Raw genomic sequence first — 57671 nt, forward strand, 5'->3', positions numbered from 1 at the left:
CTCTATTTAAAAAATGAGAACATCCTACTTCGTAGCGAGCCAGGGCCAAATAAGAGGTTGATGAAAAGCGTTCATCCATGAACTTCATCGACATTCGAACATCCATGTACATCAAAACCCGTTGCAGAGATGCAACGGGTTTTTTGCTATGTGTGATTTAAAAACCTCGCGAGGTAAACTCGCTCCCACTCCCCCACAGCATCAGCACAGCGCAACATGGTGGGAGATGTATGGACTCCTCCCCCTTAACGGGAGAGTACGGTATAAAGATATTGCAAAACACTTTTACCAAATAAGGAGTCCATACATGACACAGTCTAATTTAATTGCTATCGACTTGGCAAAAAACATTTTCCAGGTGGCGCAGCTGAAAGGCAATAAACTCAAGTTTAATAAGCCAATGAAACGCGAACCTATGCTTGAGTTGCTTGCAAAAGCCGAGGGGTCAAAGGTCGTGATGGAAGCTTGTGGTAGCGCCCAGCATATTGCTCGCAAAGCGCTGTCGCTGGGGCATGATGTCATGTTGCTTCCCCCTAAATTTGTTAAAGCGTTTAGGCAAGGCCAAAAAACCGATGCAAATGATGTTCTCGCCATTGCCAGTGCCAGCTAAGCATATAACGTGAAGCCCTGTAAAATCATGACAGTTGAAGAGCAAACGTTGCAGTCATTGAGCCAAGCGAGAACCTTAGTAGATAAACAAAAGACTCAGCTTTCAAATCAAATACGTGGCTTGCTATTAGAGTTTGGTGTTGTCATTAATCAAGGCGATGCAGCGTTAACACAAGCGGTTCCAGATATTTTAGAAGATGCTGAAAATGCGCTCCCCATCGCATTAAAACAAGCACTCGCGGTGAGTTATGACCTATATAAAACACAATGCGACGCTAAAGCACAGCTACATAAACAAGTTGAAGCGATAACCAAGCAAAATGAGAGCTGCCAGCGTTTAATGGCATTAGAAGGTGTTGGCCCAATTACCGCGATAGAGCTGTTATCCTTTTTAGGCAATACCTCACAATTTAGTAATACCAGAGGGGCGGCGGCATGTGCTGGTGTAACACCGACACAGCACTCATCAGGCGGAAAAGCCAAGATAGGCCATATCCCCAAAAGACGAGGCAATACATTAAGGAAAAACCTGTTTCTCGGTGCAAGAACGGTAGTCAGTAGGCTAAAACATAAAGAAGCGACCACAGAGAAAGAACGCTGGATAAAAAATCTACTCACCAAGAAAAGCGTGAAATGTGTTGCCATTGCATTGGCCAACAAAACGGTTAGAACAGCCTATGCCTTACTTAAAAACGGCTCAACATACGAGCCAAAAATCTTAGCGGTGTAGCACTGAGTAACAGAAGAACAAATCAAGATAAATAGAACGTAAAAGCAGAAAGCATACTGAGATTACCCCCAGTATTGAACAAGCCAAGATAGAGCATTGAGCGGTGAGACCCACCCTTGAGAGCCTGTTAAACCGCAGGTGTATACAAATACCGCGTGGGAGAGAAGGCACAAGGGCGCGAATACATCAAAGAGGCCGAGGTAGCACCTCATCAAGAGCCCGGATATAAGCACGCAATCACACCAATAATGCTAAAAATGGCTTGTACAATTGGAGGAGTCCATATAAGGCGGTTTATCCGCAGGCATTCATCCTAAATATTTTATAAAGACACTTTACTCAGTTCATTGAAAACTGTAAATATCGGCGATCCCACTACCTTTTGTGTGAGATCTTCGTTATGATTTTGCTTTTGTTTCACAACTAATTACGAAATGTCAGAACTCTATCATTGGTTTGATCTCTTGGGCGTCATGGTTTTTGCAATTTCGGGAACCTTAATTGCGCATAGTAAACATATGGATGGCTTTGGTGTGATTGTCCTTGCGACTGTAACTGGTATCGGAGGGGGAACATTACGAGACTTGATTTTAGATCAACCTGTTTTTTGGCTTCATGATACTAGCTATATTTACGCTATTTTATTTGCTGTTGCTGTGAGTATATGGTGGCTAAATCGACATCAAAATATTCCAAGAACTGTACTGCAGGTTGCTGATGCCATTGGGCTTGCTTTTTTCGCTGTAATGGGAGTACAAAAGGCTTTAAGTATTGGAATGCCTAATACTACAGCTGTGATCATGGGCGTATTGACTGGGTGTTTTGGTGGAGTCATCAGAGACGTGTTGGCTCGCGAAATCCCCCTTCTTTTAAAAGGAGAGTTATACGCGATCACCTGCATTTTTGGCGGGATAGTCTATACTCAAGCAATTAAATTGGGCATGGTAACAGAATACGTAATGGTATTGTCCATGGCGGCAACCTTGTTATTAAGATTAGCGGCTATGCGATACCACTTGGTGTTACACGTATTTAAATATAAATATTAAGTAAGCAGGAGACATGGATGTCTTTAGCAAGAGTCTTCACTAGAGCACAAGTTGGTATTACTGCACCAGAGGTAATTGTTGAGGTGCACCTTAGCAATGGTTTACCTGCCTTTGGTATTGTTGGCCTACCTGAAACCTCCGTTAAAGAAGCCAAAGAACGCGTCCGTAGTGCACTTGTTAATGCTGGCTTTTTATTTCCAGAACAGCGTATCACAGTAAACTTAGCACCAGCAGACCTACCAAAAGATGGGGGCCGCTTTGACTTTGCAATCGCACTCGGTGTTCTCGTCGCATCAGGACAGTTAGATAGCCATGCTATTACTGATAAAGAATTTTATGGTGAGCTTGCGCTAAACGGTGAGCTTAGGACGGTCACTGCCATTTTACCCTCTGTAATTGCTGCTGCGAAGGAGGGGCGAACTGCTTACTTGCCAATTGGTAACGATGCAGTTGCGAGCCTGGCTGCGGATGCCAATCGTGTTGCTATAGGCTGCTTGCGTACAGCATGGTTAGGTTTAAGCGGCCAGCAATCACTTATGTTTAATCAACTTTACCCAGATGATTTAAATATACAAGCTTCAAGGGGGAGTTTGCTGGACATGGCTGAGGTGAAAGGGCAAGAGGGGGCAAAGCGAGTACTAGAAATAGCCGCGGCAGGTGGGCATAACGTTTTATTTCTTGGTCCTCCTGGTACTGGAAAATCGATGCTTGCTCAGCGCTTACCTACGATAATGCCATTAATGACGGATAATCAGGCGTTAGAAACGGCTTCTATCTATTCCATACTGGGAAAAACCATCAGCCAATCAAACTGGAAAACAAGGCCTTTTAGAGCTCCACATCATACTTGCTCTGCAGTAGCCTTGGTTGGAGGCTCGTCAAACCCTAAGCCTGGGGAGATATCATTGTCAAATAATGGCGTTCTATTTTTGGACGAGTTACCAGAATTTGATAGGAAGGTACTGGATTCATTACGTGAGCCGATGGAAACGGGCATGGTAACGATTTCGCGCGCAGCTCGGCAAGTTGATTACCCTGCAAACTTTCAACTGATCGCAGCATTAAATCCCAGTCCTACAGGTTGTTACACTGACAAAAGAGCGTCTCCAGATCAAGTATTGCGCTATTTGGCTAAGATTTCAGGTCCATTTTTAGACCGAATAGATCTACAGGTAGAATTACCTCGTCTAAAAACAGAAGAGCTACAGTCACAGCATGATGGAGAGTCTAGTGCAATAATAAGAGCTAGGGTGGAGCAGGCCTATAAAACAGCTTTAGCACGTCAGGGAAAATGTAACGACCAACTGAGTGTAAAAGAGCTAAACCATATCTGCTATCTTGCTGATGCTGAAAGTTTATTTCTAGCAAAGGCAGCAGAAAAACTAAAGCTATCACCACGTTCATATCATCGAATAATCAAAGTTGCGCGTACCATAGCGGATCTGAGCTCTACACCTAATATTAGCTTGTCACATTTAAAGGAAGCGCTTAGTTATCGCGCGCTGGAGAGGTTGTTAGGTCAGCTAACACAGTATTAGCTAACGGCACTTCAATAGATAGGGAGTGTATTATTGGTAAAGGTTAAGCTGACAACATATAACCTTTACCGCGAACCGTCACAATGCGTTTTTGCTCTTTTTCATCGCCGAGTTTTTTGCGTAGTCGGCCAACTAAGACATCAACCGTTCTGTCACTTGGGCTCCAATCAGGTTGCCCAATGTCTTCTGAAATACGCTCTCTGGATGTTGCCCTTCCAGCATTGGAAATAAGACAAATCAACACTTTATGCTCTGCTTCGGTAAGTCGAGACTCAATGCCATGTTGATTGATTAAGGTGCGGTTATCAGGGTGTAGTTTAAAGTCTGCATATTCAATAAATTCTTCCGATTCATCGTCTTTATTACCAACTAAACGTTTGTATAAGGCACGCATACGCAGTTCAAGCTCAAGCGTATCAACAGGCTTACAGACGTAGTCATCAGCACCTTGCGCAAGACCTGCGATTCTATCGGCTTGAGAGTCTCGACTAGAAAGCATGATGACACCAAGGTCTGATAAGGTATTAATTTCTTTCGCGAGTTGCAGGCCATCAGTGGCGGGTAAAACAACATCAACAATAGCAAGTGCAAATGGGTTTTGGGTTTGAGCTTGAATAAGCTCAAGCGCAGTAGCACCCGTATTGTCTACAGTGATACTGAACTCGGTATTTTCAAAGTGACTACACAGCCGCTTTGCTAAGAGTTCATCATCTTCAACTAATAAAACCTTTATGCTCATGTTTTCACTGTTAATTGTTGTTTAATTGTCGTAAATATAACACTGAGAGATCGCTGCTTGGAAGTGCATGAAACGAATTCTTACAACTCTGTATCTGGCACGTTAACCTGACAACCTAGTTCGATCAAGGGGAAACCTAGCTTTATTATTAAATTATATACAATGATGTGTTTGATTGCTGCTTCGCTAAACAAAAAGGCGGCACAGAGTGCCGCCTAGCATTGATTACTTACCGTATAGATGTTCCCACCATTGTGGCTCTGCTTTTAAATGCTTGTCGAAATAAGCCAGCATGGTGTTCCACCAATGGAAGCGCTTGTCACGAGCAAAAATTTGATGATCTGCGCCTTTGTATTCGACCAATTCAACATCTTGGCCAAGGATCTTCAATGCGGTATACATATTGTGACTTTCACCTGGCGGCACATTGGTATCCGCGTCACCGTGAATTAACAATAATGGTGTTGTTACTTTGTCTGCATTAAATACCGGGCTATGTTGTGAGTAAAGCGTTGGATTGTTCCAGGGGAAACTTCCTTTTGAGGCCTCGCCAGAATACAAATAACCCCACCAGCCTTGACCCCAGTATGAAGTAATATTAGAAATACCAGCATGTGAGATAGAAGCTGAGAACAAATCAGTTTTTGTTGTCAGCAGCATAGTCATGAAGCCGCCGTAAGAAGCGCCTAAATTACCTAAACGCTTGTCATCAACGAAAGGGTAGGCTTTCACAAACTCTTTGGTACCCATGATGATATCGTTAGCGGTGTGTTCACCCCAAGCATTGACGTGTTCTGCTGAGAACTTCTGACCGAAACCTGTCGCACCTGTTGGTTGCAAGACATAAACAACATAGCCATTTGCTGCCCATAAGTTAAATGGATAACGCCCTGTAAAGCCACGAGTCACTGGAGAAGTGCCGCCGTAATAATAAACGAGTGCTGGGTATTTTTTAGCTTTGTCTAAATCGTGTGGTAGATACACGCGGCCTTTAATCTCCACGCCTTCAGTATTAGTAAAATTAAACTCTTCTAGGTTGGCAATTTCTGCATTCTGGTATGCGATATTTGTTGAGTCCCAGAGCGTTTCAGCTCGCTTATCTGAGGTTGACATGGTTTTTAACTGTTGTGGAGTTGATGCTGTAGTTCCCGTGAATAAGATCTCTGGATTACGTTCACTCGACACAGAATAGTTGGCGACAACATCCAGTCCGGTGTTTAAGCGTTTGAAAGTGGACTTACTTTCGTCGAAGAAGAAAAGCTGTTGACGATCTTGGTCAGTCGCTTTCAGTACCACATCGCCATTATTGAGTACGGTGAAGCTGCCTATGGCTGGGTCAAAGTTTTTACTCAGTGCTTTTACATTGTGGCCTTCGCGATCTATCCAATAAAGTTGGCCGTCATAATTATTCGCGAGCATACCTTCAGGTAAGTTGCGCCCCGTACCTTCTGCAAAATCAGGACCTGCAGTTACATAAATACCATTTTTAGTGTATTGCGCGCCGCTAAACGTACGATACTGACCAATAACACTTTGCTGATTGTTTGATAGATCGATTTCTATTAGCTCTGTCAACATGTGAGGAGGTTGCGCGTAGTCTTGCTTATTACGCGTTGCTAAAACCGTGTTTGCTTGTGCGTCAAAGTCGGCCAAGCTGTGGCTTTGTGCGCCAACGGTCACAGGATTAAGTAGCCCACTTTTGATATCAAGTAAGAAGATTTGTGACTGGGTCCGGGCATATGACCATCTATCTTCTAATCCTTGATAATGTTTAGTCAGTTTGCCTTCTTCTTTGCCGCTGTTGGTCCAAGCAAAAATAAGCGTGTCATTATCAAAAAACTCGATACTATTCGCGCCATTGAGCTTAGTAGCAACTTGAGTACGTTTAAAGGTTTTTAGATCAAGGATGTAAGCTTTATTATCTTTTAAATAAGTGAGTTTGCTGCTGTCATCACGCCATGCAAAGCTAGTTGCACTCATACCATCGAAACTGTAAAGCATATCACCATCTTCATTGTATAAAGCAGTTTCGGTGATTGCTGAATTGCCCTTTTCATCATCGTAGTGGCGGACGGTCGAAATGTAATATTCGCCGTTAGGTGCAAGTGAGATAGCACTCACCGTTGGGGCATCAAACAACTGCTTTGCAGACAGCGCTTTGGTTTGTTTTTCTGTTAGCGTAATAACGTCATGCGCTGCTTCGCCTTCAAAGCTAAGATCAACCTTATTCCAGTCATTTACCTGCTCAGCGATAACGAGGATTTGATGATCGCCTTTGACGACATCAAGCTGAACCTCTTTAACACCGGAGACTGGCTCTCCATTTAGAAATACTTTGGCTTTCTCGATGCCCTCAAGCTTGAGCTTACCTGAAACAAAACGTTCAGTAGTGAAATTAAATTTTAGAGCCTGCAATCCAGGTATCGTTAATTGTGTAGTTTTGTTTAGAGGCTGCCATTTGCTTTCATTATTGAATAGCGTTACCTGTTTGGCGTCTTGTTGTAATGATGGTAGCAGGTTTTCAATAATTGCATCACGATGAGCTGTATCCGCTGGCTTTATTGTTGATTCGCCTGCGATGGGACCCAAAAATTGTATTTTTGATTCGTCTAATGGGCTTGCTGAAAGTTGTGTTGAGACTGCCGTAAATAGTAGAGTGACGGCTGTACGTAATTTCATTTATGTGCGCCTATTGTAGGTAATTATATGATAAAACTATATCATAGTATTTTGAACCGGTTGTATTGCTGCGATAGACGTCCTAAATTTAATAGTCTGTGTTGATGAGCAACATAACGTATGTAGTTAAGCAAACACTTAGCGTTGAATAAAGAGGAGAATTTACTTGGTTTTATTATTAACCTACATGTTTTTGGCAATAGCTATCTCTTTTATCTGTTCGGTGATGGAAGCGGTGCTACTTAGTATTACGCCAAGTCATATAGGGATCTTAAAGCAAGACAATGATGCATTAGCATCGCGAGTTCAACGCCTTAAAGACAATATTGATCAGCCTTTATCTGCCATTCTAACGTTAAACACCGTTGCGCATACCGCCGGTGCTGCAGGGGTTGGCGCACAAGCTGCTGTGGTATTTTCAGATGCAGCTGTTGGTATTGCGTCAGCGGTGATGACGCTACTAGTTTTGGTGCTGTCGGAAATCATTCCAAAGACCTTAGGAGCGACTTATTGGCGCGGATTAACACCTATCGTTTCCAGTGTGTTGGTATGGCTAGTTCGACTATTGAAGCCATTCGTGTGGATGTCGGATCAACTTACAAAAGTGATAGGCCGTAAAGAAGATGAGGCTCACTATATTCGTCAAGAAATCGAAGCGATGGCGGAAATAGGCTCTGAAGCTGGTGCACTGCATCAGGACGAGACTGAAACCATTCGTAGTTTATTACGTTTTCGTCATGCCAAACTAGAAAGCATCATGACACCAAGAACGGTGTTATTTAAGGTGCATAAAGATATGACAGTGCACGAGTATTTGTCTGAGCATGGTTCGGTTGCTTTTTCTCGAGTGTTGGTATTCGATAAAAACACAGATGACATCATCGGCTTTGTACACAAGAATGATATTATGCTTGCTTATCATAGGCTTGGAGAAGAATATAAAATTGGTAAGCTATCTCGCCCTCTTTATACCGTACCGGAAACACTAGCTGCGCCAGAGTTATTCAAAGCGTTACTGGCAAAGCGTCTACACATTGCGCTTGTCATTGATGAATATGGCGATGTACAAGGCATAGTGACATTAGAAGATTTGCTTGAATCATTAATGGGAATGGATATTGTTGATGAGCGAGAGCAAACCACCAATATGCAAGCTGCTGCTAAGCAAAAGTGGCGAGAGCGAGTAGATAATCATGATAATTTGATTGAAGACAGCGACGAAGCTGAAGAAGTGTCTGAAACGCAAAGCCACGGAGAGGAAACATCCTCTCCAGAGGTTAAGGGTTCGAATTAATCATGCGCTGCCAAGAGTGTATCCACCCTACTAGGTCTGTTAGTGGTTTGGGTTTGCTGATTAAAAAACCCTGCATTAATAGGCTATGCTTGTAGCGGTCAAGGTATTGTAGCTCTTCAATCCGCTCTATACCTTCAGCCACTATGTCTAATTGTTGATTTTGTGCGATGTCGATTAAGCTGTCGATAAGTACCTGTGAAAAGCGATCGGATTCCACATGGGTTATCAAAGAGCGGTCGATTTTGATCTCGGTAAACGGCAAAGACTTTAACTGCTGAATATTGGTAAACCCAGTACCAAAGTCGTCTAACGAAATATCAAACCCTCGGATCCGTAAACGGTTCATTGTCTCCAATTGGATAGACTGATTCATTGGTTGGTTTTCAGTAATTTCTAAAATGATATCACTAGGCTTTAAACGGTTTATTTCTAAAATAAGTGCCAATTTATCTGGGCAGCTTAAATCATTTAATTGCACAGGTGATAAATTAAAGGCCATTTTAATTGGATAATTGAGTTCAGATTTGATTGCTTTAAACTCATCCGTTGCCTTTTCAAAAAGCTGGAAAGTAATGATATTGATTAGATCTGTATCTTCGGCCACGCCAATGAAATGGTCCGGTAAAATAACTTGCTCAGTATTTTTAGACACAATACGGGCAAGCACTTCGACACTTTTTATCTTTTTGTCACCACGGTGAACCTTTGGCTGATAGTAAGGCGTAATTTCATTGTGACTAATGGCATGCAAAAGATCGCTTTCGGTCACCTTTTCAATGCGGCTACGTTTAACCGTGGTATATGTCTCCATTTTTTTGAGCATACGCTCGACATCAACCAATTGTACGGGCTTAGAAATATTGCCGATAAGGTGTGCATTGGACTGTCTGGCAAGATTGGTTGCCAGGTCAATAATCTTCTCGTCCATTTCGGAAATAATAATAATGCCGCCAGAAAACCTAAGCTCTCCTAGTTGGCGAATAAACTCCATACCATCCATTTCGGGCATATTGAGATCTGTAAAAATGGCGTCAAATTGATGAGGAGTCTGCCGTATTTTTTCTACAGCATTCACCGCACTTGAGCAGGTTGTGACATGCTCAATGCCAAGCTCAGTCATAATAGCTTGCATTACGACGAGGATCGCGGGTGAATCATCTACTACCATTATCCGATGTTTTGCTAATGACATTAACAATTCCTTCGTATACCTTACCTCCTTAAAGTCTAGTACAAATAATTTAAAGTGCTCAAATCTCAAAACGCTTTAAAAGGTGATTTTTACTCAATTTGAAGCGCAATAATGACACTTTACCTGCATTTTTCTAATTCAGGTTTCGGCAGCACTTTATGAAGCGGACGCTTTTAGCGATAATGCCTCAAATGACCTTTGGATCTGAATATGAATAGAGTCGAGCTTTCGCTAGCGGACAAAGCGGTATCTATCTTTTTTAACCAACAACAAGTAGTACAGCTTTTTGTTGAGCAGCAAGCCATTACCTTTGAAGAGCAACATAATGGCATTTTCGCGACCATTGATGGACAAGCACTGGCGGTAAATACAGAGCAGTTACCTCAGGGATTACTTGGTATTGCAGTAAATGGAGCTGAGCTTCAGTGGCTCGAAGTGAGCACTGAAACACCTAAAGAAAAACGCAGCTTATTTGGTTTGGCAGCATTGGGCTTAAAGTTATTTAAAAGTGCAAAGGTGGTTAAAGCTGCCTTGGCTGGTGCATCCGTGGCAGGATACGCATGGCTATTTTCTTGGCAGTTTGCGCTTATGCTTGTGGCTTGCTTAGTTGTTCATGAATATGGTCACGTTCGGGCTATGCGCTATTTTGGGATTAAAACAAAAGGTATCTATTTGATCCCTTTCGTTGGTGGTCTGGCTGTAAGTGACGATAAGATCACGACCCGCTGGCAAGATGTAGTTATTTCGTTGATGGGACCGGCATTTGGTTTGATAACCTCAATCCTTGGAGTGGTGTTGTATTACGTGACAGAGATGGAAATCTTTGCAGGTGTTGCAGTATTAAGTGCACTGTTGAACTTATTCAATTTACTACCCATTTTGCCGTTAGATGGTGGACATGTTCTAAAAAGCATAAGCTTTTCAATGCGCTCTTGGGTGGGGTTATTGGCGTGTATGGCAGGAGTATTATTCGGCCTTTGGATAAGTTACACCTTTGGCTTAATCCTACTGGTAATATTCATTTTGATTGGTAGTTTTGAAATCCTGATTGAGTGGCGTGGCCGTAATTATAGTCACTTATTACCCCTTGACCGATATGGGCAAGTGGTCAGCGCCATTATGTATATAGTTGTTATTACAGGTCATGTTGCGGTAATGATGCATTTTGCTGATTCAGAGAATCCAATCCTAAGCTTACCAATGAAAATTTTATCAAGTTAATCTGTGTAAGAAGGTGCATTACGCACCTTCTTACAGGGGCAGCAACAATAAAGTTGCGATAATTACACCCGTTACCAGCAATTGTACTAGGCAAAACCCCATAATATCTTTGGCTTTAAGGCCTGCAATTGCAAGTACCGGGAGTGCCCAAAATGGCTGGATCAGGTTAGTCCAAGCATCACCCCATGCAACGGCCATCGCGACTCTGGCTATGTCTGCATTAAGCGCTTCTGCTGCGGGAATGATAATTGGTGCTTGTACCGCCCACTGACCGCCGCCTGAAGGCACAAATATATTTACAAGGCCTGCACTTAAAAAGCTCCACAGCGGTAATGTCCATTGACTGCTAATAGAAACAAATCCTTGAGATATTTGTTGTGCTAGTCCTGTTTCGACCATCATAGCCATGATCCCAGCATAAAAAGGAAACTGGATCACGATACCGGCACCACCTTGAATTGCTTGTTGTAGGCTATTGAGAATATTTGCAGGGGTTTTGTGTAGCAGCATGGCTAAGAACAAAAACAGGGCTATGACGATATTCAATGTCAATGTGCCTGCATTAAAAATAAAGTAAAAGCCCAAGTAGCTAAGACCGATTGCTCCTCCTAACATACCAAGCCATGAGGCATTTTCTAATTTTGCAGCCGGAGTATTGTGGGTACTGATATCATTACTTTGTTCAATGAGCTTTTCTTTATCAACAATAACTGCGTCATCATCTTTGGGAAGCATTAGTTTATTTATAAGTGGTAAAACGATAAAAATACTGAGTACGATGAGTAGGTTAAATGGTGCAAAGATTGTCTCTGAAGTGGTAACAATACCTATGCTCTTTTCACTAAAGTGCCCCGGAGTTGCGATAGTCAGGGGGACTGAGCCTGATAGGCCTGCGTGCCAAACAACAAAACCAGAGTAAGCACTAGCCACTAACAGGCGATAATCAACTTTCACTTTTCGAGCGATGGCCTTTGCGAACAAAGCCCCGACTACTAAGCCAAACCCCCAATTTATCCAGCTGGCGCTCATCGCAACAAAGGTGGTGAGTATAATTGCTTGAGAGGGAGTTTTAGCTAAGCCTGCGATACGGTCTAGCGCTTTCGCTATTGGAGGGGTAACAGCAAGCATGTGACCACATAATAAAACTAACAACATTTGCATCGCAAAAGTAAGCAGCTTCCAAAAGCCATTACCCCATGCCTCAAGCACCATGACAGGCGTTGCTGGAGTAAACAATGTAGCGAGCATCATCACCAAAAAAGTGAGTAAAAGTACAATCACAAATGGATCGGGTAGATACTTGTCGACTAATTTTGTTAGCGGGGTGGTAAACTTGCCAAGCATAAGACATCCTGTTTTCATTATTATTTTATGTAAATCAAAGTGATTGAGTTACGCATCATAATATAGCTAAACTTTAAGCTAAAAGTTAGTGGTTTAGGCTAACTTATAGTGAACAGAAAATAATGAGTTTCATTGGTTTCCTTTAAAATCAAAGTGTTAGGGTTGGCATGAAATCTGATATATTAAAAAGAAAGACTTTAAGTAACTAAGAGAGGTAACTATGTCTGGACAAGGTTCTGGTGGTAATGTAATTGCAGCGATTTGTAACGTCTTTTTCCCTGGCCTTGGTCAGTTGGTTCAAGGTCGTATATTGGCGGCTTTAATCTTCGCAATTGTTGTTGTAGGTGGGTATGCACTGTGGTTTTTATTGGTTCCACCTGTGATTGCAGCCGTTTTCCATTTGTGGGCTATTATTGATGCTGCTAAGTATACGCCGCCTAGGTATTAACGGTTATACCAAAAAGTATAACCACCCAGTCAGGCTGATCATACTCAGCACAGTAGACAGCACAACGGTAGCCGCAAGCGTTGCTTGTTGGCTGTCGAGCTGTCTAGCAACAAGATAGGCATTAACTCCCAGCGGAGAGGCACTCATTAAAGTCACCACCTGAACTTGTTGAGTTGCCAATCCTAAATAAGTGGCAAAGAGATAAACCAATCCCGGTAGTAGTATCAGTTTTACTGCACTTAGCCATATTGCACCCTGTAACTTTCCTCGCACGCCATACTGTACCAAGCTCGCACCCAGAATAAATAGCGCCCCTGGAATGGCGGGTTTTGCCAACCAACTAAAGCTTTCAAGTATTAAGCTTGGTAGCTTTAACCCAACAACGTTTAATATCAAACCACTCGTAATACTTATCACTATTGGGTTTAACAGCAGGGGTTTCACAATATCTACCTTATTTTTGTGTCTTGCTGCCAGTAAAAAAGTCATAAAAAACAGCATCGCACTGTGGAATGTAATAATCATAAATACCATGGCAGCGGCTTGCTCACCGAGTGCCATTAAGATTATCGGTAATCCGACTAACACGGTATTAGAGTAGGTGCCACTTAATGCTAATGCTGCACTGTCTGCTTTCGAGCGATGTTGCGCTTTAAAGAGAAATAGGTATAAGCCTGCATAAGTCAGAGCGACTGGGAGATAAAAGGATAATAACAAGGAGCCCGTCGCGAGGCTTTCCAGATCTGCTTGCACCATACTGCTAAATAACAGCACAGGAATACATAAATTAAAGATAAAAGTACGCAAGCCATCAAGCTGATTGATGGCGATAAAGCCAATCTTTGTACTCAAAAAACCAGAAATAACGATAAAGATGAGAGGAAATAAGATCTCAACAGGCGACATGCGTTGACCAACAATCGAGTGGTTAAAAGGTAATTCTATCAATGAATGCTTAGCGGACGCCACTTAGGTATAATAAAAGAAGGTGATTTAGTTAAGAAGTAAAGATGGAATATCAGTTTATTCGTGACCCACTTTCTGGGTTTCGAGCTCGCTTAAATGACGAGCACGCGTTGATAGGTCGGTGGCTGAGCGAAGAGCTAGCACATGAGCATATTGTCAGTCTGCTGACACAGCTTGAAAACCTGCCAAATCAAAAAGAAGAGCTTGTGTTGGCTGGAAAAGAGATCCGCGCCACGTTCACGCCGCAAGAAGCATTATTTGAAAGCCACGCTTTGTTTCATGAAAGTGATGACATAGCACAATATCAAGAAGACGCACTGGCTTTAGATGAATCGGGTATGATGGCGGTGTGTGGCTATGAAGACTTTTTACCCATGCTGGTAGAGTGGGCTGAATTTACCAAAGCTAAATAACCTGAGCTGCGGATAATTAATGCCTTTCTAGCAGCCAGTTTTAGCGCTAACTGCGTTGAATTCACTTCTAATAGCCAGCTATTGGTGCGTAAATTCGCCTTGCCTACAGGATGTAGGTACCTTAGCGAGAGCAGGACGCGGAAGCGGAGTTATCCCCAAAACTCTCTGGCTAGATAAGAAGATAGTTTAAGGTGATTAAAAAACAGTGAGTTAGTCCATTCCTTATCCAAACCTCAGGTTAAATAAGTTCTGTGGGGGCTGTTATCTTTTATGCTTGAGTTCAACAGCCCCTGAAGTATAGAGATAGCTTATTTGGGCGTACCATAGAGCTGCTCTGCTCTATTAAATAACACCCATGAAGTGAGTATATACTTATCATTAGAAACTGGAATATTACCTCTATGTGTATGTGTAAAATACCCTGGTGCTATCACCATAGAACCTTTTACTGGGGCAATTTTACGCTGCTGATAATAAAACTCGGTCTCGCCACCTTCCTCGACATCATTAAGGTAGAACATAAATAACAGCACTCGGTGTAAGGCTTCATTATGGTCATGTTGAGGGTAGACTTCGCTGTGCCAGTAGGGGTAGCCGCCTTTATTTATTTGATAGCGTTGAGCTTGGATAGCGCCTAAACGAAATAGCTGTTGAGCAAGGACCGGGAGTTGTGGCTTGCCTACTTCTTCAAAGTTATCCACAGTGAGATCGACAGGTTCACCAGTTTTGGGGTGATACACTTTAAGTCCAAATGCACCGATGATCATAAAGAAATGTTCTTCAAGGTACTCAAATAAGTGCTTTGCCGTAACCTGTTGAATGTGTTGTAACTGTTTGGCATAGTCAGGATAGGAATTTAAATAAAGGTCGTGACTGACTTTTTTACTCAAGTCGACACCACCAGATGTAGTCCCCTGTTTTAAATGTGGACTTTGATCGAAGGTCTTTACGAATTCATCGCAAAAGTCTGAACTGAGTGCGTTATCGTAAACGCGAATAAAATCACTCATGTTTTTCCCTAGTTTTTATTGGAGTTATTATGCTGTCTGAAAAGCTTATGCCGCGTTTTTGCGACACAGATGTGCTTGGACATATCAACAATACCGTACTCCCTGTGTGGTTTGAAGCCGCGCGCACACCTATTTTCAAAATATTTACACCAGATTTAAATCCAAAAGAGTGGAAATTGATTGTTGCCAAAGTCGAAGTCACCTTTAAAGGGGAGCTATTTTATGGTCAGGAAGTCGAAATAAAAACGGCTGTTGAACATATCGGCAACAGCTCATTTGTGATTTTGCAGCAGGCTTGGCAGCATGGAGAATGCTGTGCTGAAGGTAAAACCATTATGGTGCGATATGACTTTGCGGTTAAGCAATCTCAACCGCTGAGTCAGCAAGAGCGCGATGCGCTAGGCACTTTTATGGTTGCTGCGGCTTAAACTGGTGACCAATTGCCGCTGAAATACAAGGCTTTACTGTATAGGTGTAGCCGTATTCCGCGGCGTTATCCGGCATGATCTCTAAGATCTCATAATCGTTTAATTCAACAATATTACTGCCTTCGCTATGTTCACAGCGTGAGTTTCCGTCAGACTCAAAGCGAAAGATAAAGTAAGCCAATATTTGGTTAAGCACATCGTTATAGTTTTTGCCTTGCTCATGTAAATCTGGGTTAGAATCGTTATTAATAGATACCGTTAACGACTCCGGCTCATCTGCAGTGGACTGTGCTTCATTTTGTTGTGGAGTATCACCACTCATGTCGGCCACTTGTGGTTGAGTTTCCGATGCTCCTTCGTTTTCTTCTTCGGAGTTTGCTGAGCGTGATTCTTTCGCGTTGGCATGGAAAGAAATTCCGTCCTCATCTATTTTGAAATCAGAAGAAAACCCAGTAAATGCGGTTGAAGCACCTGATTTAGCGATGCCGAGCACCAAGAAAGCCAATAAAACAAAACACATGATCAACCTGATGATTGCTGTTGTTGCTGGATAACGATAGTGGTTCTGATGCCAAAAAGGCTTTATACGTAATGGTTTAAGCAGGAAAAGTACAACGACATAGCATGTCATAAAGAGTTGCGCGAGAATCAACAAGAAGGTACTGGTAATAAAAAACCAAGTAGGTAACGATAACAACACACTCAAATTATGTGTGTAAGGGAAATTATCCGTGCTGACCCCAGTTAAATCATTGATACGGCCATCAGCTTGCACTAACACAAAGTTAGCGATAAAGGCATAAAATAACAGTATCAGTGCTTTACCTGGCACACTTTCCCAAAAGGTCATGATCCTTGGCCAGAATTCATAACATAGCGCCGTTACTGTGGTTATTAAGATCAAAAAAGCGGTGAAGTTATCATCTTCAGTTTCACTCAAGCTGAACATAAAAATGATAAAACTAACTAAATAATAGCGTTGAGCCAGTGTTAGGCTTTGCCAAAATTGGCCGATGGAAAAGCGCAGCCTTGCTAGGTACGCGGTTAAGTTTTTTGGCGCGAGAAGTTGATGCATAATAAATGAATTTGTAATTATTATGCACCAATAATAGAGACTTTTAGAAATTAAGACAATAAGGGCTTAAGGTACTTACCTGTATGCGAAGCTGCAAAGTTAGCCACCGTTTCAGGCGTACCTGAGACGAGTATTTGACCACCTCCAGCTCCCCCCTCTGGACCTAAGTCTACAATCCAGTCTGCGGTTTTGATGACATCTAGATTGTGCTCGATAACCAACACTGTATTACCATGATCGCGCAAACGATGTAATACCGCGAGTAGCTGTTGAATATCATGGAAGTGCAGACCTGTGGTTGGCTCATCGAGAATGTAGAGTGTTTTGCCGGTATCTCGTTTTGATAGTTCACGAGCGAGCTTAACACGTTGCGCTTCACCACCGGACAAAGTCGTGGCGGCTTGCCCTAAACGAATGTAGGAGAGGCCAACGTCCATTAAAGTTTGTAGTTTGCGATTGATTGCGGGAATCTTATCAAAAAATTCCCGGGCGTCCTCAACTGTCATTTCCAACACTTCGTGGATATTTTTACCTTTATACAGTACTTCCAGTGTTTCACGGTTATAGCGCTTACCAGTACAGACATCGCAAGGAACATAGACATCCGGCAGGAAGTGCATCTCAACCTTGATAACTCCATCGCCTTGACAGGCTTCACAGCGACCGCCTTTAACGTTAAAACTAAAGCGGCCAACCTTATAACCGCGTGAACGCGATTCTTGTGTTCCTGCAAATAATTCGCGGATAGCGGTAAAGATCCCTGTATAAGTTGCTGGGTTTGAACGTGGTGTGCGACCGATAGGACTTTGATCAATATCGATAACTTTATCAAAGTGATCTAGCCCATGAACTGATTCATATGGTGCAGCTTCTTGCGTTGTTGCACCGTTTAATTCCTGATGGGCAAGCTTGAATAGGGTGTCATTAATGAGGGTAGATTTACCCGAACCAGATACCCCAGTTACGCAGGTCATGAGACCAACAGGCACTTTTAAGTCGACACTTTTTAGGTTGTTGCCCGTTGCGCCTTTCAGCTCAAGCCACTTGTCATCACATTGATGACGTTGCGCTGGAACTTCAATGCATTTCTCGCCACTGAGATATTGACCAGTTAATGAGTCTTTACTTTGCATTATCTCATCGCGAGTTCCCTCAGCGACGACATAGCCGCCGTGTACGCCGGCGCCTGGACCTATATCTATGATGTGATCGGCTGCACGAATGGCATCTTCGTCGTGCTCTACCACAATCACGGTGTTGCCAAGATCTCTTAAGTGCGTGAGTGTTTTAAGTAAACGGTCGTTATCGCGCTGATGTAGACCAATTGAAGGCTCATCCAGTACGTACATTACCCCCACGAGACCGGCGCCAATTTGGCTTGCAAGACGGATCCGCTGAGCTTCACCGCCAGATAAAGTATCAGCACTACGCTCCAAAGAGAGGTAGTTTAGGCCTACATTGATCAAGAAAGATAAACGGTCGCGGATCTCTTTGAGTATTTTGTCCGCAATTTGTGCTTTTTGGCCTGTGAGTGCTAAGTCGATAAAAAATTGACTGGCTTCGCCGATACTCATCGTTGTTACAGTTGGCAGGTTGGTCGAGCCGATAAACACATGGCGAGCTTCTTCGCGCAGTCGTGAGCCATGGCAACTTGGACACGCTTGGCTGGTTTGATATTTGGCAAGCTCTTCTCTTACTGAACTTGACTCCGTTTCCCGATAACGGCGATTCATGTTGTTTAACACGCCTTCGAACTCGTGATTGCGGGTGATAAGATCGCCTCTGTCATTACGATACTTAAACGCGATTTTAGTTTTGCCTGAGCCTTCTAAAACCACTTTTTGAAATTTACTCGGCAGATCCTGAAATGGCGTTTCTAAATCAAATCCATATTGCTCGGCAACCGAACTTAGCATCTGAAAATAGTAAAAACTGCGTTTATCCCACCCTTTGATTGCACCGCCAGACAAGCTTAGTTCTGGGTTTTGCACTACACGTTTGGGATCAAAATACTGGTTTACCCCCAAACCATCACAGCTTTGGCACGCACCTGCGGGGTTATTGAAAGAAAACAGTCGTGGTTCAAGTTCGCTCATGGCATAGCCACAAGTTGGACAGGCAAAGTTGGCCGAGAAGATCAGTTCGTTTGCGTCGCTATCATCCATATAGGCGATTTGCGCAATGCCATCAGCCAAATCAAGCGCGGTTTCAAAAGATTCGGCTAACCGCTGCTCAAGCCCTGCTTTAACTTTGAAACGATCCACCACGACTTCTATGGTATGTTTTTTCTGTAACTCTAGCGTTGGTGGATCTGAGAGATCGCACACCTCGCCATCAATACGTGCACGAATAAAACCTTGGCTCGCAAGCTCTTCTAGCAGTTTTACGTGCTCACCTTTACGGTTTTTCACCACCGGTGCAAGCAGCATGAGTTTGCTACCCTCGGGTAGCGCCAACACAGTATCAACCATTTGGCTGATGGTTTGTGCGGCTAACGGTAAATCATGCGTAGGGCATCTCGGTTCACCCACTCGGGCAAAGAGTAACCTTAAATAGTCGTATATTTCGGTAATGGTTCCCACGGTTGAGCGTGGGTTATGAGAAGTCGACTTCTGTTCAATGGAAATCGCGGGAGACAAGCCCTCAATGTGATCCACATCTGGTTTTTCCATCAGCGATAAAAACTGCCTCGCGTACGCAGACAAAGACTCAACATAACGACGCTGGCCTTCTGCGTATAAGGTGTCAAATGCTAAAGACGACTTCCCTGAGCCAGAAAGACCCGTGATCACTATCAACTTGTCTCTTGGAATGGTGAGTGAAATGTCTTTTAAATTGTGGGTGCGGGCACCCCTAACTTCTATTTTATCCATACGACCCTTGTGTTTTTTCGTGCGCTGTACTGAGTACGCGATACTAATCCACTAAATTGAAACCTGGATCAGTCAAAGCATGATGTGAAGTGAACAGATTACCGCATCCCGAATACAAAATTAAGTTATCTCTGCTAAACGAACTAAACTTATTAAACCGATCAACTTGGGATATTGATTTTGTATCGACTTTTATTGCTTTTGGCGCTGCTTTGCCAAAATGTCTTCGCCTGTGAGCTGGTGGTACGGTTTGAGAATTATGCTGCGCAGTCTAAGTTAAATGACGACCTTGTTTGGCACGGTATGGATGTTGATTTCGCTAAAGCCTTGTTGGATGAAGCAGGGTGTAGCTATCGTTTCGTAAGTATTCCTTGGGGTCGGGCGCTGAAGCTTTTAGAGGAGGGCGATATCGATCTTATTTTGAGCGTCACAAAAACACCGGTACGTGAACAGTTTGCGCATTTTATTGGTCCTCAACGAATGGAAACGATTGTTTTTGCAATGAACTCAGGCGAGCCTCATCAGCTTGACTCACTTGAGTCGTTATTCCACCTGTCAAAGCCCATCGCTATTCAGCGTAATGCTTATTACGGTGAGGCGTTTACAGCTCGCCTTGCGCGTCGTACCGACAGTGAAACACAATTTATTTATGTACCCGACAATCAGGTAAAATTGAATTTGCTCAAAAAAGGACGGATAGCAGGGTTTTTAGAAGAAAAATTCAACATCCTGTATCAAAGTAAAAATAACCCTGATTTTGAAAAGTTTGCGATTAGCCCGTTGGTTATTAACGAAAACCCAGTATATTTTGCCTTTAGCAAGGCACGCACCTCGAGCGAGCGTTTGCAGCGTTTGAGTCAAGCATTTGAACGGGTTAAACGTAGCGGAAAATTAGATCAGATCACGGCCAAGTACGGCACCAACTAGCGCTTTTTTCTCTCGAAGTAAGCCGTTCAAAATCATGATGGTAACAATCGCATTGCAAAGATCCGTTCGCGCTAGTGTAAGTTAAGAAAAGAGTTTGTTAAACTTGCGCGTGATTTTCGATAGTGATGAATACCGCCTTATGTCTAATGACTCTTTAAATCCAACTGAAAAGCGCGCCGCGATTTCTCTTGCTGGCGTTTTCGCTTTCCGCATGCTTGGTTTGTTCATGCTGATGCCTGTGTTAGCTGTTTACGGCCAGTCTTTACAGGATGTCTCGCCACTGTGGATTGGTTTGGCTATTGGTGCTTATGGTTTGACTCAAGCTGTACTCCAGATACCTATGGGTTGGTTGTCTGATAAGTTCGGTCGTAAGCCAATCATCATTGGTGGGTTGTTGGTATTTGCATTAGGATCCGTTATCGCGGCATTAGCGGATTCAATCTATTGGGTGACATTTGGTAGAGCCCTACAGGGCATGGGCGCGATTGCAAGTGCTTTACTTGCGCTTGCTGCGGATTTGAGCCGTGACGAGCAGCGTCCGAAGGTAATGGCGGTCATTGGCATGTGCATTGGTATGAGCTTTGCTGTAGCCATGTTATTAGGACCAATGATTGCAGCGTCTTTTGGTATCGAAGGGATCTTCTGGCTGACGGCGGTATTGGCAATTGTAGGTATCGCTATCATTACCTTTATGGTGCCAAATGCGGTAAATAAAGCCCCAAAAGGTGACACAATAGCAAGCTTTGCAGATATTCGTCGCTTGGTGCAAAACCCACAGTTACTGAGGCTCGATCTTGGGGTGTTGCTATTGCATTTGACGCTGACTACAATTTTTGTAGCCTTGCCAGGCCAGTTGATCCGTGATGGTCTTGCTGCAGATAGGCACTGGCAACTCTATATTCCGGTATTTTTACTCGCCTTTATTTTGATGGCACCGATGATGATAGTGGCAATCCGCAAACAAAAAGAAAAGCAGACATTCTTGCTGTCTATTGCAATGCTAGTGGTAAGCTCAGTTACTTTGTATTGCTTTGTAGATTCACTGTGGATGATCGCAGGTGCAATGCTGGTCTATTTTATTGCCTTTAATTTTCTCGAAGCAACTATGCCTGCGTTGGTTTCTCGCATAGCTCCAGCAAACCAAAAGGGATCGGCGATGGGAGTATTTTCATCTGGCCAGTTTCTAGGTGCATTTATAGGTGGTGCTTTGGGTGGTATCTTGGCACAAAATTTTGCGGTCGATACGATATTTGCCGCGACGGCCATTATTGGGGTAATATGGTTTGTTATCGCATGGGGCATGCAAGTGCCACCTAAGAGCAAAGCGATCAGCTTAGTTTCTGCTGTAGAAAATGAGCAACAAGCGACGGAATTGGCAGACCAATTGGTTTCATTACCTGGGGTACTTGAGGCCACGGTAGTGAGAGATGAGAATCGTAGCTACCTAAAAGTAGATGATAAAATTTTTGATTTGAAGCAAGCCAAGCAAGTGCTGGGCTTGTCATAGTGTGAGGAGACAATGCCATGGCACGTGGTGTTAATAAAGTAATTTTGGTAGGTAATCTGGGCCAAGATCCTGAAGTTCGCTATATGCCAAACGGTAACGGCGTGGCTAACATCAGCATTGCAACTACGGATAGCTGGAAAGATAAAAACACCGGTCAATTGCAAGAGCGCACAGAATGGCACCGTGTGGTGTTGTTTGGCAAACTTGCGGAAGTTGCGGGTGAGTATTTAAGAAAAGGCTCGCAGGTTTACATTGAAGGTCGTCTACAGACTCGTAAGTGGACAGATCAAAGCGGCCAAGAAAAGTACACAACGGAAATCGTGGTGGACATGGGTGGCCAAATGCAAATGCTAGGTGGCCGTGGCGAGCAGCAGGGTCAAGGTGGCGGCCAGTACCAAGGTGGTCAACAGCAGCAAAATAATTATGGCCAGCAAAGCTATAATCAAGCGCCTCAGCAGCAATATTCGCAGCCACAGCAAAGCCAGTCAAACCAGCAGCAAGGTGGATTCGCACCACAGCAATCGCAACAGAATTCTCAGCAGTCTTCTGGATTCGGTGGCCAGTCTCAAGGTGGCTTTGCACCACAACAGAACCAAAACAATGGTCAATCAGGTGGTAGCTCAAATCCTATGGAGCCACCAATTGACTTTGATGATGACATTCCGTTCTAAACGGTGGTATAGCATCTAAGAAAACCCTAGCATCATGCTGGGGTTTTTGTTTTTAGTGGTATAAATATCTCTAAGAGAATAGTGAAGAGTAAGCTTAGATAAAGCTTACCATCTTGTACGATTATTAAACTTAACGCATTTCTAGTTTTGGCTCAGTTGCTTATCCTTTCTGTACAATTAAAAGCCGCATCTCGCTTGAGTTTTGCACTATTTTGAACAACACTTCAGTTATCTTTCCACCCAATAAAAACATTATGCCAATTCAGCTGTTAGATGGATTTCGTCGTCAGTATCAAAAAAAGCTAGTCGCGGTAAGTTTGACGGTGTTGTTGTGTCTAAATCTCCTTCTTAATCATTTACTACACCTTCAGGTTCACACGCAAGGCGAAGAAGCCGCGGCTGAAATTTCTCAGCTATCAGCTGAAGCTTTTGCTACGGGAGTAAGTGAAATAGCTACGAAGTATGGTTTTTCGTTGTTACCTGTTGCGAATGCAGAAGAGCACCAATTTGTTGCCAATGACCAAACCGTTACCTTGTACCATGAATCTATATGGATAAGTCATGGATATATATTGATATTTTTCAATTTATTGTCGATTGGGCTGGTGTTATTCGTACACCGGTGGTGGTTTTTATACGGTAAGGCTGAGTCGACTTCACATGCGCAGAAGCCTGTGGCTTTACCAGCCCCCGCTCCAGAAGGGCAGTATGCATTATTTGCGTTAATCCATTGGCAGTGCAGTACGCCTAAAGAAGTTGATCTGCAGTTACATTTTCAGCTTGCGCTGGTTAAAGGCGTTGGAGAGTTTGGGACTGTGGCAGTTAAATATCTGGCTTCAGGGGCATTAGCCGTGACAGTAAAGCAGATTGGGGCGACTAAAGGTATGGATTTGGTAAAGCAAATGCACGAAATCGTTTATCGAGTGCTGTTAGAGTTTCGGGGGGATTTATCTCGCAGCAAAGTGAAACTTGGCGCTTGTTTTTATCAGGAAAATAAACAACAGACACAGGTTTATCAGAGCGCAAAATCAGCGCTCTCAATTGCGCAAAATCAAGTGTGGCAACATACTCATCTAGTGCATCTTACAGAGTTATTGGCAAAACGCCTTAACGAAGACGGTGAAGCTTTGCTGAGTTATTTGAAAGCCGGACAGTTTTCCTTATTCTTCCAGCCGTTGTTCGACTTTTTAGCCGAAGACGTAATTGTAAGCGAAGCGCTACTAAGAGTGACTCACAAAGAAATGGGGCGAATTTCGGCCAAGCAGGTGATGCAACACCTTTATACTCCAGAGCAATTTCAGTTTCTGGATAGAGCGATAGTGAAGCAGGTGTTGTCTGTTTATGAGCAGGAAAGGAGTTTTGGTAAGGTAAGCATTAACTTACATATTTCGAGTTGGGTGGATAGTCAGTTTATTGAGTGGCTCGAGGGGCAGCTAATTGCGTCTCATAGCGGGGCGGCAATTGGGTTTGAACTTAGCATAGAAGAGGTCTATCAACATGGAGAACGTTTGCTAGCGGCTTTTGATAGGTTGAATCGACTTGGGTGCGATATTTATTTGGATAACGTTACACAAGCTCTTACGCTAGGGCGCACACCGCTTGCCGAGTTGGTAAAAGCTATCAAGCTCAGCTGCGAGCTGGTACACGGCATTGAAAAGTCTGCGTATCGTAAACGCACAGTTAAGCAAATAGTCGCTCAAGCAAGAAGCTTGGGTATTCCCGTGTATGCAGTGGGGGTTGAAACCGTTGCTGAATTGAGTTGTATCAAAGGGCTTGGAGTGAAAGGGGCCCAAGGGCATTATTTTTCCGCACCGTTACAACAGCTCGCTGATATTCACTAAAACGCTAACCGCATGAGCTGATTAGGCCGACTTTTTATTAGTCAAATATCTCAAACCATCTAATCCTTGTAAGCCGCCGGTATGGATTGCGGTGATCACACTGCCTCTTTTGAAGTATCCTTGTTGAGCCAAAGTGAAAATGGCGTAAAACAGTTTACCAGTATAAATAGGCTCAAGAGGCAAACGATATTTTACCTTCATTTCATGACAAAAACTCAGCAATTCAGGTGTAGTCTTGGCGTAACCTCCGTGGTGAAAATCATGGAGTAGCTGCCATGGCGCGCAGCGCTGAATTGTGATTAATTCATGTATCTCCTGTGCTAGGTATTCAGCACCTCTTAGTACCGTAACGCCTAGAACCTGCGTGTGATTAGGTAATCCCGAGATTAGTCCTGCCACTGTGCCGCCACTACCTACAGCCATCATGACATAATCACTTTGAGGCAAGGAATGCGCTAACTCTTCAACGCCTTGCAGTGCAAGTGCATTAGTGCCGCCTTCTGGTATAAGATAAGCATTATTAAACTTGGCTTGCAGAGTTTGAATGTATTCAGGCTGATTTCTTTGCCGATATTCGACTCGACTCACGGGATGAAGTGTTAGCCCGCAAGCGCTTGCCATTTTTAGCGTTGGATTGCGCCAGTCAATCTCTGGGCCTCTAACAATTAAGTGACCTTTGATTGCGAAAAGTTTGCACGCCATGCTAGTAGCATATAAGTGATTGGAAAACGCCCCGCCAAAAGTGACTAACTCTTCAAGGCCAGCTTGCTTTAGGTGGAGTATATTGTATTTTAGCTTACGCCATTTGTTTCCTTGGATCACCGGGTGGAGCAAGTCATCACGCTTAACCTGCAACGTTAAACCGTATTTTTCCAATGTCGGGTGGTGAATAGTTTGGATCGGTGACTCGGCGATATTGGTGATGGTTTGCATGATGAAATCAGTCTGATATTTTGCACACTATAATAAATAACCCGAGCGTTTCACTCCAGAGGTTATCATACATCCTTGATTACCTATCTTCTATTTTGGACTTGAATTAGTAACACATCGCGATGTTAGAGAAAAATAGACAAAATCTCAGCTAAAAACTGGCAAGACGCTGGTTAATAGTTGTAAACTCAGATATTAATTGTGCAAAGCTTGTGTTTTACTTTGTAAGTACATAGCATAGAGCCCTAACTATAAGAAATAACAAGACCAAACAATTGCCGCTGTTGGGAATGGAACATATGCGAATTGCTCCTTTAACTTTTATTGTCTCGGCCTCGATCCTGGCCATGGGTACTGTTGCTCAAAGCGCTATGGCGCAAGATACTGCAACGGTCACTGCCATCGAGTCTGAATTGTCTAACAAGCAAAGCGAATTAGACAGATACTCGGTCGTTTTAGAAAAACACCTAGCAGAGGAAACGCGTCTGCAGTCTCAACTTGAGTTATTGAGAAAACGTTCAGGTGAGTTAGACAAAGAAAAAAATCAGGCCTTAGATGCAATGAATGAGTTGTATCGTCGGCTAATTGATGATCCTTCCATTGATATTTCTTCTGCGCAAACGCGGTATCAACAAGCTGTGACAGATCACAAGCAGAACAAAGAAGACATTGCGATGCAAATTGCGGCGATTGCATCACAACGTAAAGATATTGAGCAAGTCCGTGTGACTAAGCACACCTTAGTAAATACGCTTGAAAACTTAAAAGATCAGCTTGGCACAGCGCGAGTAGAGCGACTACGTAATGAGTTTACTCGTGAAGGTACACTAGAAGTAGATCACACGATTAACTGTAAACGCACAGAGACCTTGGCGGCTTGTGAACAGCGTGGTCAGCAAATGGGGCTTCAAAAAGCAACCAAGCGCTTTATTGACCAGATTTTTGCAAACCTAACCGAGAGTCGTGTTGTTGAGCCAAAACGCAATATGGCTGGCGCGCAGGTTCAAGTGGTTAGCAGCCATGTTGTAAATAGTGGGTTTAGTGGACAAGGCAACTACAACGTTAACCTCAGTGTGACGATGCGTGGTGATGTAAATAGCAGCCGCTTATGTAACTTGTTGAGCTTAGACAATCGTTATTGTGCTGAGTATGGCACTCCGCTTGCCGTAAATTACCAGTCGAACTACTCGACAGTCTACAGTGATAACCAACTGACTTTTTCGGACGAACAAAGTGAGCCGGTTGAAGTTGCGACTATTACAAAGCAGCCCGTCGTGGAGACCCCTCTTGTAAAAAAGTCACAAACGGCTGATAAAACAGTCGAGTTAACTTTAAGATCAAATGTTTACGACGACGAAGTATTTATTAATGGAGTCAGTTACGGCGCGACAAAAACGACAGTAGCAATTCCTGCTGGATTTTATGATGTTGAGATCCGGAAATTAGGTTATGAACCTTATAAAGCACGCATTAACCTACGAGCTGCGCAAACCATTAATGCGAAATTGGTGAAGAAACGCCAATCGGTAACGTCTGTTGTAACGAAAAAGCCTGAGCCTGAAGCGCAACAAGTACAAGTGGTCGCCGTAGCAACCACCGAAAATAAGCTCGCTATTATCCCTGCGGGCACTTTTAAAATGGGCGACCTGACGGGTAATGGTTTACCAAATGAGCGTCCCGTTGTTGAAAAAGTGTTGAGCCATTCATATGCCATGCAGAGCACTGAGGTTACAGTGGCGGCTTTTCGCCGTTTTGCGCAAAGCACAGGATATAAAACCTTAGCCGAACAAGGTAAAGGCTGCGCATACTATAAAAATGGCGAACCGGTTTGGGAGCTTGAATATAATTGGGAAAACCCAGGTTACGAGCAATCAGATAATTTTCCCGTTGTGTGTGTTGCCTATGACGATGCCAAAGCATATGCCAACTGGTTATCTGGTGAAAAAGGGCAGCAATATAGATTACCCAATGAAGTTGAATGGGAATATGCGGCGCGTGCAGGCACTGCATCTGAGTACCCATGGGGTAATGAAATCGGAAGAAACCTAGCTAATTGTGGTTGGTGTGGCAGTGAGTGGTCTAATAAAAGTCCTTCACCAGTTGCCCAATTTTCACCGAATAGCTATGGCTTATATGATACTGTAGGAAACGTTTGGGAGTGGACGCAAAAGCGTGCTTCTCAGAGCGATGTTACAGTGCGTGGCGGTGCATGGAACTTCGCGCCGAGTTTGGCTCGAGTGTCAACTCGCTTAGCGTTAGCGCCAGATTTTAGAGCGAATTATATAGGTTTTCGACTTGTTCGAGAGCGATAAGTAGTAAATTAAGAGCAGCAGGTGATGCTGCTTTGTTTGACAGAATTCTGAAAGGTCACCCAGCCTCATGTTTAAAAAATTACGCGGATTATTTTCTAACGATCTCTCTATCGATTTAGGGACGGCAAACACACTTATTTATGTAAAAGAAGAAGGCATCGTACTGAATGAGCCATCGGTGGTGGCAATTCGTCAGGAGCGAGCTGGTGGCCCAAAAAGCGTTGCATCAGTAGGTACTGCGGCTAAGCAAATGCTAGGTCGAACGCCGGGTAACATCAAAGCTATTCGCCCGATGAAAGACGGGGTGATTGCAGACTTCTATGTAACAGAAAAAATGTTACAGCACTTTATCAAACAGGTGCACAATAATAACTTCATGCGTCCAAGCCCTCGTGTACTTATTTGCGTACCTTGTGGTGCAACGCAAGTTGAAAAGCGTGCTATCCGTGAATCCGCAATGGGTGCTGGTGCACGTGAAGTGTACTTAATTGAAGAGCCAATGGCTGCTGCAATTGGTGCTGGCCTACCAGTATCTGAAGCAACGGGTTCAATGGTTGTTGATATAGGTGGTGGTACGACGGAAGTGGCGATTATCTCACTAAATGGTGTTGTTTATTCGTCTTCAGTACGTATCGGTGGTGATAAGTTTGATGAAGCGATTATTAACTATGTACGTCGCAACTTCGGAAGCCTGATTGGTGAAGCGACGGCTGAGCATATCAAACATGAAATAGGCTCAGCGTTTAAGAGTGAAACGCCGATTGAGATTGAAGTTCGCGGCCGTAACTTAGCTGAGGGTGTGCCACGCTCTTTCACACTCAACTCACATGAAATCCTAGAAGCGTTACAAGAGCCTTTGATGGGGATAGTAAGTGCAGTAATGGTTGCGCTAGAGCAGTCGCCACCAGAGCTTGCCTCTGATATTTCTGCCCACGGCATGGTATTAACAGGTGGTGGCGCATTACTCAAAGACTTAGACCGTTTGTTGATGGAAGAAACCGGTATTCCAGTGGTGGTTGCCGATGATCCATTAACTTGTGTGGCAAGAGGTGGTGGTAAAGCGTTAGAGATGATAGACATGCACGGTGGTGACGTATTTAGTTACGACTGATGAATTTATTATTTGGCCGAACCGTTCCCTTACAACTGCGACTTACTGTCGCAGTTGTGCTTAGTATTATTCTGATCATTGGTGACCGTTACACAGTTGGTGGGACTATGGTGCGAACCAGTTTAAACACTTTGGTCAGTCCGCTACTGTACGTTGCTAACATTCCTTATGAAGCGTTCAACTTGGGCCTGAAAAGTCTCAATACCAGAGAAAAGCTGCAACAAGAAAACCAAACACTCAGAGAAAAACAATTAATACAGAGTGAGCAATTACAGCAACTTCAGTTTTTGCAAAAAGAAAATCAAGAATTGCGCGCCTTATTAGGTGCTTCGGCTAGGGAAACCAATCAACGTTTAATATCTCAAGTGTTGTCTGTTCATTCGAACCCTTATAGTCATCAGGTGGTGATTAATCGCGGTACTATTGATGGGATAAGCGAAGGGCAGGCTGTTATTGACGAAATGGGCATTGTTGGGCAGCTAACTCAAGTCGGTACAACGACCTCAAGAGTGCTGCTTATGACAGATACCACCCATGCGACACCGGTCAGAATATTGCGTAATGACGTTCGCACTGTGGTTGAGGGGACGGGTAAAATCAATAATGTTCGCCTTGCTCATGTACCGCATAGCATGGATATTCGCATTGGCGATGTGTTGGTCACTTCCGGGCTTGGTGGTACTTTCCCTGAAGGCTATCCGGTGGCTGTAGTTACTGAGATAGACCGAGACGAAGGCCTACCATTTGCACAAGTACAGGCAGAGCCGATTGCACAACTAGATCGCATTCGCTTACTCGTGGTGTTAGGTAAACGCAGCCAAGAGGCAATAAATCATGAGTAAACATAGCAACTTATTGATTGCATTGAGTGTCTTTGTTGCGTTAATCATGGCACTTATGCCGTTGCCTTTTTCACTTGAACCATTTCGTCCTGACTGGGTATTATTGGTGCTGATGTACTGGTCTTTGGCCGTCCCTCACCGTGTGAATATTGGTTGGGCTTGGATGACTGGCCTGATAATAGACTTAGCGATGGGCGCACCACTCGGGGTGAACTCGTTGACCTATTCCATTTGTATTTATATTACCGCCAGCAACTTTCAGAAAATTCGTAATTTCTCCATCTGGCAGCAAGCAGTGCTGATCGGGCTATTTCTCGCGCTCTATCATTTGTTACAATTTTGGCTTAATCATTTCTTGCTTGATATCTACTTTAACCCGCATTATCTGTGGCCTGCGGTTACGGGCATGGTGTGCTGGCTGTGGATATTCCCACTGCTGAGAAAATATCGTAGACAGTTTAGGATCAGATAATGTCTATCTCTTTATATTTAGCTTCGGCTTCTCCACGTCGCAAAGCGCTACTTTCTCAGCTGGGCTATTCGTTCGAGCAATTTAGTGTTGATGCTGATGAAAGTCCGCTAGACGATGAAAGCGCATTACAGCTTGTGGAGCGTTTAGCGTGTTTAAAAGCGCAATCAGGTGTGGCGTTAGGGTATACCGATAGGCCGGTTCTTGGCAGTGACACTGTGGTTGTCATTGACGGAGAAGCGCTTGGTAAGCCTCGTGATAAAGCGGATTTCAAAGCGATGATGCAGCGCCTTTCTGGTCATACGCATCAGGTGATGACGGCGGTTGCACTTGCAGATACAAGCAAAGTACTGAGCGATGTGATTGTGACCAATGTGACTTTTAAAACGCTAAGCGAAACTGAAATTGATGCCTACTGGGACACCAACGAGCCGCAAGATAAAGCCGGTGGTTACGGGATCCAAGGGGTAGGTGGGCGCTTTGTAACTGAGATCCAAGGTAGCTATTTTGCAGTTGTCGGCTTACCTTTATATGAGACAGACGAATTAATTCAACGGTTTTTAAAATAAAATATGAGTAGCGAACTACTAATCAATGTCACCCCAAGTGAAAGTCGCGTAGCCTTAATCGAAAATGGGGTGCTGCAAGAAGTTCAAGTTGAACGGATCGGTAACCTAGGCATCGTAGGTAATATTTATCTTGGCAAAGTAAGCCGAGTTCTTCCTGGTATGCAGGCTGCTTTCGTGGACATCGGCTTGGAAAAAGCGGCATTTCTACATGCGTCAGATATCGTGAACAGCGCTTCTATCGAAGAGGGGGTGGCCGAGTCCCCAGTTAAGAAAGTGCAGGACATTCGTGAGCTGGTGAAACAAGGCCAGTTCATTATGGTACAAGTAGTCAAAGATCCGCTTGGCACAAAAGGCGCTAGACTGACAACGGATATCACTATTCCCTCACGTTATTTGGTGTTTATGCCTGATGCGACGCATGTGGGAGTGAGTCAGCGTATTGAAACCGAACAAGAGCGTGACCGGTTAAAAGAGATCGTTGCACAATATAATGACGAAAACGGTGGTTTTATCGTTCGTACCGCTGCTGAAGGCGCTTCGGAAGCAGAGTTACAGCATGATGCGGAGTTTTTGAAAAAGCTTTGGCAGAAAATTGTAACGCGCCGCCGCAAAACGAGCAAAGCAAAAATTTTGCATGAGGATCTTACCTTAGCATTTCGCACCTTGCGTGATTATGTTGGTGAGGACATGGAGCGTATCCGTGTTGACTCAAAGTTAACTTACCAAGAGCTAAAACTTTTCACTGAAGAGTTTGTTCCCCAGCTCGCAAGTGCACTTGAGTATTACCCAGGTGAGCGTCCCATTTTTGACTTGTTTGATGTTGAAACTGAGATCCAAAAGGCACTACATCGAAAGGTTGAGTTAAAGTCTGGTGGCTACCTTATCATTGACCAAACAGAAGCAATGACAACGGTTGATGTCAATACTGGCGCGTTCGTTGGCCATCGTAACCTCGAAGAGACGATTTTTAATACTAATGTTGAAGCAACGTCAGCAATTGCGCGGCAACTAAGGTTACGAAACCTTGGTGGTATCATTATTATCGACTTTATTGATATGGTATCTGACGAGCATAAACGCCGAGTATTGCACTCTTTAGAAACTGCGTTGTCTAAAGACCGAGCGAAAGCCAATATCAATGGACTCTCTGCACTTGGTCTTGTAGAAATGACCCGCAAGCGCACGCGCGAAAGTCTAGAGCATATTCTTTGTGATGTGTGTCCATCTTGCTCCGGTCGTGGTTCACTAAAAACGGTCGAAACCGTTTGTTATGAGATCCTACGGGAAATCGTGCGTGTGAATCGTGCTTATGATGCCGACAAGTTTATGGTTTATGCCTCGCCAGCAGTGAGCGAAGCCTTGATCAACGATGAGTATCATAATTTAGCTGAGCTTGAATTATTTATTGGTAAGCAGGTTAGCATTCAAACTGAGAGCTTATATAGCCAAGAGCAGTTTGACGTAGTAATGATGTAAAGGGTAGCGGTACATGCAGGCTAAGGCCGTCTGTTTTTTCTGCCTGCGTAAAGCGTGGCAAATCTTTGCGATCACTTTAGTGACACTCGCGGTGCTGGTGTCTGCGCTGAAGTACGCCTTGCCCTATGTTAATGATTATAGAAGTAACATCGAAGCGCTGATCCAAAAGCAACTGAATGTTGATATTAGTATTGGCCAGATCAGTGCGAGTTGGGAAGGCAATGGGCCTGCTCTGGTGTTGGAATCGCTCTCTTTTAAAGACAATAAAGACTCGCCAATCTCCATTAATATTGCCAAAACCTCTTTGCAGCTCAATGTATTTGAGTCTGTACGACAAATGCAGATCGCATCTAACTATTTTGTACTGGAAGGGTTTGAGGCCGATATAGATCTGAGCAAATTAAGCGCGGCTCAAGATCAAGGTGCTTTTGAGCAGCAAGCATTAATTGAAAGCCTTTTCTTAGGTGATGTTGGGCATTTTGCGGTGCAAAACAGTCGTCTTAATATCACCTTTTCTAGTGGTAAGACCCACAGTTTATTATTGAAAGATTTGGTGTGGCAAAACTCTAGTGCATTACATGAGGGGGCAGGAGAAATCGCATTACCTGGGTTTTCTCAAGGCCAGTTTAACGCTCGTCTTTCTTTGTCGGGGCGAAAGCTACGTGAATTGGCAGGGAATATCTATGTATCCGCGGATAAGGTTAATCCGGTCGATTGGTTAGAAGAGCTTATCACCTTAGCACATCCAGACCTAAAAGCAGACATCAATGCTCAGCTATGGCTAGGCTTTGAGCAAGGTACGTTGCAAGATATTACAGTGGATATCAAACCCAGTACCTTGACTTGGCAAGAAGACGAAAATCAGCGCACATTGGCATTAGACGATGCGCAATTTCTGTTAAAGCCAGATCAGCAAGGTTGGTGGGTGCAAAGTAGTGGTATCCAGTTTAGTCGTAATCTAGAAGCGCTTGCTCCTATTTTATTTGAAGCGAAATGGCATAAAGATAACAAGACCTTTTGGTTAAAGGATATTAACGCCAACTTTTTAGCTGAGTTAGCACAACTTGCTAAATTCCCTGGACGAGATTTGTTGTATGGTATGAATCCCAATGGTCAACTGAGCGCAGCGAAATTCAGTCTTGGTACTAATAACGCTTTTGCGGCATGGGGAGTTATTGAAGAGATAGCTTTTGAGCCATTTCATGGGATCCCGGGAATTTATGGTACCAGATTAGAGGTGAATGCGACTGATGAGCAAGTTAGGCTCAATTTAAGTGCTGAACAAACTGAATTACTATCCAAAGAGACCTTCAAAGATAATATTAAGCTCCAGCAGCTCAGTGGTGATGTCTATATTCGCAATCAACAAGCACAAGGCTGGCAAGTTTCCAGTCCCAACTTTTGGCTTAGTAATCAAGACGTAGCATTAGCCACAGAATTTTCCTTGCAGTTATCAGATGACCCTCGGCTTGATTTATATGCGGAGCTACTCGGTGGGCGTGGTGAAATCGCTTCACAGTACTTTCCTGTCAGTATTATGCGTAAAAGCTTAGTTGACTATTTAGAAGCAGGGATCCAAGGTGGTCAGCACTTACAGACTCAAGTCTTACTGAGTGGGGCGCTTTCACAATTTCCATTCGCTGATAAGCAAAGTCAGTTTGAAGTTAAATCACGTTTGAATGATATTACTTTTGGTTTTGCACCGGATTGGCCTAGCGTTACTTCAGGGGATGTCACACTACACTTCGAAAACGAAAGAATGGATATCTACGCACACCGTGGAGAACTTGTTAATCAAAGTATTGATGAGGGTGTCGTTGTGAGTATTGCGGATCTAAATCACGCTGATGTGCTGACTGTTGATATTAGTCACTCCACAGAAGCGAGCACGCTACAGCCTTTCTTTGCGGCAACGCCGCTCGCAGATCCACTCGCGAATATATTAGATATTGTTCAAGGTAAAGGTGATGCAAAAGGGGATGTGCAATTGGTCGTCGACCTGAAATCAGGTGCCGTACATGCTAAAGGTGACATCTACCTAGACAACAATCCTGTTTTTTTGGCAAAGCCTGGCATGCAATTACAGCAAGTGAAAGGTGTGGTTAGCTTCGATGATGACACTATCAAAGTGAATAATTTGACCGCTAAGTGGCTGGACATGCCCCTGTCGTTGGACTTATCAGGAAGCGGAGATAAGCAAAATTATCAAGTAACGACCAAGGTCAGTCTGGAAGCTGGGGTTGAGCAACTGCAACCGCACGCAAATGGAATTATTGACGGCTACTTTGAAGGCAATAGCGTGCTGAGCACTGAGCTTATCCTTAATTTTGCCAATGCAGGATTTAACTATAAAGCCAAATTTGCTAGTGATTTACGGGGGATCGCGAGTCACTTACCCGATCCATTCGGCAAACCTGCTGATCAAGCTAAACTGCTAAGCGGCACAGTATTAGGGGATGATATTTCGAATCTTGTTACGGCAAGCCTAGATAATCAATTGTATTTTAATGGCATCGTTGAAAATGGATCCGGTGCGATGCGTAATGCACACCTGATAATTGGCAGTAAAGATGAAGGCTTAAATGCATCCGGTTTTGATATCACAATCAAACAACAAGAAGTCGAGCTGTTGCCTTGGTTACCACTGATCAACCGCATTATCAAAGCGCCAAATTCAGGTTCCGACCCTGCATTTCTACCAGCACTGAATCAGGTAAATGGTTCTTTCTCAAAAGTAACATTCTCTGAGATCCCTTTCCATGATGTTGACTTTACTATGGCCGCGATTGACGGCGCGATGCAGCTTAAAATCAATAGTAAAGAAATGCGCTCACAAGTGGCTATTCCAGCGTCAAACTCAAGCCGGCCTATTCACATTAATAGTGATTATTTACGTCTAAATTTACCTAAGTCGGAGCCGCAAGCGCAAGAGACGGTGGAAAAAGACGTTCACTCATTAGATTGGTTGTTGAGCTTACCTGCAACCGAATTTGTGTGCGGTGACTGTAAAGTTGATGAATATCAGTTAGATCAGGTCAATATGTCGTTGTTTGGGGATGGTAATAGACTCAATATTTCAGAGTTAGTGATTGACAAAAAAGATCATAAACTCAATGCCAGTGGCCGGTTTGAGCAAGGTAAAACGACGCTAAGCGGCGCGTTAAACAGCAATGACTTTGGTGAACTAACGGATGAGTTTGATATTACTTCGACCATTAAAGACTCCCGCGCCAACATAGATTTTGTCCTCAATTGGCAAGGCGCGCCATACGAAATGGATTTACCTAGCCTAGGTGGCGAGTTGACTTGGCGCTTAGGAGAGGGCCACTTGGCAGAAATAAGCGACAAAGGAGCACGTGTCTTTTCATTGCTGAGTTTGGACTCTTTGATCAGAAAGTTACGCTTGGACTTTAGAGATGTGTTTTCTAAAGGCTTTTTCTATAACAGTATGAGTGGTTCGGTACAACTAACGAATGGTATTGCGATCACTGAAGATGCGAAGCTCGATGGCGTGCCCGCGGATCTAACGATACGTGGCTATGCCGATCTCAATACTCACGAAATTAATTATGATTTAGCCGTCGCACCACAAGTCACGTCGAGCTTACCTGTGATTATGGCATGGGCGGTGAACCCTGTGACGGGATTAGCTGCACTGGCATTAGATAAGGTTATCCACTCGGCGCGAGTGATCTCTGAGATTAATTTTAAAATCACCGGAACGATGCAAGAGCCGGTGGTTACCGAGGTTGATCGTAAGAGTAAAGAAATTGAGTTACCCAAACCGGTTGTGCCTCTTAGTGAAGAAGCTATGCCAGATGGAGCTGATGAGAATACCAGTAAAGAAGCACCAGCAATGAATTCAGAATCACATCCAAGTGCTACACTTAAGCATAGTGAGCAACCTCTTGTGTCGCAAAATAAGGAAAGTGGTAATGGCTAAGGTGATTGCATTGCCAATGTGCTCGGCTAAAGCACCCCAAACAAATATAGATTATCTTAAAAGTCAGCTGGTTAAGTTAGTGATGGAAGAGCCAACCTTAGTTTGTTTACCTGAAACTTGGCTGGCGTTTTGCGACAATGCGCAACAGACTTGGGAATACGCGCAGCATAATGAAGCACTGCTTGGAGAGCTTTCAGCGCTTTGTCAACAATATAGCATTTGGTTGGCGGCAGGTACCATCGCGATACCAAGCCAGAGCGATAAATATCTGGCTGCGAGTTACTTATTTGATTCGAGTGGCGAAATCGTAGCACGCTATAATAAGATCCATCTATTTGACGCCGATGTGAGTGACAAAACTAAACAATATCGAGAGTCTGAGCGAACAGAGCGTGGACAGGATGTCGTGGTAGTGGATAGTCCATTTGGCAAAATTGGATTAAGCGTGTGTTATGATCTGCGCTTTCCAGGTTTGTTCCAAATGATGAGAGCGAAGGGAGCTGAGCTATTTTTAGTCCCGAGTGCTTTTACCTGTGCAACGGGTAAGGCACACTGGCAGCCATTATTACAGGCGAGGGCGATAGAAAACCAATGCTATGTAGTTGCAGCCGCGCAAGTAGGTTGTCATGAAAATGGCCGAGAAACCTATGGACACAGTTTAATTGTATCGCCTTGGGGTGAAGTCTTAATTGACTCTGGTGCGAATTTAGAACCTATTTCACAGCAGCTAGATAGCGCGTTTCTTGATTCGATCCGGCAAAAAATGCCGGTTGCGGATCATAACCGATTTAAAAGTGAGTTTTTATGAGTAATGTAGAGCAGAATTTACTGACCAATAGCCAGCTGACACGTGAGCAATTATCACAGACTCTCGAGTATATTCATCAGCACAAAGTAAATTATGCCGATCTGTACTTTCAATCAAGCTACCACGAAACTTGGGTGCTGGAAGACGGCATAGTCAAAGACGGCAGCTACAACATCGAACGTGGTATTGGTGTGCGTGCAGTGAGTGGTGAGAAGACTGGCTTTAGTTATTCTGATGCCATCAATATTGAAGCCTTAACCAAAGCTGCAGAAGCTGCGCGTAGCATTGCGCAAGCTGGCGAAAGCAGTAAAGTCCAAGTATTTAGCGATGTAAAAGCACCCATTCAATTTCAACCAGCACAGCCAATTACCAGCATGAGTGATGCGGATAAAGTGGCTTTACTAAGAGAGATTGAACAGTGCATTCGCGATTTAGCACCTGAGGCGCAGCAAGTGGTCAGTTCGCTGTCGGCGGTATATGAAGAAGTGTTAATTGCCGCAAGCGACGGCACATTTGCAACCGACATTCGCCCGTTAATACGTTTAAATTGTTCGGTACTCCTTGAGAAAAATGATCGCAGAGAGCGTGGTAGTGCCGGTGGTGGTGCGCGTTTAGATTATGGTTACTTTAAAGAGTTAGTAGACGGTGCACCGAGATGGATGCAGTTTGCCAAAGAAGCTGTGCGCCAAGCACGCGTGAATCTTGAAGCCATTGATGCACCAGCAGGTGCGATGCCTGTGGTGCTCGGTTCTGGTTGGCCGGGCGTTTTGTTACACGAAGCTGTTGGACATGGCCTAGAAGGTGATTTTAACCGTAAAGGTGCCTCTGCATTCAGTGGCAAAATAGGTGAACAAGTCGCTTCGAGTCTTTGTACTGTGGTGGATGATGGCACGATAGCCGACCGTCGCGGCTCTTTGAATGTGGATGATGAAGGTACGCCAGCGGCATACAACGTACTGATTGAAAATGGTATTTTAAAGGGCTATATGCAAGACAAGCAAAACGCGAGCTTAATGGGCGTGGCGCCTACAGGTAATGCGCGTCGTGAGTCTTATGCCCATTTACCGATGCCAAGAATGACAAATACCTACATGCTTGCGGGTGAGCACAGTCAAGAAGAGATCATTCGTAGCGTAGATAAAGGCATTTTTGCTAGTAACTTTGGCGGTGGTCAAGTGGATATTACCTCTGGTAAATTTGTATTCTCAGCGTCTGAAGCCTACTTAATTGAGAATGGTAAAATAACCCAACCAATTAAAGGTGCAACGCTTATAGGCAATGGTCCAGAGGTGATGAAAAAGGTCTCTATGGTAGGCAATGACCTTGCGCTTGATAGAGGCGTTGGGGTATGTGGTAAAGATGGTCAAAGCGTCCCTGTGGGAGTCGGTCAACCGAGTTTGAAGATTGACGAAATTACTGTCGGTGGTACAGCGTAATACTACCTGCGGTAACTATTCATAAGCCAAAAGTAATAAGCAAAAGGCGCATCAGCGCCTTTTTATGTTGTATCAGAGCCACAACACTGCGTTACGGCATAATCGCTTCTTTTAAATACTGGAACAGCTCTTTGTAGGCTTTGCCTGGCTTCTCAGCTTTTACTTCTTTACTTGCTTGGCGCGCCATCTGGCGCATTTTTTGACGCTCAAGTTCAGGATACTTATCCAATAGCTCATTAATCTTGCTATCTCCTTTGGCAATCACTTCATCGCGAATAAGCTCAATCTTATTCAGCAATACGTCTGCTTTATTGTTCTTATTTAGCATCAAATCCATCGCAGCCTGAATATCTTCGACATTTGGAGTACTACGCAATGTCTTGGCAATGTAGTTCATATGACGACGGTAAGCATCTGTTTTAGCACGGATCCTATCCGCAACAGTCATGGCCTCTTTAAGCTCGTCCGTTAGAGGTAACTTCTCACGCTGCTTCTTGCCAAGCCCTGCGATTTCACAGCCTAGTTCATGCAATTCAAGCGCTTCGCGCTTAAGCTCGCTTTTTGAAACGTAAATAATCTCTTCTTCGGTCGTTTGCTCGTGTTTAGCCATTGGTCTTGTCTATACTAGTAAATATTAAGGTCTCTAACATTAGAGTATACCACAATTGATCACTACAATAGTTAGTAGCTGTGATAGCATATTAACTAATATGTTTTAGTTAGACGAGCGAGCGGATAAGGTATCTATGACTCAACCTCAACAACACCCTATATATAATCAAATTGATGATGTGAAAAATGCAGTTGCCGATGTGTTAGCGCATGCTAAAAAACTAGGTGCAACCTCGGCAGAAGCGGCGATGTCTAGTACCTCTGGTCTGTCTGTAAGTACACGAATGGGAGAGGTTGAAACCATTGAGTTTAATCAAGATGGTGGTCTTGGTATTAGCGTTTATGTGGGTAATCATAAAGGCTCAGCATCAACCGCGGATCTGAGTCCTGAAGCCCTGCGCTCAGTGGTTGAAAAAGCCGTAGATATTGCTCGATTTACCTCGGATGACCCCTGTAATGGTGTGGCGGATAAAGCCTTGCTAGAGATGTCACCAGCAGATTTAGATCTTTTCCATCCTTGGCAAGTTTCTCCCGATGAAGCCATTGAGCAATGTATTGCTGCTGAAAAAGCTGCGTTAGCATTCGATCCTCGAATCGTGAATTCTGATGGCGCGAGCTTATCGAGCCACCAAGGGATCCGTGTATATGGCAATAGCCATGGCTTAATTGCAGGGTTTCCACGCACCAGACACAGCCTGAGCACCATGGTGATTGGTAAAGAGGGTGAGCAAATGCAACGGGACTCTGCATATGCGTTATCTCGCGTGCACGCGGAGCTAAAATCCCCTGAAGAAGTCGGTTTAGAGGCGGCACAATCAACGCTTGCAAAATTAGGCAGTCGTAAGGTGTCAACGCGCAAAGTGCCTGTTATTTTTCGAGCGGATATTGCTAACAGCTTATTTGGGCACTTAGTGTCAGGTATTGGTGGCGGCGCGCTATATCGTAAGTCTAGCTTCTTGTTGGATTCTTTAGACACACAAATTTTTAATCGCTGCGTTAACATTGAAGAGAAGCCACATTTATTAAGAGGGCTTGCTTCGAGTCCTTTCGATAGCGAAGGTGTAAAAACCATCGACCGTGAAATTATCACAGATGGCGTGCTCAATACTTACTTATTGGCAAGCTATGCTGCACGTAGAATGAATATGCAAGCGACAGGTCACGCAGGTGGGATCCATAACTGGTTAGTAAAACCAACACACGACGATTTAACCAGCCTACTTGAGTCGATGGGCACTGGTTTGTTAGTCACTGAACTTATGGGGCAAGGTGTTAATACGGTAACTGGTGATTACTCTAGGGGAGCTGCTGGTTTTTGGGTCGAAAATGGAGAACTTCAATATCCTGTAAGTGAAATTACTATCGCTGGTAATTTAAAAGATATGTTTATGGGGATTGAAGGCGTTGGCGCTGATATTGAATGCCGAGGCGCAGTACAAACCGGCTCTATACTACTCAATAATATGCAAATAGCGGGCGAATAACTCCCTCTCTCAGCTCAAGAAATGCTGGTTTTGACCAGCATTTCCCGCTATTTTGACTCTATTACTGCTACACTAATAACCAAGTTGCGGTGCCAAGGAATGCAAAGATCCCTACGATATCAGTAACGGTTGTTAGTACCACACTACCAGCTAGCGCTGGATCGATATTCATTTTCTTTAACATAATTGGAATACTGGCACCTGCAATACCCGCTGCGACTAAGTTCATAAACATTGCGAAGGCAATTACAGCACCGAGTGTAAAATCCCACTGCCATATAGCAATAACCCCAGCGATCAAGACAGACCACAGCACGCCGTTTAAGGCGCCGATCGCCAGCTCTTTACCCATTAAAAACTTTTGGTTAGTCTGGTTAATATGACCAAGGGCAATACCGCGAATCACTAGGGTTAGCGTTTGGCTACCGGCAACGCCGCCCATACTTGGTACTATGCCATTTAACACCGCGAGAATAGGTAAAATATCCAAAGTACCTTCGAAGAAGCTTGCAACAAACGCAGCCATCAAGGCAGTTAGCAGGTTAATCCCAAGCCAAATAGAGCGGCGCTGGCTACTTTTTAAAACTGGCGCAAAGGTGTCTTCTTCATCTTCAAGACCTGCCATACTTAACAAGCTGTGCTCAGCATCTTCACGAATAACGTCAACAACGTCATCAATGGTGACACGGCCAAGCAAATGGGCGTTATCGTCAACGACGGGAGCTGAGATCCAGTTATGACGCTCAAAAAGCTGCGCCACTTCAGACTCATCCATGGAGATAGGGATCGTTTCCTTATCTTCATCCATCAAGTCTCGAACCATACTGTCAGGAGACTTCGTTAATAAGGTATTGACTGGTAAGGCACCCAAGAAACAGTTGTCTTTATCGACAACATATAGCTCATCTGTGCCGTCTGGCAATTCGCCTTTAAGACGTAGATATCTAAATACAACTTCCAAGGTAACATCGGGTCGAATAGTTACCGTGTCGGTGCTCATTAGCGCACCGGCAGAGTGTTCCTTGTAGGACAAAGCTTGTGTCGCACGTTCTCTATCTTGGCTATCCATCGCTCCGATAACGTCTTTGTAGACGGTATCAGGCAGGCTTCTTAGGACATCACCAAGGTCATCGTCGTCCATGTCTTCTGTAGCGGCGGCGATTAGCTCAGGTTCCATCTGGGCGATGATCCCAAGTCTTACGTCCTCTGACAGTTCCTCTAAGACATCCCCTTGGATATCTGGGTCAACAAGCTGCCACAGCATAGAGCGAATTTTATGAGGGGATGATTCTAAAAGCAGTGCAGTGTCACAAGGTGCTGTTTCTGCGAGCATACGCCTAACTTGAACAAACTGACCACTGTTTAAGGCGTTAGTTACCTTTTGGAGTTGTTCCAGTGTGTAGTCTTGTTCAAATACTTCAGGCATAGGCATCCTTTTTGATATTAATGGTGGCTAACGTGATTAAGTTAACCCTATTCATTTATTTTATCGCAGAAATCAATTTCTTAATTTGAATTTTATTCGTGTTGTTTCTGCTGGTGGGTTGCTATCGTTAATATACGTTAAAGGTGTACGCAACGATAAAGTAGGATTTTCCGGCAACTAGCTTTACTGCACGAAAGAAACCTAAATTGGTATTACAGTGTAACTCAGTTTATTAGGAACTACCAAGGTTTACGCTTAATTATGAGAGACTTATTAGACCACTTTGGTTACGGAGGAGGGGGAGATTAGCAGGGAGTAAATGAATCAGGCCTTATTGTTTTACTGACGATTACTCGGATTCATTAAACTTATTTTCTATCAGTCCGCCAATGGCGTCTAGTGCATACTGAGCATCAGGACCTTCACAAACCACTCGGACTTCTTTCCCTTGGCTGCTTTCAAGTAACAACAGCGCTAGTACGCTGTCAGCAGCAGCACTTTTGTCTCCTTGATATAAGGTCACTTCGGCATCAAATTGGGTTGCTAATTGCGCAAGAACCGTCGCTGCTCGAGCGTGCAGGCCGAGTTTGTTTTGGATTAAAAACGTATCTTCTAACATTTAACCCTCTTGCTCTCGGTGACGAATTTTGACGTTGGGATGGGTTTTAGCAAAACGTTCACCAATGGTTTGCGCTAAGTATACCGAGCGATGTTGCCCACCTGTACATCCTATTGCGATCGTTAGATAACTGCGATTGTTACGCTCTAAGTGTGGTAACCAAGTTTGTACGAAGGTTTGGATCTGCCAAGTAAACTTTTGCACGATGCTGTGACTCGACAAATAGTCTTTGACTGGCTGATCTAAGCCAGTTAGCGGCTTAAGCTCAGGCTCCCAATGTGGGTTGGGTAAAAAGCGCGCATCAAAAACGTAATCCGCTTGTTTTGGGATGCCGTGTTTAAAGCCGAAAGATTCAAAGGTAATAATGAGTTGTTTGTCTTTTTTACCTAAGATTTTTTCGCGGATATCTTCTGCAAGTTGATGAACGCTCAGGCCTGTAGTATCAATGAGAAAATCGGCGCGAGTGATCAGCACGTCTAACAATTCCCGTTCTTTCTTTATCGCAACATCTAATGGAAGATTATGCAGTGAAAGAGGGTGCAAACGGCGTGTTTCTGAGAAGCGTTTTATCAGGGTTTGATCGTCACTGTCTAAATAAAACAGGGTAGGTTTGGCAAAGCCTGGTAAGTATTCAAGAATGTCATTAAACTCGTCCTGTTCTTTAGGTAAGTTTCTAACATCAATACTGACTGCAATTTTATTATAATTGTCCGAAACACTGCGGACTAAAGACGGCAGCAAATTGACCGGAATGTTATCCACACAATAGTAGCCTAAGTCTTCCAATACTCGAAGCGCTACAGATTTACCAGAGCCTGAGCGGCCACTGATAATGATAAGCTCGAGTCCTTTTTCTTCATCACTCATCAAGTTCACCTTGGATCACTGTATATAACTCATCGTCACTTTTTGCTTGTCTAAGCATTTTGCAAAAAGACTTGTCTTTGAGTGTATCAGCAATCGCCGCTAAGGTCTTCAGGTGCTGTTGATTATCACCTTCGGGTACGATGAACGCGACAAAAATATCGACAGGCTGCTTATCTATGGCTTCAAACTGGATCCCTTGCTCGCTGACAAGCACCATTGCAAGGATTTTATCCAAACCTTCAAGTCGACCATGGGGAATGGCAATGCCTTTACCGATCCCTGTGCTGCCTAATTTCTCTCGCGCCATTAAGGCGTCCAAGATAGCATGCTGACTGGTATTTGGAATTTGGCTATGAGCCAGTTCGCTGATGTATTCTAAAATACGTTTTTTGCTATTAAAAAGGACCGCAGCTTTACTGCAGTCCTTGTTCACTAATTCACTTAATTTCATCTTAGTGTCGAGTGAGCTTCTCTTTGTGTTTAATAACTTGACGATCTAGCTTGTCGATAAGGCCATCAATTGCGGCATACATATCTTGATGCTCTGTTGATGCAAATAGCTCGCCGCCGTTTACGTGTAATGTTGCTTCTGCTTTTTGTACTAGTTTCTCGACATCAAGGATCACATGCACATTATTGATATGATCAAAGTGCCTTTCTAGCTTCGCAAACTTGTTGGTGACATAGTCTCTTAATGAGTCAGTAATTTCTACATGGCGACCAGTTAGATTTAGTTGCATAAGCATTTTTCCTTCTTGGGTTTTACGTCTTATATCAAGCTTTTACGCTGATTTGACGGTGGAATGGCTAGGGATTCACGATATTTTGCAATCGTACGTCTCGCTACCTTAATTCCTTGCTCTGCTAAGATATCTGCAATTTTGCTGTCACTCAATGGCTTCGCGGTATTCTCTGCAGCTATCAGCTTTTTGATAAGTGCTCTAATTGCTGTAGAAGAGCACTCACCTCCATTTTCCGTACTTACATGGCTAGAGAAGAAATACTTCAGCTCAAATATTCCCCGAGGTGTATGCATGTATTTTTGTGTTGTCACACGGGAAATTGTGGACTCATGCATCTCAACCATTTCAGCAACATCATTTAGCACCATAGGGCGCATTGCTTCGGGGCCATGTTCAAAGAATGCCTGTTGTTGTTGCACAATGCAATTGGTAACTTTTAATAAAGTATCATTTCGGCTTTCTAAGCTTTTAATAAACCACTTTGCTTCTTGTAAATGTGAGCGAATAAACTGACTATCCGTACTGGATTTCGCCGTTCTAGACATCGCAGCGTAATGGTCATTTACTCTTATTTTAGGCATAGCATCAGGATTTAGCTCTACGACCCAACGACCTTTTACTTTTTTCACCGATACGTCAGGGATCACATATTCAGGCTCTTCATGAATAATGCTTGCCGCAGGCTTTGGGTTAAGGCTATGTATTAACGTCATGACCTCTTTGAGATCGGCTTCTTTAAGGCGCGTTTTCTTAGCCAAAGTTCGATAGTCACGGCTGGCAAGCAAGTCGATATGCTCTGTCAGGATCATTTTTGTTTCGGCAATCCATGGGGTATCTGGGGCGAATTGGTTTAGCTGAATGCATAAGCATTCTTGTAAACTACGCGCTGCGATACCGACAGGGTCAAAAAGCTGAATGCGTTTGAGTACGGCTTCGACTTCATCTAGCTCAATAGGCTCTTCGCTATTCTCGTCATTAATGCTTTCTAAAATGTCTTCGCAAGACAGTGTTAGAATGCCTGACAGGTCGACCGCTTCAATAATCGCAATCGCAATAGCTCTATCTGTTGGACTAAATGGTGTCAGTTCGAGTTGCCACATGAGATAATCGTGGAGAGATTCAGAGGTTTCCCCTTGATAAACATTATCGTCATCGGGAAGTGGACCTGAGCTTGCAGCAGGCGCTGCACTCATATACTCGTCCCAAGTGACATCCATGGCAAGGTCATCGCTCACAGTGTCTTTGCTCATGGCGGTATCTGAGTCTATCTCATAGTCACTAACCTGCGTTTCATCGGCTGAATCTTGATTGTCGTCAGCACGGCTCTTTTCTTGGCTGTGTTGGTCAGCGTTTTCGCCGTCAGTATTATCACCTTCTTCCACTTCCAACAATGGATTGCTGTCTAATGCTTCTTGTATTTCTTGTTGCAGATCCAATGTACTAAGCTGCAGCAAGCGAATGGCTTGTTGCAGTTGCGGAGTCATTGTAAGTTGCTGCCCCATGCGCAGCTGTAATGATTGCCTCATGTATCTCTAACAATCCTTTTTAACAGTTATTAATACTACGTCTTAACTATAGCTTGAATTGTTCGCCTAGGTAGACATCTCTTACGGTTTGATCTGCCAAAACATGTTCTGGCGTGCCTGCAGCGATTAACTCACCATGTGAAACGATGTAGGCCTTTTCACATACGTCCAGTGTTTCTCTAACGTTATGATCGGTGATAAGCACACCGATACCACGGTTTTTTAGGTGCTCTATGATTGTCTTTATATCTAACACCGAAATAGGATCAACACCAGCAAAAGGTTCATCTAACAGGATAAACTTAGGGTTTGCGGCTAAAGCGCGAGCAATTTCGACTCGTCTTCTTTCGCCTCCCGACAATGCCATGCCCTGTGAGTCGCGAATGTGTTGAATATTAAACTCATCCAGTAACTCGTTTAGTTCAGCTTCTCTTTCAACTTTAGATAAGTCTTTTCGAGTTTCTAAAATCGCCATCAAATTTTGATAGACCGTGAGTTTTCTAAAGATTGAAGACTCTTGCGGTAGATAGCCAATACCAAGTCGTGCACGGCTGTGCATCGGTAACAAAGTGATATCTTCGTCATCAATCTGAATATAGCCTTTGTCGCTTGGTACTAACCCTACAATCATGTAGAACGTAGTGGTTTTACCTGCACCATTTGGTCCTAATAAGCCTACAATACTGCCAGCCTGAACACTTAAACCAACATTTTTGACGACCTGACGACCTTTATAACTCTTTGCTAGACCAGTTGCTTTGAGCTCGCTCATTAATTGTTACCTTCTTCCTGCGCTTTTTTCTCTTTAGCGTCTTTTTTGTCATCAACAGGAACAAGGATGGTTCTTACTCGAGAGTCTTCTTGGTCTGAGCGCTCAGCGCTGATCAATTGCTTTTCAATGTCATAGGTGATGACTTGAGCATTGATTTTTTGCCCAGTTTGATTGATTTCAGCATCACCAGAAATCACTAGGGTTCCCTTCGCTACGTCGTAACGGATTTCATTTGCTTTGGCTTCTAGTAAGTTGCCATCGGGTTGACGTTCGCTAAAAGTGGCAGGGCTGCCAGTTGCCACAAGCAGTTGCTTGTTAATGCCGAGCTCCGCGCGGCGGTGGACCTCTAGGCGATCGGCATTTATCTTTCTGTTGCCATGAATAATAACAACATTCTGTTCAAAAATACCGATGTTGCTTTGCAGTTGAGCTTGCTGACGGCCAGCATCAATAATGACTTCATTTTGTTCTGCAGCAATTGCTAGAGTAGAACTTGCAAGCAAGCCGATGAAAACTAGTTTGTTAATGATTTTACTGGTCATAATAAATTGTCTTTGTGTGGTTGATGAGTTCGATCACTTGCTTTTGTAGATCCGCATGCAGTCCTTTACCTGTGATCCTAAGACTAGGACCGTTGATAACGACAGGGTGTTCCGACTTCATCAATTTTTGCTTAATTTCAACTCTTACATTATCGGCATTGATATCCGTGATCATGGCGTTAGGCGTTAAATTCTTTGCCAACACATTGCCCTCTAATATCAAGGTGTTGTTTTCGTATAGGGTTGCTTCTAATGCGCTTATTTGCCAATTCTGTTCACCGTTATATAAGGTGAAAATGGGCTTTTCAAAGTGACTAAAGCCAAGATCTTGATACAACTCCATCTTATCAGCAGTTACCTGATAGTTTAATAAGCCATTTTCACTATAGGTCGTTTGCTGAAGCGTGGTTGCAACATAATCGGGTTTAGCTAACGGTTCATCTTCTTTTGCTGGATCCGCCTCTGATGGATTAAACATGGGCGACCACATCCATACCATTAAAGAAGCGAAAACAATGAGTAAGATGACACGTAATACGGTCATGTACTTGATCCTTTGGAAGTCAATAAGTGATTTTGGCTGAGCATTAGAAGATCAGTTAGTTCTCTCACGGCACCAAAGCCACCTGGCATCAAGGTCGTGTAATGGGCGATATGTTTAACAAGAGGATGTGCATCATTGACGGCAACGGCAAAACCAACTCGTTCCATTACGGGTAGATCTGGGCCATCATCACCAATATATGCAATTTCGTCATCATTAAGGTTGAGCTTAGTCTTCAGTTCATCATATGCCACTAACTTGTTTTCTTGACCTTGGTAAATATAAGTTACATTTAAACTAGTCATGCGTTGCTGAACTATTTGTGAATGTCTACCTGTGATAACGGCGACTTCGATACCACTATCAATCAAGGCCTTAATACCAAACCCGTCTTTGGTATTAAATGCTTTCAGTTCTTCACCATTGTTACCAAGGTATATACGGCCATCTGAGAATACGCCATCAATATCGCAAATTAATAATTTGATTTGTTTTGCTTTTTCCCAAGCTTCAGTTGAAATCGTCTGATATAAATCTTCAAATTGCATTACAGCACCCCCGCTCTAAGTAAATCTTGCGTATTCAAGGCGCCAACCGGAATGTTGTTTTCGTTCACCACAATCAAGCCGTTAATCCGTTTGGTTTCCATAATATTGAGTACCTCAGCTGCGAGCATATCGGCGCGTGCCGTCGTACTTTTAGCCGTCATTACTTGCGTGATTGGGGTGGTGTGAATATCGACCTTTTGTTCGATAATACGGCGCAAGTCGCCATCGGTAAAAATCCCTTGTAATTGCGAGCTTTCATCTACGATTGCCGTCATACCTAAACTTTTTGCGGACATTTCAAATAAAGCTTCTTTGACTGTGCAGTGACTATTGACCATAGGGATTGCATCCCCTTGATGCATGACATCAGCAACGGTTAGTAGTAGACGTCTCCCCAAACTACCACCAGGGTGGGAAAGTGCAAAATCATCAGCCGTAAAGCCTCTGGCTTCAAGTAGCGCAACCGCGAGCGCATCACCCATCACTAGCGTAGCTGTGGTGCTGGCCGTGGGTGCAAGTCCTAGTGGGCAGGCTTCTTTTGATACTTTAACACAAAGGTGAACCGTCGCATTACGAGCCATTGTAGAGCTTGGGTTGCCTGTCATGGAAATAACGGGGGCCCCTAAGCGCTTAATTACAGGTAGGATTGAGATCACCTCTTGGGTTTCCCCTGAGTTGGAGATCATCAGTACCACATCATCTTTGGTGATCATACCTAAGTCGCCGTGACTTGCTTCACCTGGATGAACAAAAAATGCGGGGCTGCCAGTACTTGCGAGTGTCGCTGCGATTTTGTTACCGATGTGGCCGGACTTACCCATGCCAATCACGATGATGCGACCTTGACAGCCAAACATAATTTCACAGGCTTTTACAAATTGCTGATCAACAAACTGTTGCACTTCTTCTATTGCTGCAAGTTCGGTAGCAAAAACTTGATTTGCAGAATCAATAAATGGGTTCGTTGTCACAAGGCTTCCTCAAATGATGTAGTAAATATAACCGACGAAGCTTGCGACAAGTATGCCACCTTCCAAGCGGTTGATGCGGCGCTGACCTGTTAAGCTGAGGCTCATTAGGATAAGCAGCAGTGTCGCGCCAAGCATAATAAATATATCACGTGACGCAATATTGGCGTCGAGGACGGATGGGTTAATGATCCCAGCAATGGATAGCACGGCCAATATATTAAAGATGTTCGAACCAATAATATTGCCAAGCGCTAGATCGTCCTCCTTCTTTAGTACACCAGCAACACAAGCAGCAAGCTCGGGTAAACTAGTACCAACGGCGATAATGGTTAATCCTATTAGCAGGTCACTCATGCCAAAATATTTGGCGATATCAACCGCAGCGCCAACGAGATAGTCCGCGCTAATAGGCAGTAAAATCATACCCACGATTAACCAGAAAACAGCTTTTTGAGTTGGAATATTATTTGGCACTTCTTCACAGGCTTCACTGACAAATGGGTCATCATTATCTCCACCACCACGCTTGGTGATAATGATAAGTGCAAGAAGAAAAGCGGCGAAACCGACTAATAACAAAACACCTTCTACGAAACTAAAGTGGTTATCACTAACGATATACCAAGCTGCCAATGAAACGACGACTAACAGCGGCATTTCGCGGCGCAAAATACCAGAGCCAACGGAGAGTGGCCTTAATAACGCGGTGAGACCCAAAACGAGTAAGATATTGGCGATGTTAGAACCTATGGCATTGCCCACGGCGGTGTCTGTTTTATCTGCAAGAGAGGCTTGCGCAGCAACCATCATTTCTGGTGCTGAAGAACCCATGGCCACGATAGTTAAACCAACAATTAATGTTGGTACACCAAAGTTTCGTGCAAGAGCGGCCGCACCAAAAACAAAGCGGTCAGCACTCCAAACCAGTGCAATAAAGCCAAGAATGAGAATAACAAACGATAAAACCATGAACCTCTAGCCAATAGGATTAAAATTTCGATAGATACTACCAAAAGCGCTCTGGAAAGTATAAGCAAACCGTTACATTTCACTACTTACAAAATTTTACCAAAACGATTTTCCATCTTGTTTGAAAAAAAAGTATCATACTTGGATGAATATAGTCTGGATCTGGAGAGCGACTTGTCGCAGTCAATTGTAGAAATCAAGGATGTAACCTTCTCTCGGGGTGAAAGGATCATCTACAAAAACATGAGCTTTTCCGTACCAAAAGGCAAAATTACCGCAATAATGGGGCCGAGCGGCATTGGTAAAACCACCATGTTGCGACTGATTGGTGGTCAGCTTAAGCCTGATAGCGGTGATATTCTTTTTGCTGGAAACAGTATCCCTAACATGTCTCGAGCAGCTTTATACCAAGCTCGAACGCGCATGAGCATGTTATTTCAAAGTGGCGCTTTGTTTACTGATATGAGCGTGTTCGATAATGTGGCGTTTCCTCTGCGCGAGCATACTGAATTATCTGAAGAGTTAATCCGTTTAGTGGTGTTGATGAAACTCCAAGCGGTTGGCCTTCGTGGTGCAAAAGATTTAATGCCGGCAGAGCTTTCTGGTGGTATGGCAAGACGTGCGGCTTTAGCGCGTTCTATTGCGCTTGATCCTGAATTAATCATGTACGATGAACCGTTTGCAGGTCAGGATCCGATCTCCATGGGTGTTCTAGTTCGCTTGATTAAGTCGCTTAATGAAGTGTTGGGATTATCGTCGTTGATAGTTACCCATGATGTCACCGAAGTACTGAGCATTGCTGACCACGTCGTTATTATTGCTGAACAAGGTGTGATTGGTACGGGAACCCCTGAACAGATGCTTGAACACGAATCGCCATTAGTGCAGCAGTTCTTACAAGGCCTTGCGGATGGTCCTGTGCCATTCCACTTTAAAGCGCCAGATTATCAGCAAGCGCTGTTGCAAGGAGAGTGAGTATGGTCGACTTTTTACAAAAACTAGGCCACAAAACCCTCAGCCGTTTTGCCGCACTTGGCCGTGCCACAACAATGCTTTTTGGGGCGCTATGTAGCTTACCTAATTTCCGAAAAGGCACGCCGCTGTTGATAAAGCAACTTTACATGGTTGGTCATCAATCATTGTTGATTATCATGGTGTCTGGTTTATTTATCGGCATGGTATTGGCATTACAAGGCTATACCGTGTTAGTTGGGTATGGCGCTGAAGATAGCCTTGGACCTTTGGTTGCTTTGAGTTTACTTAGAGAGCTGGGCCCTGTGGTAACCGCACTCTTATTTGCAGGACGTGCAGGCAGTGCGTTAACTGCAGAAATCGGTTTGATGAAGGCAACGGAGCAATTATCTAGTTTAGAAATGATGGCGATAGACCCGCTTAAGCGCGTGGTTGCCCCTCGTTTTTGGGCCGGTTTTATTAGTATGCCGTTACTCGCACTGATATTCTCTGCGATCGCTATTTTAGGCGCACACTTGGTCGGTGTTGATTGGTTAGGCGTAGATTCAGGTAGCTTCTGGTCAATTATGCAATCGCAAGTGTCGTTTCAACAAGACATCTTAAATGGTCTTATTAAGAGTTTCGTATTTGCACTATTAGTAACTTGGATCGCGCTATACAAAGGCTATGACTGTATTCCTACTTCAGAAGGAATAAGTAAAGCGACGACAGAGACGGTAGTACATTCTTCACTGGCTGTACTTGGCTTTGACTTTGTATTAACAGCGGTTATGTTCTCAAGTTAAAAGGTTTTAAAAATGAATACACGGAAAATAGAAATTTTAGTTGGCTTGTTCGTGGCATTGGGCATTGCTGCATTTGTTATGTTGGCGCTAAAGGTGGCTAACTCAGGCTTAAGCGGCAACGGTGAAACTTACACTTTGCATGCTAAGTTCGAAAATATAGGTTCGTTGAAAACTCGTGCCCCAATTAAGGTGGGTGGGGTTGTGATTGGCCGTGTTGATGGAATTCACATCCATCCACAAGAGTTCGTGCCAGTAGTTTCAATGAGTTTAGATAAAAACTACGAGTGTCAGTTTTCCGATACGTCGTCGGTTTCGATTTTGACGTCGGGCATTTTAGGTGAGCAGTATTTAGGTATTTCTCCGGTTATTGCTGCTGAATCTGCGAAGCAAAAATGTCTTGGTCAGGAAGTAACGAGTGAAGATAGCGTTGATCTTGAGTCTCTTTTTGGTGTGGAAACAAAAGCGCTAAAAGACGGTGACATGATCACAGATACAAAATCGGCACTGGTATTAGAAGAGCTAATTGGTCAGTTCCTATTTAATCAAGGGAGCGAGTAAATATGTTAAAAAACATCTATGCAAAATGTCTGACTTTGTTTGTAGCATTGATGGCTACCGCATTGGTTCAGGCGAAAGAAGTGGATTCAAGCGATCCTTATAAAATGGTAGAGCAAGTTGCGGCGCAAACTTTTCAGCGTGTTACGAAAGAGCAAAATATCATTGAAAAAGACAAAGAACACTTACGCGTTATCGTAGAAGAAGAGCTCTTGCCTTACATTGATTACAAATATGCTGCGTATCGTGTATTAGGTTCTTATATTCAAAAGGTTCGCAACATTGAAAGTAAAGAGGAGAAAGCCGCTGCTGTCGAGCATATTAGAGAGTTTATTGAGGTATTCAAAAATTACTTGGTAGCGACTTATGCTGGTGTATTTACTCAATATAAAGACCAAAAGGTAGAATTTGGTGAGCATCGCCCATTTGAGAATGAGGCTGTGGTGGTTGTTAAGACCAAAATTGTAGAACCAGGTAAGCCTGATATCAAAATTGATTTTAAAGTTAGACGCGGGCAAGACGGTGACTGGCGTGCTTTTGACATGATGGCGGAAGGCATTAGTTTACTAGATGCCAAACAATCGGAGCTACATGGTATTTTGCGTCAGCAAGGTATTGAGCATGTGATCCAACTGTTAGATAAGAAGAGCAAGCTTCCGGTGCAATTTAGAGGGGATGATGGTGACGCCTAATATTTCATTCACCGAAAGTAAAGGTGAAATCGTGTTAACTGGTGAGCTTACGAGAGCGAGTTTACCAAGCGCACTGAAACAGTCGACCATCGTTCAAGTGTTGAAAAATGCACAATCAACCGTCTATTTTAACCTTTCTGAGGTGACAAGGGTTGACACCGCGGGCTTAGCTTGGTTAATTCACTCTTTAGGTCAATTGAAACAGCGCGACATTCGTCTCGAGCTGAAAAATACGCCTGAGCAACTGCAAAATTTAATGGAGTTGGGACAGGTGACAACCCTATTTGAGTGAGTCTAATGGAAACAAATCAAGTCGAAACTTTATTGAGAGATACACTATCGCTTGACGAGATCATCGTCAAAGCTAATGGTAGTCACTACGAAGTCATTGCTGTTGGAACGTGTTTTGACGGATTAAGAAGGCTGAAAAGAGAACAGCTGATCTACGGCCCACTGATGGATACTATTAAAGACGGCACTATGCATGCTGTTAGTATTCGTGCATTCACACCTGATGAATGGCAAAAAGAGCGCAAATTTATTCTTCCACAATAACGGAGTGCCGCAATGGATCAGTTTGTTATCCAAGGTGGCACCACTTTAGCCGGTGAAGTCACTATTTCAGGGGCTAAAAACGCAGCCCTACCTATTTTATTCGCCGCTCTGCTTGGCGATGGTAAAAGCCGTTTTTCTAATGTACCGCACTTACGCGATATAGGTACCACTGAAGCCTTATTAAAAACACTGGGCGCTGAAGTTGAGTGGGACGGCGATATCTTAGAAATCAACGGAGCAACGGTAAATAGCGTGCTTGCACCTTATGAACTCGTTAAGCAAATGCGTGCGTCGGTACTGGCGTTAGGCCCATTAGTTGCCAGATTTGGTCAGGCGCAAGTTTCCCTACCGGGAGGTTGTGCTATTGGTGCTCGTCCAGTCGATCTGCATATTTCAGGCCTTGAGAAAATGGGCGCTAAGATCAAAGTTGAGAATGGTTATATCCATGCGGTAACCGAGGGTCGTCTTCGTGGCGCTGAGATCTTTATGGAAACCGTCAGCGTTGGTGCTACTGAAAACTTATTGATGGCTGCAACCCTCGCCGATGGTAAAACTGTGATAGATAATGCTGCGCGAGAGCCAGAGATTATTAACTTAGCTGAATGCTTAGTTGCCATGGGTGCCAAGATCAATGGTGCAGGCTCTAGCCGAATTGAGATAGAAGGCGTTGAGCGTCTTAATGGTTGTGAGCATAAAATCCTTCCTGATCGCATCGAAACAGGGACCTTTTTGGTTGCTGCGGCAATGGCAAAAGGCGAAGTACTATGTAAAAACACGGATTATCATAGTCTTGAACCTGTGCTTGAAAAGCTACGTGCCGCCAATGCTATCGTTGAGGTAAGTGAAGACAGTATTTATGTGGATATGCGTCAACGCGCTTTGAAAGCCGTTAATATTAAAACCATGCCACATCCTGGCTTTCCAACAGACATGCAAGCTCAGTTTACTGCATTAAATGTGGTGGCTGAAGGTAGCGCGACAATCACAGAAACTATCTTTGAAAACCGCTTTATGCATGTGCCAGAGTTACAGCGTATGGGCGCGAATATTCGTTTAGAAGGCAACACTGCAATCTGTGGTGAGACAGAGTCGTTATCTGGTGCACAGGTAATGGCAACCGATTTACGCGCTTCAGCGAGTCTTATCCTAACGGGTATTGTTGCAACAGGCGAAACCATCGTAGATCGCATCTATCACGTTGATAGGGGTTATCAGAAGATAGAAGATAAGCTAAGCCGTTTAGGTGCAAATATAAAACGCCGTAAAACCTGAGCATAATTAAGCAAATTGGTAAAAAACGAAAAGCGTCTTCCGGGACGCTTTTTGCTTAACCTTTTTGCCTAATATAACCCTGTTTCGAGTTCAGCGACTTCCACCGTAATAGTGAGGCGCTGACCGCCCCTGAGTACTTCAAACTCGAGTTTAGTACCGGGCGCGGTATTGCCTATCGTCTTCAGTGTCCTTTGCGGATTAGTCACAGGTTCTCCACCTACTTTAACTACAATATCATGCTCTTTCATGCCAGCTTGCCATGCGGGACCTAGCGGGTCTAATTCGCTCACAGCAAGGCCGACAATTGGTGTGTAGAGATCCGTTACACTTTTACCTGTATTATCAACTGGCGTGCCTCTAAAGCCGAGATAGCCCCGGATCACTCTGCCATCCATAATAAGTTTATGCATCACGTCCAGTGCAAGATCATAAGGGATCGCAAAAGAGATACCTTGGATATCAATATTCAAACGTGTGCGAAATTGTGCAGAGGTAATGCCAACTAGTGCGCCATTAGAATTGACAACGGCACCACCTGAGTTACCAACATTAATCGCGGCATCCATTTGCAGCAAATTATTGAATTGGCTTTCCGTGAGTGTCTGTTTGCCTGTTGCACTGATAATGCCTTGCGTAATGGTTTGTCCAATGTTCAACGGATTACCAATTGCGAGCACCACATCCCCAACACGTGGTGAGTAGTCGTGATCGATAGGAATGACAGGCAAATTCTCGGCTGGAATTTTTAATAAAGCTAAATCGGTGATGGTGTCATAGCCTATCAGTTGCGTATCGCTATATTGGCGGCCATCAGGAAGAAGTACAATGATTTGGTCGGCATTGTTCACCACATGATAGTTTGTCAGTATGTAACCATCTCGGCTCATAATAACACCAGAGCCAAGCTCTCTAACCGTATTTTGGCGCTGGTATCTTGGCTGATTACTAAAGCCCTCGGAAAAAATCGTTACGACCGCTGGAGCCGTTTTTTCTACAGCATCAGCAAAACTCATATGATGGGCCTGAATATGTGGGGCCTCAAGTTTTGGCAAGTTATCCCTCAGCTCAGGATTAAACCAAATGATGATAAAAGCGATCCCAAGTCCGGCAAGCAGCGGTGGAAAAATGAATTTAATTAATTTGAACACAAGAGCTTATATTTATAGTTATCTAATACTGCTAATAATGACACAAAAAAAAACACAGCGACAAGTTTCGCTGTGTTTCATTTTTAATATTTGTCGATTTCGTTACTGAATGAGGTAGAAAACCGTCTCGCGATCGCGTTTAATCCCTAGTACGATATTGCCTTTAATACCATTAATTAGTTTAGACATCTCTTTAACGCTAGTGACACGTTGGCGATTCACTTGCATGATCACATCGCCTTCTTCAAGGCCAACACGTGCAGCTGGTGAGCGAGGCTCTACTGAGGTAATGACGACACCTTCATTGCCATTGCGCTCGCCACTCTCTAGTACCGCGCCTCGTAGGTTTGGATGTACATCCTCTGCATTCGCCTGTTCTTCTTGCTTACCACCAAGCTCTACGTCGATAAACTTGGTTTTGCCATCACGGTAGACACCAAGTCGTACCTCACGACCTTCACCCATCGTAGCCACTTTACCGTGGAGTTCATTAAAGCTTTCAATGTCGTCGCCGTTGAGGCTGACAATGACATCATTGGCTTTCAGACCCGCTTTGTCCGCTGCTGAATCTTCCACCACGCGCATGACATAAGCACCGCGCTTGACATCAAAGCCTTGTGCTTTAGCAAGACCAGCATCTAAAGTACGACCCAAAATACCCAATGAACCGCGACGAACTTCTCCGTACTCAACAATTTGATCCACTAGGTTTTTCATCATGTTTGATGGAATAGCAAAGCCGATCCCGACATTACCGCCAGACGCGCCTAAAATAGCAGTGTTGATACCAATGAGTTCGCCGTTTAAGTTAACTAGCGCACCACCTGAGTTACCTTGGTTGATTGCCGCATCTGTTTGGATAAAGTCTTCATAGCCTTCGATATTTAAGCCGCTACGGCCTAGTGCACTGATTATTCCTGAGGTGACTGTATGACTTAATCCAAATGGGTTACCAATAGCAACGGAAAAATCACCCACTCTCAACTTGTCTGAATTAGCGAGTTTGATTTCTGTTAGGTCTTCGCCGTCGATTTGTAGCAATGCGATATCGGATTCGGCGTCGCTACCGATTAATTTAGCTTCAAACTCTCTGCCATCCTTTAAGGTGACAAGCATTTCGTCTGCATCATCAATAACGTGATTGTTTGTAACGACATAGCCTTTATCTGCATCAATGATGACACCTGAGCCGAGGCCGCTAAAAGGGCGCTTTTGACTACGAGGCTGGGGTTGTCCAAAGAAAAAGTCGAAAGGGTCGACACGGCGACGCACTTCTTTAGCACCTTTTACTTGGATACTAACAACGCCCGGGGCGACCTTTTCTAGCATAGGTGCTAGCGTTGGTAGTTGTTGGCCGTCTACGGCAACAGGAAGTTTGGCCATGCTTTGCTGCGGTAACAGCAATAAGCTAGAAGAAAGTAAAGCGGCCGATAACAAAGATAGTTTAAATTTCATAGTCGTGAAGTACTCCGCTATTAGCGTTAATATAAGTCATAAGAGGCTGATAACTAGCCTCTTATTAGTAATCAATAACTTCTTTTAAAGACTATGGGGTCAACAAAAAGTTTCATCAAGAGGCTTTAATTTGCTCACTTTCTTTTTTTTGACCAGAAAAT

55 protein-coding genes (1 of these 55 running past the window's edge) are annotated in these 57671 nt (G+C 43.8%); 30 read left to right on the plus strand and 25 right to left on the minus strand.

Features of this window, described 5'->3' with window-relative positions; all coding sequences use genetic code 11:
- The first annotated feature begins 307 nt into the window (after nucleotides 1-307).
- The 4 genes from L3V43_RS08725 (at nucleotide 308) to L3V43_RS08740 (ending at nucleotide 3926) form a co-directional block, all read left to right on the plus strand.
- Nucleotides 308-610 (plus strand): hypothetical protein, encoded by a 303-nt coding sequence (locus L3V43_RS08725; protein WP_237116398.1) that lies wholly within the window; start codon nucleotides 308-310, stop codon nucleotides 608-610.
- 9 nt (nucleotides 611-619) lie between these two features.
- Nucleotides 620-1339 (plus strand): IS110 family transposase, encoded by a 720-nt coding sequence (locus L3V43_RS08730; protein ID WP_237116399.1) that lies wholly within the window; start codon nucleotides 620-622, stop codon nucleotides 1337-1339.
- A gap of 434 nt (nucleotides 1340-1773) precedes the next feature.
- The gene (locus tag L3V43_RS08735) at nucleotides 1774-2388 is read left to right on the plus strand and encodes a trimeric intracellular cation channel family protein (protein ID WP_235366710.1); all 615 of its coding nucleotides are present in this window, start codon (nucleotides 1774-1776) and stop codon (nucleotides 2386-2388) included.
- Between the two features lie 17 nt (nucleotides 2389-2405).
- Nucleotides 2406-3926 carry a YifB family Mg chelatase-like AAA ATPase gene (locus L3V43_RS08740; RefSeq protein WP_010605962.1) on the plus strand — a complete coding sequence of 507 codons (1521 nt, stop codon included), beginning with the start codon at nucleotides 2406-2408 and terminating at the stop codon, nucleotides 3924-3926.
- A 43-nt stretch (nucleotides 3927-3969) separates the two neighbouring features.
- Here the strand turns inward: L3V43_RS08740 and L3V43_RS08745 are convergent, their stop codons facing one another.
- Nucleotides 3970-4665 carry a response regulator transcription factor gene (locus tag L3V43_RS08745; protein ID WP_010605961.1) on the minus strand — a complete coding sequence of 232 codons (696 nt, stop codon included), beginning with the start codon at nucleotides 4663-4665 and terminating at the stop codon, nucleotides 3970-3972.
- 225 nt (nucleotides 4666-4890) lie between these two features.
- Complete coding sequence (locus L3V43_RS08750; protein WP_237116400.1) at nucleotides 4891-7344, minus strand: prolyl oligopeptidase family serine peptidase; 2454 nt, start codon at nucleotides 7342-7344, stop codon at nucleotides 4891-4893.
- Nucleotides 7345-7510: 166 nt separating this feature from the next.
- On the opposite strand from L3V43_RS08750, the gene L3V43_RS08755 reads away from it, so the two are divergent.
- The gene (locus L3V43_RS08755) at nucleotides 7511-8638 is read left to right on the plus strand and encodes a hemolysin family protein (protein WP_199539671.1); all 1128 of its coding nucleotides are present in this window, start codon (nucleotides 7511-7513) and stop codon (nucleotides 8636-8638) included.
- On the opposite strand, the gene L3V43_RS08760 is transcribed toward L3V43_RS08755, so the two are convergent.
- The gene (locus L3V43_RS08760; protein WP_102055961.1) at nucleotides 8622-9830 is read right to left on the minus strand and encodes an EAL domain-containing response regulator; all 1209 of its coding nucleotides are present in this window, start codon (nucleotides 9828-9830) and stop codon (nucleotides 8622-8624) included. The two genes, L3V43_RS08755 and L3V43_RS08760, sit on opposite strands and share 17 nt — an antisense overlap.
- Nucleotides 9831-10040: 210 nt before the next feature.
- On the opposite strand from L3V43_RS08760, the gene L3V43_RS08765 reads away from it, so the two are divergent.
- A complete protein-coding gene (locus tag L3V43_RS08765; protein ID WP_237116401.1) occupies nucleotides 10041-11051 on the plus strand; it encodes a site-2 protease family protein in 1011 nt (336 codons plus the stop codon).
- Between the two features lie 30 nt (nucleotides 11052-11081).
- Here L3V43_RS08765 and L3V43_RS08770 read toward each other — a convergent pair whose 3' ends face one another.
- Nucleotides 11082-12395, minus strand: coding sequence for a TIGR00366 family protein (locus tag L3V43_RS08770; protein WP_237116402.1), 1314 nt, complete (start codon nucleotides 12393-12395; stop codon nucleotides 11082-11084).
- Nucleotides 12396-12615: 220 nt separating this feature from the next.
- On the opposite strand from L3V43_RS08770, the gene L3V43_RS08775 reads away from it, so the two are divergent.
- Nucleotides 12616-12843 carry a hypothetical protein gene (locus L3V43_RS08775; RefSeq protein WP_010376621.1) on the plus strand — a complete coding sequence of 76 codons (228 nt, stop codon included), beginning with the start codon at nucleotides 12616-12618 and terminating at the stop codon, nucleotides 12841-12843.
- A 3-nt stretch (nucleotides 12844-12846) separates the two neighbouring features.
- On the opposite strand, the gene L3V43_RS08780 is transcribed toward L3V43_RS08775, so the two are convergent.
- A complete protein-coding gene (locus tag L3V43_RS08780; RefSeq protein WP_237116403.1) occupies nucleotides 12847-13791 on the minus strand; it encodes an AEC family transporter in 945 nt (314 codons plus the stop codon).
- Nucleotides 13792-13853: 62 nt separating this feature from the next.
- On the opposite strand from L3V43_RS08780, the gene L3V43_RS08785 reads away from it, so the two are divergent.
- A complete protein-coding gene (locus L3V43_RS08785) occupies nucleotides 13854-14222 on the plus strand; it encodes a YacL family protein (RefSeq protein ID WP_095728903.1) in 369 nt (122 codons plus the stop codon).
- 308 nt (nucleotides 14223-14530) lie between these two features.
- Here the strand turns inward: L3V43_RS08785 and L3V43_RS08790 are convergent, their stop codons facing one another.
- Nucleotides 14531-15232 carry a 2OG-Fe(II) oxygenase gene (locus tag L3V43_RS08790; protein ID WP_088531994.1) on the minus strand — a complete coding sequence of 234 codons (702 nt, stop codon included), beginning with the start codon at nucleotides 15230-15232 and terminating at the stop codon, nucleotides 14531-14533.
- 29 nt (nucleotides 15233-15261) lie between these two features.
- Here L3V43_RS08790 and L3V43_RS08795 point away from each other — a divergent pair, with 29 nt between their 5' ends.
- Nucleotides 15262-15660, plus strand: coding sequence for a thioesterase family protein (locus tag L3V43_RS08795; RefSeq protein ID WP_010605953.1), 399 nt, complete (start codon nucleotides 15262-15264; stop codon nucleotides 15658-15660).
- Here L3V43_RS08795 and L3V43_RS08800 read toward each other — a convergent pair.
- Complete coding sequence (locus L3V43_RS08800; RefSeq protein ID WP_237116404.1) at nucleotides 15641-16735, minus strand: hypothetical protein; 1095 nt, start codon at nucleotides 16733-16735, stop codon at nucleotides 15641-15643. The genes L3V43_RS08795 and L3V43_RS08800 overlap by 20 nt on opposite strands.
- Nucleotides 16736-16785: 50 nt before the next feature.
- Nucleotides 16786-19608, minus strand: a complete 2823-nt coding sequence (uvrA, locus tag L3V43_RS08805) for an excinuclease ABC subunit UvrA (RefSeq protein WP_237116405.1) — start codon at nucleotides 19606-19608, stop codon at nucleotides 16786-16788.
- Between the two features lie 180 nt (nucleotides 19609-19788).
- Between uvrA and L3V43_RS08810 the strand changes: the two genes are divergently transcribed.
- The 4 genes from L3V43_RS08810 (at nucleotide 19789) to L3V43_RS08825 (ending at nucleotide 24554) form a co-directional block, all read left to right on the plus strand.
- Nucleotides 19789-20535 (plus strand): transporter substrate-binding domain-containing protein, encoded by a 747-nt coding sequence (locus tag L3V43_RS08810; protein WP_010605950.1) that lies wholly within the window; start codon nucleotides 19789-19791, stop codon nucleotides 20533-20535.
- Between the two features lie 139 nt (nucleotides 20536-20674).
- Entirely contained in the window at nucleotides 20675-22042 is a 1368-nt protein-coding gene (locus L3V43_RS08815) for an MFS transporter (RefSeq protein WP_102057836.1), read from the plus strand.
- A gap of 17 nt (nucleotides 22043-22059) precedes the next feature.
- Nucleotides 22060-22713 carry a single-stranded DNA-binding protein gene (gene ssb / locus L3V43_RS08820; protein ID WP_010376633.1) on the plus strand — a complete coding sequence of 218 codons (654 nt, stop codon included), beginning with the start codon at nucleotides 22060-22062 and terminating at the stop codon, nucleotides 22711-22713.
- Nucleotides 22714-22967: 254 nt separating this feature from the next.
- Complete coding sequence (locus L3V43_RS08825; protein WP_237116406.1) at nucleotides 22968-24554, plus strand: EAL domain-containing protein; 1587 nt, start codon at nucleotides 22968-22970, stop codon at nucleotides 24552-24554.
- Between the two features lie 21 nt (nucleotides 24555-24575).
- On the opposite strand, the gene L3V43_RS08830 is transcribed toward L3V43_RS08825, so the two are convergent.
- Nucleotides 24576-25487 (minus strand): pyridoxal-phosphate dependent enzyme, encoded by a 912-nt coding sequence (locus tag L3V43_RS08830; RefSeq protein ID WP_237116407.1) that lies wholly within the window; start codon nucleotides 25485-25487, stop codon nucleotides 24576-24578.
- 299 nt (nucleotides 25488-25786) lie between these two features.
- Between L3V43_RS08830 and L3V43_RS08835 the strand changes: the two genes are divergently transcribed.
- The 9 genes from L3V43_RS08835 (at nucleotide 25787) to tldD (ending at nucleotide 38453) form a co-directional block, all read left to right on the plus strand.
- Nucleotides 25787-27799, plus strand: coding sequence for a formylglycine-generating enzyme family protein (locus tag L3V43_RS08835; protein WP_237116408.1), 2013 nt, complete (start codon nucleotides 25787-25789; stop codon nucleotides 27797-27799).
- Between the two features lie 67 nt (nucleotides 27800-27866).
- The gene (locus L3V43_RS08840) at nucleotides 27867-28910 is read left to right on the plus strand and encodes a rod shape-determining protein (protein WP_010376642.1); all 1044 of its coding nucleotides are present in this window, start codon (nucleotides 27867-27869) and stop codon (nucleotides 28908-28910) included.
- A complete protein-coding gene (gene mreC / locus L3V43_RS08845; RefSeq protein WP_237116409.1) occupies nucleotides 28910-29752 on the plus strand; it encodes a rod shape-determining protein MreC in 843 nt (280 codons plus the stop codon). The genes L3V43_RS08840 and mreC overlap by 1 nt, the downstream gene beginning before the upstream one ends.
- Nucleotides 29742-30224: a rod shape-determining protein MreD gene (gene mreD, locus L3V43_RS08850; protein ID WP_026001073.1), complete on the plus strand. Its 483-nt coding sequence runs from the start codon at nucleotides 29742-29744 to the stop codon at nucleotides 30222-30224. Before mreC ends, mreD begins: the two co-directional genes overlap by 11 nt.
- Complete coding sequence (locus tag L3V43_RS08855) at nucleotides 30224-30790, plus strand: Maf family protein (RefSeq protein WP_237116411.1); 567 nt, start codon at nucleotides 30224-30226, stop codon at nucleotides 30788-30790. Before mreD ends, L3V43_RS08855 begins: the two co-directional genes overlap by 1 nt.
- A 3-nt stretch (nucleotides 30791-30793) precedes the next feature.
- A complete protein-coding gene (gene rng / locus L3V43_RS08860; protein WP_010376650.1) occupies nucleotides 30794-32266 on the plus strand; it encodes a ribonuclease G in 1473 nt (490 codons plus the stop codon).
- Nucleotides 32267-32279: 13 nt separating this feature from the next.
- Nucleotides 32280-36209 carry a YhdP family protein gene (locus L3V43_RS08865; protein WP_237116412.1) on the plus strand — a complete coding sequence of 1310 codons (3930 nt, stop codon included), beginning with the start codon at nucleotides 32280-32282 and terminating at the stop codon, nucleotides 36207-36209.
- Nucleotides 36202-37017, plus strand: coding sequence for a carbon-nitrogen hydrolase family protein (locus tag L3V43_RS08870; RefSeq protein ID WP_102055975.1), 816 nt, complete (start codon nucleotides 36202-36204; stop codon nucleotides 37015-37017). Before L3V43_RS08865 ends, L3V43_RS08870 begins: the two co-directional genes overlap by 8 nt.
- Nucleotides 37014-38453 carry a metalloprotease TldD gene (gene tldD, locus L3V43_RS08875; protein ID WP_102055976.1) on the plus strand — a complete coding sequence of 480 codons (1440 nt, stop codon included), beginning with the start codon at nucleotides 37014-37016 and terminating at the stop codon, nucleotides 38451-38453. The genes L3V43_RS08870 and tldD overlap by 4 nt, the downstream gene beginning before the upstream one ends.
- 91 nt (nucleotides 38454-38544) lie before the next feature.
- Here the strand turns inward: tldD and yjgA are convergent, their stop codons facing one another.
- The gene (gene yjgA / locus L3V43_RS08880; RefSeq protein ID WP_010605940.1) at nucleotides 38545-39063 is read right to left on the minus strand and encodes a ribosome biogenesis factor YjgA; all 519 of its coding nucleotides are present in this window, start codon (nucleotides 39061-39063) and stop codon (nucleotides 38545-38547) included.
- A 136-nt stretch (nucleotides 39064-39199) separates the two neighbouring features.
- Between yjgA and pmbA the strand changes: the two genes are divergently transcribed.
- On the plus strand, nucleotides 39200-40549 hold the full coding sequence (pmbA, locus tag L3V43_RS08885) for a metalloprotease PmbA (RefSeq protein WP_102055978.1): 1350 nt from the start codon (nucleotides 39200-39202) through the stop codon (nucleotides 40547-40549).
- Nucleotides 40550-40616: 67 nt separating this feature from the next.
- Here pmbA and mgtE read toward each other — a convergent pair whose 3' ends face one another.
- The 12 genes from mgtE to L3V43_RS08945 all read right to left on the minus strand — a co-directional run bounded on the left by mgtE (nucleotide 40617) and on the right by L3V43_RS08945 (nucleotide 50076).
- Complete coding sequence (gene mgtE, locus L3V43_RS08890; RefSeq protein WP_102055979.1) at nucleotides 40617-41975, minus strand: magnesium transporter; 1359 nt, start codon at nucleotides 41973-41975, stop codon at nucleotides 40617-40619.
- Nucleotides 41976-42324: 349 nt separating this feature from the next.
- Complete coding sequence (locus L3V43_RS08895; RefSeq protein ID WP_010376658.1) at nucleotides 42325-42594, minus strand: HPr family phosphocarrier protein; 270 nt, start codon at nucleotides 42592-42594, stop codon at nucleotides 42325-42327.
- The gene (rapZ, locus tag L3V43_RS08900; RefSeq protein WP_010605937.1) at nucleotides 42595-43461 is read right to left on the minus strand and encodes an RNase adapter RapZ; all 867 of its coding nucleotides are present in this window, start codon (nucleotides 43459-43461) and stop codon (nucleotides 42595-42597) included.
- Complete coding sequence (gene ptsN, locus L3V43_RS08905) at nucleotides 43454-43912, minus strand: PTS IIA-like nitrogen regulatory protein PtsN (protein WP_237116413.1); 459 nt, start codon at nucleotides 43910-43912, stop codon at nucleotides 43454-43456. Before ptsN ends, rapZ begins: the two co-directional genes overlap by 8 nt.
- Nucleotide 43913: 1 nt before the next feature.
- Entirely contained in the window at nucleotides 43914-44201 is a 288-nt protein-coding gene (gene hpf / locus L3V43_RS08910) for a ribosome hibernation promoting factor (RefSeq protein ID WP_010376661.1), read from the minus strand.
- Between the two features lie 29 nt (nucleotides 44202-44230).
- The gene (locus tag L3V43_RS08915; RefSeq protein ID WP_102055981.1) at nucleotides 44231-45730 is read right to left on the minus strand and encodes an RNA polymerase factor sigma-54; all 1500 of its coding nucleotides are present in this window, start codon (nucleotides 45728-45730) and stop codon (nucleotides 44231-44233) included.
- Nucleotides 45731-45776: 46 nt separating this feature from the next.
- Complete coding sequence (gene lptB / locus L3V43_RS08920) at nucleotides 45777-46502, minus strand: LPS export ABC transporter ATP-binding protein (RefSeq protein ID WP_010605934.1); 726 nt, start codon at nucleotides 46500-46502, stop codon at nucleotides 45777-45779.
- A complete protein-coding gene (gene lptA / locus L3V43_RS08925; protein ID WP_010605933.1) occupies nucleotides 46502-47044 on the minus strand; it encodes a lipopolysaccharide transport periplasmic protein LptA in 543 nt (180 codons plus the stop codon). Before lptA ends, lptB begins: the two co-directional genes overlap by 1 nt.
- Nucleotides 47034-47588, minus strand: coding sequence for an LPS export ABC transporter periplasmic protein LptC (gene lptC / locus L3V43_RS08930; protein ID WP_010605932.1), 555 nt, complete (start codon nucleotides 47586-47588; stop codon nucleotides 47034-47036). The genes lptA and lptC overlap by 11 nt, the downstream gene beginning before the upstream one ends.
- Nucleotides 47585-48136, minus strand: a complete 552-nt coding sequence (gene kdsC, locus L3V43_RS08935; RefSeq protein ID WP_010605931.1) for a 3-deoxy-manno-octulosonate-8-phosphatase KdsC — start codon at nucleotides 48134-48136, stop codon at nucleotides 47585-47587. Before kdsC ends, lptC begins: the two co-directional genes overlap by 4 nt.
- Complete coding sequence (locus L3V43_RS08940) at nucleotides 48136-49107, minus strand: KpsF/GutQ family sugar-phosphate isomerase (RefSeq protein ID WP_010605930.1); 972 nt, start codon at nucleotides 49105-49107, stop codon at nucleotides 48136-48138. The genes kdsC and L3V43_RS08940 overlap by 1 nt, the downstream gene beginning before the upstream one ends.
- A 9-nt stretch (nucleotides 49108-49116) precedes the next feature.
- Nucleotides 49117-50076: a calcium/sodium antiporter gene (locus tag L3V43_RS08945; RefSeq protein ID WP_102055983.1), complete on the minus strand. Its 960-nt coding sequence runs from the start codon at nucleotides 50074-50076 to the stop codon at nucleotides 49117-49119.
- Between the two features lie 174 nt (nucleotides 50077-50250).
- Between L3V43_RS08945 and L3V43_RS08950 the strand changes: the two genes are divergently transcribed.
- From L3V43_RS08950 to murA, 7 genes are read left to right on the plus strand one after another with little or no spacing between them, the layout of a single operon-like run.
- Nucleotides 50251-51051, plus strand: a complete 801-nt coding sequence (locus L3V43_RS08950; RefSeq protein WP_010376674.1) for an ATP-binding cassette domain-containing protein — start codon at nucleotides 50251-50253, stop codon at nucleotides 51049-51051.
- Nucleotides 51052-51053: 2 nt separating this feature from the next.
- Nucleotides 51054-51833 (plus strand): lipid asymmetry maintenance ABC transporter permease subunit MlaE, encoded by a 780-nt coding sequence (gene mlaE, locus L3V43_RS08955; protein ID WP_010376675.1) that lies wholly within the window; start codon nucleotides 51054-51056, stop codon nucleotides 51831-51833.
- 12 nt (nucleotides 51834-51845) lie between these two features.
- Nucleotides 51846-52391, plus strand: coding sequence for an outer membrane lipid asymmetry maintenance protein MlaD (mlaD, locus tag L3V43_RS08960; RefSeq protein WP_010376676.1), 546 nt, complete (start codon nucleotides 51846-51848; stop codon nucleotides 52389-52391).
- Between the two features lie 2 nt (nucleotides 52392-52393).
- Complete coding sequence (locus L3V43_RS08965) at nucleotides 52394-53080, plus strand: ABC transporter substrate-binding protein (RefSeq protein WP_010376677.1); 687 nt, start codon at nucleotides 52394-52396, stop codon at nucleotides 53078-53080.
- Nucleotides 53067-53372: an STAS domain-containing protein gene (locus L3V43_RS08970; protein WP_010376680.1), complete on the plus strand. Its 306-nt coding sequence runs from the start codon at nucleotides 53067-53069 to the stop codon at nucleotides 53370-53372. The genes L3V43_RS08965 and L3V43_RS08970 overlap by 14 nt, the downstream gene beginning before the upstream one ends.
- A gap of 5 nt (nucleotides 53373-53377) precedes the next feature.
- Nucleotides 53378-53635, plus strand: coding sequence for a BolA family protein (locus L3V43_RS08975; RefSeq protein WP_010605927.1), 258 nt, complete (start codon nucleotides 53378-53380; stop codon nucleotides 53633-53635).
- A 12-nt stretch (nucleotides 53636-53647) separates the two neighbouring features.
- Entirely contained in the window at nucleotides 53648-54907 is a 1260-nt protein-coding gene (gene murA / locus L3V43_RS08980) for a UDP-N-acetylglucosamine 1-carboxyvinyltransferase (protein WP_010376684.1), read from the plus strand.
- A gap of 68 nt (nucleotides 54908-54975) precedes the next feature.
- Here the strand turns inward: murA and L3V43_RS08985 are convergent, their stop codons facing one another.
- From L3V43_RS08985 to L3V43_RS08995, 3 genes are all read right to left on the minus strand, one after another.
- A complete protein-coding gene (locus L3V43_RS08985; protein WP_010605926.1) occupies nucleotides 54976-56055 on the minus strand; it encodes a trypsin-like peptidase domain-containing protein in 1080 nt (359 codons plus the stop codon).
- A 102-nt stretch (nucleotides 56056-56157) separates the two neighbouring features.
- Nucleotides 56158-57510: a DegQ family serine endoprotease gene (locus L3V43_RS08990; protein WP_102055985.1), complete on the minus strand. Its 1353-nt coding sequence runs from the start codon at nucleotides 57508-57510 to the stop codon at nucleotides 56158-56160.
- 115 nt (nucleotides 57511-57625) lie between these two features.
- Nucleotides 57626-57671, minus strand: the final stretch of a protein-coding gene (locus L3V43_RS08995; protein WP_010376689.1) for a YhcB family protein. 410 nt of this gene lie beyond the right edge of the window; only the last 46 of its 456 coding nucleotides appear in the window; its start codon lies beyond the right edge, outside the window; the stop codon is at nucleotides 57626-57628.

The sequence above is a fragment of the Pseudoalteromonas sp. L23 genome, assembly GCF_021728455.1.
In the GTDB taxonomy this organism is placed as follows: Bacteria; Pseudomonadota; Gammaproteobacteria; order Enterobacterales; family Alteromonadaceae; genus Pseudoalteromonas.

Bases quoted from the DNA above. Each gene is read 5' to 3' on its own strand.
- L3V43_RS08725 (WP_237116398.1), top strand. From the start codon at position 308: ATGACACAGTCTAATTTAATTGCTATCGACTTGGCAAAAAACATTTTC.
- L3V43_RS08735 (WP_235366710.1), top strand. From the start codon at position 1,774: ATGTCAGAACTCTATCATTGGTTTGATCTCTTGGGCGTCATGGTTTTT.
- L3V43_RS08740 (WP_010605962.1), top strand. From the start codon at position 2,406: ATGTCTTTAGCAAGAGTCTTCACTAGAGCACAAGTTGGTATTACTGCA.
- L3V43_RS08745 (WP_010605961.1), bottom strand. From the start codon at position 4,665: ATGAGCATAAAGGTTTTATTAGTTGAAGATGATGAACTCTTAGCAAAG.
- L3V43_RS08750 (WP_237116400.1), bottom strand. From the start codon at position 7,344: ATGAAATTACGTACAGCCGTCACTCTACTATTTACGGCAGTCTCAACA.
- L3V43_RS08760 (WP_102055961.1), bottom strand. From the start codon at position 9,830: ATGTCATTAGCAAAACATCGGATAATGGTAGTAGATGATTCACCCGCG.
- L3V43_RS08765 (WP_237116401.1), top strand. From the start codon at position 10,041: ATGAATAGAGTCGAGCTTTCGCTAGCGGACAAAGCGGTATCTATCTTT.
- L3V43_RS08770 (WP_237116402.1), bottom strand. From the start codon at position 12,395: ATGCTTGGCAAGTTTACCACCCCGCTAACAAAATTAGTCGACAAGTAT.
- L3V43_RS08775 (WP_010376621.1), top strand. From the start codon at position 12,616: ATGTCTGGACAAGGTTCTGGTGGTAATGTAATTGCAGCGATTTGTAAC.
- L3V43_RS08785 (WP_095728903.1), top strand. From the start codon at position 13,854: ATGGAATATCAGTTTATTCGTGACCCACTTTCTGGGTTTCGAGCTCGC.
- L3V43_RS08790 (WP_088531994.1), bottom strand. From the start codon at position 15,232: ATGAGTGATTTTATTCGCGTTTACGATAACGCACTCAGTTCAGACTTT.
- L3V43_RS08795 (WP_010605953.1), top strand. From the start codon at position 15,262: ATGCTGTCTGAAAAGCTTATGCCGCGTTTTTGCGACACAGATGTGCTT.
- L3V43_RS08800 (WP_237116404.1), bottom strand. From the start codon at position 16,735: ATGCATCAACTTCTCGCGCCAAAAAACTTAACCGCGTACCTAGCAAGG.
- uvrA (WP_237116405.1), bottom strand. From the start codon at position 19,608: ATGGATAAAATAGAAGTTAGGGGTGCCCGCACCCACAATTTAAAAGAC.
- L3V43_RS08815 (WP_102057836.1), top strand. From the start codon at position 20,675: ATGTCTAATGACTCTTTAAATCCAACTGAAAAGCGCGCCGCGATTTCT.
- ssb (WP_010376633.1), top strand. From the start codon at position 22,060: ATGGCACGTGGTGTTAATAAAGTAATTTTGGTAGGTAATCTGGGCCAA.
- L3V43_RS08825 (WP_237116406.1), top strand. From the start codon at position 22,968: ATGCCAATTCAGCTGTTAGATGGATTTCGTCGTCAGTATCAAAAAAAG.
- L3V43_RS08830 (WP_237116407.1), bottom strand. From the start codon at position 25,487: ATGCAAACCATCACCAATATCGCCGAGTCACCGATCCAAACTATTCAC.
- L3V43_RS08835 (WP_237116408.1), top strand. From the start codon at position 25,787: ATGCGAATTGCTCCTTTAACTTTTATTGTCTCGGCCTCGATCCTGGCC.
- L3V43_RS08840 (WP_010376642.1), top strand. From the start codon at position 27,867: ATGTTTAAAAAATTACGCGGATTATTTTCTAACGATCTCTCTATCGAT.
- mreC (WP_237116409.1), top strand. From the start codon at position 28,910: ATGAATTTATTATTTGGCCGAACCGTTCCCTTACAACTGCGACTTACT.
- L3V43_RS08855 (WP_237116411.1), top strand. From the start codon at position 30,224: ATGTCTATCTCTTTATATTTAGCTTCGGCTTCTCCACGTCGCAAAGCG.
- rng (WP_010376650.1), top strand. From the start codon at position 30,794: ATGAGTAGCGAACTACTAATCAATGTCACCCCAAGTGAAAGTCGCGTA.
- L3V43_RS08865 (WP_237116412.1), top strand. From the start codon at position 32,280: ATGCAGGCTAAGGCCGTCTGTTTTTTCTGCCTGCGTAAAGCGTGGCAA.
- L3V43_RS08870 (WP_102055975.1), top strand. From the start codon at position 36,202: ATGGCTAAGGTGATTGCATTGCCAATGTGCTCGGCTAAAGCACCCCAA.
- tldD (WP_102055976.1), top strand. From the start codon at position 37,014: ATGAGTAATGTAGAGCAGAATTTACTGACCAATAGCCAGCTGACACGT.
- yjgA (WP_010605940.1), bottom strand. From the start codon at position 39,063: ATGGCTAAACACGAGCAAACGACCGAAGAAGAGATTATTTACGTTTCA.
- pmbA (WP_102055978.1), top strand. From the start codon at position 39,200: ATGACTCAACCTCAACAACACCCTATATATAATCAAATTGATGATGTG.
- mgtE (WP_102055979.1), bottom strand. From the start codon at position 41,975: ATGCCTGAAGTATTTGAACAAGACTACACACTGGAACAACTCCAAAAG.
- L3V43_RS08895 (WP_010376658.1), bottom strand. From the start codon at position 42,594: ATGTTAGAAGATACGTTTTTAATCCAAAACAAACTCGGCCTGCACGCT.
- rapZ (WP_010605937.1), bottom strand. From the start codon at position 43,461: ATGAGTGATGAAGAAAAAGGACTCGAGCTTATCATTATCAGTGGCCGC.
- ptsN (WP_237116413.1), bottom strand. From the start codon at position 43,912: ATGAAATTAAGTGAATTAGTGAACAAGGACTGCAGTAAAGCTGCGGTC.
- hpf (WP_010376661.1), bottom strand. From the start codon at position 44,201: ATGCAACTAAATCTAACTGGTCGCCATGTAGAAATTACTGACTCATTA.
- L3V43_RS08915 (WP_102055981.1), bottom strand. From the start codon at position 45,730: ATGAGGCAATCATTACAGCTGCGCATGGGGCAGCAACTTACAATGACT.
- lptB (WP_010605934.1), bottom strand. From the start codon at position 46,502: ATGAGCGAGCTCAAAGCAACTGGTCTAGCAAAGAGTTATAAAGGTCGT.
- lptA (WP_010605933.1), bottom strand. From the start codon at position 47,044: ATGACCAGTAAAATCATTAACAAACTAGTTTTCATCGGCTTGCTTGCA.
- lptC (WP_010605932.1), bottom strand. From the start codon at position 47,588: ATGACCGTATTACGTGTCATCTTACTCATTGTTTTCGCTTCTTTAATG.
- kdsC (WP_010605931.1), bottom strand. From the start codon at position 48,136: ATGCAATTTGAAGATTTATATCAGACGATTTCAACTGAAGCTTGGGAA.
- L3V43_RS08945 (WP_102055983.1), bottom strand. From the start codon at position 50,076: ATGGTTTTATCGTTTGTTATTCTCATTCTTGGCTTTATTGCACTGGTT.
- mlaE (WP_010376675.1), top strand. From the start codon at position 51,054: ATGGTCGACTTTTTACAAAAACTAGGCCACAAAACCCTCAGCCGTTTT.
- mlaD (WP_010376676.1), top strand. From the start codon at position 51,846: ATGAATACACGGAAAATAGAAATTTTAGTTGGCTTGTTCGTGGCATTG.
- L3V43_RS08965 (WP_010376677.1), top strand. From the start codon at position 52,394: ATGTTAAAAAACATCTATGCAAAATGTCTGACTTTGTTTGTAGCATTG.
- L3V43_RS08970 (WP_010376680.1), top strand. From the start codon at position 53,067: ATGGTGACGCCTAATATTTCATTCACCGAAAGTAAAGGTGAAATCGTG.
- L3V43_RS08975 (WP_010605927.1), top strand. From the start codon at position 53,378: ATGGAAACAAATCAAGTCGAAACTTTATTGAGAGATACACTATCGCTT.
- murA (WP_010376684.1), top strand. From the start codon at position 53,648: ATGGATCAGTTTGTTATCCAAGGTGGCACCACTTTAGCCGGTGAAGTC.
- L3V43_RS08990 (WP_102055985.1), bottom strand. From the start codon at position 57,510: ATGAAATTTAAACTATCTTTGTTATCGGCCGCTTTACTTTCTTCTAGC.